We start from the raw sequence: 57,671 nt of genomic DNA, 5'->3' as shown, positions 1-57,671 counted from the left end.
CAATCTATTTGCAGCAGTTTCAAAATCAACTTTTCTAGGAATTACACATATTACAGGCTCATTTGCTGACATGTTTTTCAGTTCATCTAAATATATGGTTTTTCCAACTCCTATTCCCATACCTCCAGGGGTATCCGGATTATGCCCTATCATGGTAGACTCTGTAATGATCGTTTCGGTTATAGTCTCCATAGCTACATCTCCAATAACCGGAGTTGCTTCATTTATACATATGACATCTAAATTTTCTATCTTTATATGTATATTTTGACAAGCATCTTCCAGAGCTCTCATTATTCCCGCCACATTATCCAGGGTCCCTTTAATTCCTGTAGTCCTGCCTATACTACTTGTTTTAAACTCTAATTTGTCTTCCACATCCGCGATTGCAACTTCAGTAGTGGAATTTCCTATATCAACTCCTGCTACAAATTTCATCATATCACCCGCCTAAGCTCTCAACATATTTCTCTTTTCATAAACTTCAGCTGCTTCTCTCACAAGTGAAGCATTTATCTTGGCACCGTAGTCATTTTCAAGTTCCTTAGCTATATCCAAAAGTTCCTGTTTTGTCGATCTATGAGGTCTCATTGCTCCATATATTTCAAGAACCCTGGCATCTGGAACTTTTGTGAGTTCAGCTGCTCTTTTAAGATTTTGTGCGAACTGTTTTCTTCCAACTGATTCCGCTATCTGAGCTTGATACAGAAGCACTTCTGGAGTTATCTTTATATCATCTGGAGTTATCTTTCCATTTAAAACATTCTCTATATTTATATCATTTATGTTTTTACCTGTTTTGGTCTTTACAAGATCAGGTCTTTTCTTGCTCAACGGATAATCATTTTCTGCATTTAAAGTATTCCCGGTAGAACAAGAAGATGAATTGTTTTGAGCCGTTTTGTTTCCAGCTCCATCAGAACCTATATTTTTTAAAACTTCATTAACTATCTGTTCTATCAAATCATTATTAGCCATAATTTTCACCCCTATTCAAAACTTACTTTTAGTTCGACAGGTTTAGCACTTCTATTCACATGCTCAGTTTCCTTTATGTGAAGTATTGCAGCTTTTGCCTGATATTTCGGTCGTGCCATCTGATCATTTACAACTGGTACTGGATCTGGAGACTCACCTTTAGCATATCTGGCTGCATTTTTGCCTATTGCCCTAAAAGTCTTCTTGTCAATCAACGGTGCCTGTGAAAACAACTCCAGGTTATTTAATGGATCCAAATCTTTTTGATGAATAACCGTGGTGCCCTTTGACTGTATTCCTATGCCAACACCTGAGCCACTTAACTTAGCTGCAGCATGAGCTATAAAAGCCACATCAGAGGTATTTAAAACCCTTATAAGCCTGTAGGAAATCCCCTCTTCTTCTATGCCTGCAAGAATTTCTCTCAGGACTTCATTGTGAGGTATTCCTATTATAGTTTCAGTTTGGTATAATCCAAAAGCCGGCGCCAATCCCACTACTACTTCATCACTCTTCTTACCCCGTTGTGCAGGACCTATTTCCTCTATTTTCATGTTTCCCACTTTGGAGGCTGGAGCATCGCCGCCTGCAGAAGTACTGTTATGAGATCCACCAGATTGCAATTGCTCTAAAACTTTCTGCACTATAGACTCTATTAATTCCTCGTTAGATACTGAATTTACCATATTCCAATCCCTCTCTTTCTTACATTTTTTCAGGATCTAGAGCAAATGTTATGTCTTTCAATTTATTCCATCTTTCTCCCTCTACTCTATAACCGGTTCCAGGTCCCATATAGTCATTTTTATCATTGACAGCACTTATAACATTGAATTTATTATCAAATATTGAAGATGCATGCAGATAATCTCCCGCTATCCTCTGTCTCAATATATTGAGGACATTTTCAGCTACATCTTTAAAACCGCCCTTATAAAGTCCCTTTACTATATCCAATCCAGTTACTCCTCGGGACAATAATTCCTGAGCTGCTTTTAAATCCTCTACTACATTTCTAGCTGGCATATCCTTGCTTCCATGGGCATAGGTTGCAGCTTCAACTTCCTCATCGGTTATAGCAGGGAGCCCAAGCTCTTTAAACAGTGCCTGCATTGCTCTAGCTGCCTTATTCCTAGCTGCCACTACATCTTCTTCTTTTACCGGCTGAAGTCCTCCATCAACTTTAAGGTCTCTCTGAAGCACTATCCAATCATCATAATCCTCCGCATCCCAGTTGGAACCTGCAAACATGTTGTCGTAGTTTGGAGTTGAACTATAACCGGAACATATAAAGTCAGTTCCTGGTAAGAACTGCATCATTGTCCTTGCAGTTTTTCTAATATCTGAATGTGTGAAAGTCTGGTCATTACTTGAAGCAACTTCAAGATCCAGCATTTCAGTTATAAGATTTTCACCCAATACTGCCCTTATTCCTCCTGGTACTGCTGCTGGAACACCTATACAGCTGACTGAACCATTCTGAAGGCCTTGAACTCCGGCACCCTTTGTTATCATTATGCATCTTGCTTCCAGATAGAGCATGGATTTTCCTTCTGCATAACCCATCTGAACTTCAGAACCGGTTCCAGAAGTAAACCTCATTTTAAGTCCCCTTGAAGCATAAGCCGATGCAAGAAAAGCTTTTGAATATGGAGTATCATCACCATCTACAAATACATTTTCCGTACCGTATACGGATATTGTTTCTGCATAAGCCGTATATCCAAGCATACCCAATCTAAGCTCTGTAGCTTCCTCCAACGAGCACTGTGTCAACACTCCAGGTCTTCCTGTCTGTGCTCCCACCAGAATTCCAATTGCATTGAATGGTGCATATCTCACTATACCTACGGTAGTTTCCATTTCCGCAAAGCCCCTGATACCTGATTCAGCAGCATCTGCTGCAATCTGTACCGGATTATCCCGCACATTGGTAACATGTGCCTGGTTGGCAGGTGTTTTCCTTGCCCTCATCTTCTGAAGAGCCATCATCATTTCAACTACATTTAATTTATCAACTACTTCCACCAATTTTGCCGCAGTAAGTGAAGTTGTTATCTTTATTATTTCATCTCTCGAAACATTTATATCAACCAGCATTCTTGCAATATCAGTTGAATCCAGTGCCATGGCTTTTTCGGTATTCTCTAGATTTATTGAATGATCTGCTAAAAAAGTGTCTATAAAATCAAACTCTTCCCTCTTTTTTCCATCCATTTCGACTACTTTTCCATTCTCCAATTTAATACTTGGAGCTGGATCACTTGGACTTCCTATTGCTATAAGCCCAACTTCCGGCCATTCTTTAACATACCCATCTTGATGAATCGGTCTTTTCTCTAATACTTCAAATCTCTTGGATCTTTTCATTAACTAGAACCCTCCTTAAAACATATTAAACCCTTTAAATTTTTAAATATAAGGTTTACCAGTAGTAGACACAGGATTCTGTCCCATTGATCTTGCTATAGATAACCCCACTTCTCTAGCGGCAACTACCGATTGTCTTACAGCACCTGAATCTCCAGTTATAGTTATGATAACCTCATTTGTATAGGAAGTCCCTCCATTTCCAGGACTTGCATAACTTACCAGGTCAACGTTTGCAGTTTTGAGCGCTTTATCTGCCATTACCACTCCCAATCCTGCCGGAGCCCCTACTATTATGCCAAAAGATTTTCCTATTGGAGCACCAAAGGCCTTGTTCAATGCATAGCTTGCCCTGGCAGTGTAGTGAAGTTCCACATGGCCTGCATCAAATCCATAAACATCTCCAAAGGTTCTGTTCGTATCCCTAAGTGCAACTTCCACTGCCCTTCTCGAATCCGATACATCCTCTGAAGCCAATATGATCAAGGCACCATGTCCTGCACCGCCTTTAGTATCCCTTGGAAGTTCGATACTTACAACTTCCGTATTAGTAGCTTTTACAGCCTCATCTGCAGCCATTATCTGTGGGCCTGCCCCTGTTCTGTCACTTATGATTCCTATAGAACGATATTTCTTGTCAATACCCATTTTTTCATGTAACATACTGTCAACATTTGCAATTACCAGTCCAACTGTATCCCCATAGTTTGATGTTCCAACATACTCAGTTATTGGTGATGGTGCACTCATTGAATCTACCTCCCTCTCATTATCTATTTTATTTTCTTTTCGAATATCATTATTTTGCCTTTGCATTAAATTTTCAGATGAGGATTTTATAATTTTATTCAGCTGTTCTTGATCAAAATTTTTCAAATCCACCTTTTTTCTTATTTCATCTAAAACCTTCTCTATTAACTCATTATCCATCATATCTACCCCTAATCAATTATTCTGAAATTTTAGGTAATATTTTTTCCACGTCTGTATGAGGTCTTGGAATAACATGTATTGATACAACCTCTCCTACTCTCTTAGCTGAAGCTGCACCGGCATCTGTAGCTGCTTTCACTGCGCCTACATCACCTCTTACCATAACAGTTACAAGCCCTGAACCAATTTTTTCATAGCCTATAAGAACTACGTTTGCTGCTTTTACCATTGAATCGGCAGCTTCTATTGCTCCTACCAATCCTCTTGTTTCTATCATTCCCAATGCTTCCTGTCCCATAGGAACACCTCCATATAAATAATATTAATTCTTAAAATTAATTTTACATTACTTTCGCATACTTATTTTGCAAATTATTGATTAATTTAATACATATATTAACTAATTTAATTTGCACTTTTTATATCTATTTATGTACTTTTTTTACATTTGGATTTGATAAATTTATATTTCAGGTTATAATTATATATAAATACAGCTTCTGTATGATTTGAATATTTTCAATTGTCTAAAGATATGATAATATGAATTTATATATTGAATTTATTTATAAAAAATCTGTTTTACATTATGAGGTGTTTATATGGATGATTTAGAGCACTATACATTGGATAAACTTATAGATGTAGGTTCTCTGCAGGACATACAAGACAAGTATTCTAAATTGACAAATCTATCTACCATAACTGTAAATAGAAATGGCGTTCCCCTTATTAAGCCCAGTAATTTTTCAAAATTTTGCAACCTCATCCGAACCTCAAAGGAAGGCTACAGGAGATGCATAAATTGCGATGCCATGGGAGGAATAAAATCTTCTAAATTAAAAAAGCCCATTATCTATCGCTGCCATACGGGACTTACAGATTTCTCTGCCCCTATAATTGTGAATAATGTTCACATTGGATCAATGCTTTGTGGACAAGTATCCATAAAGGAAAATGATACAAGAAATTCAATTAACTTAAAAAAGATTTCTAAAGAATTGTATCTGCCATTGGATAAGTTAGAAACTGCTCTGAAAGAAATAAATATAGTAGCTTACGAAAAGATAAAAAATTCAGCTGATTTTATGTATATGTTTGCAAATCTCATTGCCAAAATGGGAGTTGCCAACATCACTCATTCTAAGCTGTTACAGGAAACCAAGGAAAAAATGAAGTTTCAGCAATTAGCCAGGGATATTCAAATAAAATCCATTCAATCTCAAATCAACCCTCACTTTCTATTTAACACATTGAATACCATGGCCAGCATGTCACTCTTAGAAAGTTCTAACAACACTGTAGAACTCATATATGCACTGTCTGATATATTGAGATATAGTTTAAGAAATTCTGATAAGATGGTAAATATATCTATTGAAATAGACAATATAAAAAAATATCTGTACATCCAATCTGTAAGATTTAAAGATAAATTAAGTTATAAAATAAATATCTCGGACAATGTGTTGAATTGTAAAATTCCCGCCATGACCCTGCAGCCCATAGTAGAAAATGCCGTCATACACGGTATAGAACCCAAAAAAGAATTTGGAAAAGTTTATATAGATTCAGAAACTGTAGCGGGAAACTATGTAATTTTCAAAATTCAAGATAATGGGGTGGGAATAGAAGCTGCAAAATTAAGATCTCTGAAAGATAAAATGAATTCTTCAAGTAGAGATGATTCAAATATCAGTATAGGGATCCAAATAGTTCAGGATAGAATAAAATACTATTTTGGAGCACAATACGGAATTGACATTAAAAGCTCACCTAATGTGGGAACAACAGTTTATATTAAAATTCCACTAGTACATTAAAATTTAGCGGAGGTGATTATATCAATGTATAGATTGCTAATTGCGGATGACGAAACATTAGAGCGTCAAGCTATGAGACTTGTATTAAGAAAATCCTTCAAAAATCTAGATATTGTTGAAGATGCTAAGACTGGAAGTGAAGCTATACTATTTGCCAAAAAATATAACCCTCACATAATTATAATGGACATAAAAATGCCTGAAAAAAATGGACTTGAAGCCCAAGAGGAAATATCTAAGTTTCTTCCAAACGTAAAAACTATTATACTGACTGCTTATGATGACTTCAACTTTGCCCAAAATGCCATAAAGCTTGGAGTAAAAGATTATATTTTAAAGCCGGCAAAACCTTCAGAAGTAAAGGATTCCATAAATAAAATATTATTTTTACTTAAAAAAAGAGATAAGAACTTTACAACTCTAAACAACAATAAAATTGATTCTGATAAAAATATAATTCATACTGCCATAGATTTTATAAATAAGAATTTTAATAAAAATATAAGTTTGGAATCTGCTGCTGAAGAAGTACATCTAAGTCCTCAGTATTTTAGCAGATATTTTAAATACAATACAGGTATAAATTTTATAGATTATCTATCCAAAATCCGTCTGAAAGAATCAAAACGCCTTTTAACTACTACAGACAAGAGTATAAGAAATATAGCTCTTAGTGTAGGATATATAGATCCGGCATACTTTAGCAAAGTTTTTACCAAATATGAAGGACTGTCTCCCAATAAATATAGAACCTTCAAAAAAAGCATACACGTCAATTCAACTTATATGAATTTAGATGATGTAGAGGAAAAAGCATCACATGTATACAAAATTGAGAATATGGTAAAACAGATAAATGAATTCACTTTAACTTCACCCTATAACAGAATTTCAGAATTAAATAATATAAGAATTTTTGATGCGCCATTAATAGGAGTCGCTCAAGCCCGGGATCCATTATTTTTAAAATTAAAGGACAGTACAGTGGTAGATCCCAGACACTTAACCCCTAAAGAGTGGATGCCTGAAGCAAAATCAGTTATATCCTATTTTCTGCCTTTTTCATCTGCTATTAGAAACTTATTTAAAAACAAAAACTCTGTTTCTTCACTAAAGTGGACTTATGAAAAAATCGAAAATATGTCCTTTGTCAATACGCTCTGTAAATTTATATCCAAAAACATAGGAGAAATGGGAGGAATTTCGGTCATTCCCTCAATAAGTCCAAGATTTACAGTGAAAAACTATAAAAGCAATTGGTCAGAAAAACATATAGCATTTATATCCGGACTGGGAACTCTCAGTTTGAATAAAACTCTCATAACTAAACGCGGTTGTGCAGGAAGGCTTGGAAGTATAATTGTAAGCATACCTTATAAAGCCACCAAAAGGGCTTATAGTGGAGTTTACGATTACTGCAATTCCTGCGGAAGCTGCATCCAAATCTGCCCGCATCACGTTATTGGCAGATACAATAAGGGAAATATATCCTGTACCAATTTTTTATGTCAGAAATGCCAGCTGTCAATGCCCTGCGAATACAAAATTCCCTTAGAAGCCAGGAAAAAAATAGCAAGATAATTATCCAGTGATTCCTGAATTCAGGTGGAGTTTACCCTAAAGAATGTTTTCTTCACCTGAACTCCAGGAAAATTTATTTTGTAAGATCATTTTTTATTGTATGAATTCAAATCTATACCGTACTTATTTATCTTTCTATATATAGTAGCTTTACCTATCTTCAATAATTCAGATGCCTTCATGGCATTACCGCTGCAATACTTAAGGGCATTTCTAATGCACTTCTCCTCTACAATTTCCAGAGGTAAAACTTTATTTGATGGATCATCAACTGCTTTCATGTCACTTTTTGTGCTTTTTTCCATAAAATATCTTGAAGTTATCATATTGCCTTCACAAAGATAATAGGATCTCTCTACTATATTCCTGAGTTCCCTTATATTCCCTTCAAAACCATGCTGATTTAATTTTTCCACATAGGAAGAATCTATATACTTGGGCTCAGAGGGGTTTTTGATATTCAATCTATTTACAAAGTGCTGTGCTAAAAGTTCTATATCTTCTTTTCTGTCCTTTAGAGGTAAGAGGTGAATGCTCATCACATTAAGCCTGTAATACAGATCGCCTCTAAAATTTTTATTTGCTATTTCGTCCTTAAGTACTCTGTTTGTAGCTGCAATTACTCTTACATCTATAGGCTTTTCATAATTTCCCCCCACTCTCACTATTTTGAGATTGTCCAAAACCCTCAAGAGTTTGGATTGAATATCCAGGGGAAGTTCACCCACTTCATCCAAAAATATAGTTCCTCCATCTGCCAGTTCAAATTTACCAGGATTTCCTCCTCTTGATGCTCCAGTAAAGGCTCCTTTTTCATATCCAAATAATTCACTTTCCACCAGTTCTCTGGGTATGGCTGCACAATTTACAGCCACAAAGGGTCCCCCATTTCTACTGCTGTAGTTATGAATGGATTGTGCAAATACCTCTTTTCCCGTACCGCTTTTGCCTTCTATAAGTATATTGCAGTTCGTTTTGGCTGCTCTTTTAGCCAGCTTTATAATGGCTTTGACATTCTCACTTCTTGTAATTACATCATCAAAGGTAAAAGATGCCTTATATCCCACTACATTGTTTACCATTCTATGGAGCTTCCTGGTGTCCCTAATGGCAAGCACCAATCCTATTATTCTCCCCCGTAATTTCACAGGAACCAAATTTACAACACACCTTATTCTACTCCCATTTATATAAAAATTACAATCCTGTGAAAATTTGCTTTCTCCCGTAAGCACCACAGATTTTAACACATCATCCCTCAGTATTTCATTCAGGTAAGTTGTATATATAGCTTCTTCTTTTATGCCCAATATTTTAACAGCTGTAACATTAACTTTTTTTATTAAAAGATTCTCATCTGTAATTATGAGTCCATCATAGCAGCAATCAAAAATTGCCTGAAGTATAAAAGAGGATATATCGTATTCTAATATACTGTCCATATCAATTCTGCACATGTTACTTTCCTCTTGAATAAAATCGAAATTCTCCACCGTCTTATTCTCTCCTTTAAATATTTCAAGTGTAGTATTTATTTAAAGTATATCATATTTTAAGATTGAATAAAATAAAAGCAGTATCAATATGATAAATATGTTTTTTATAATATCATATTGATACTGCTTTTTATCATTATGATATTAAACTTAAAACCTACCTCATCTGCAGCCATTTTACAGCTGGCATAAAAATTGCTGTATAATATCAATGAATATACGTTTGAAAAACATTTTAATAGTTCTAGACTTAAAGACCTAAAAACTCAAGATTATTTCTAAGTAAAATGTTAAAGTACAGTTCAAAACTGTACTTTAACATTTTACTTTAAACTTTTAGCCAACCCTGCACTCATTTGCGGATTTCTTTTTTACAATATTTCCACTGTCATCATAAGTTACCAATTGAAGAGCCTGTGTTGGGCAAACTTCTATACAGGCCGGACCATTTTTTCTTCCCCTACACAGATCACATTTATTTGCCACTACCTTATCTTTCTCCTCCTGTACAGCTTTGTCTTCACTTACTACCCTAAATCTGTTTTTTAGTGTTTTTTCTCCCTCTTCATATTCTGTAACCAACTCTATAGTTCCGTAAGGGCAAGCTATAAGACAGCTTTTACATCCTATACACATATTTTTATTCACAAACACAAGTCCCTCTTCATTACTAATTGCATTTACAGGACATACCCTTAAACACGGAGAGTCCTCACACTGTCTGCACTGTACCGGTACACTTACCTTAGCATTTTTTATTACATTCAACCGCGGGTTAAAATTTATCTTTGAAATACTGACATTAAAAAAATCTTCTCCCGAATGTTCAATGGCACAGGCAGCCTCGCAAGTCCTGCATCCTATACATTTATTTGGATCAGCCATTACAAAGCAATTCTTCATTTTTTTAATTCTCCCTTTTTCTAGACTTGTATTCTGTATGCAGCAATTCATGAGATCTATAACCCAGAGGCTCCTCTAAAAAATCTTTATATAATTTCTTTATTGCAGGGTTTTCATGTGATTTTCTAAATTTTAGCTTTGAATCATGCACATACAAACCTTCTTTTCTTTTATTATAAGCATTTTCCCTGTCGGATTCAAATATTACCTTAGGCTGGCCGCCTCCACTTATACATCCTTGAGGACATGTCATAACTTCTATAAAATGGATATGACATCTTCCATTTTTTACACTCTCCATCACTTCTTTTACATGTTTTAAGCCGGAAACAACTGCCACTTTCAGCTTAAAATCGCCTAAATCCACCTGGGCTACCCTGAATCCTTCACCGCCTCTGACCATAGTCAGATCTATTTTAGGTATAGGTTTTTTAGTGTAGAGTTCATATCCCGTCCTAAGTGCTGCCTCCATAACTCCACCTGTAGAACCAAATATAGTTCCAGCTCCAGTATACACCCCAAGCGGTGCATCAAACTCTTCCTCCTGCAGCTCATTGAAGTCAATATGGGCATCTTTTATCAAATATGCCAGTTCTCTGGTAGTTACTGCTACATCCACATCTCTATATCCACTATCCTGCATCTCATCTCTTTCACACTCAAATTCCTTACAGGTGCACGGCATTACAGATACCGTATAAATCCTGGCAGGATTAACATCGTCAACTTTTGCTCCATATGTTTTAAAAATAGCTCCTGCCATCTGTTGAGGTGATTTACAACTTGAAAGATGAGGAAGGAGTTCAGGATAAGTCTGCTCCATATACTTCACCCAGGCAGGACAACAGGATGTAAACATAGGAAGTACACCTCTTTCCGTTATCCTCCGCAAAAGTTCACTGCCCTCTTCCATTATAGTAAGATCTGCTCCAAAATTAGTATCATATACCCTATCAAACCCAAGTTTTCTCAGTGCGGCTGCCATCTTTCCAGGAGTCAAAGATCCAAGAGGCAATCCAAAATCCTCTCCCAGAGCAACTCTTACTGAAGGAGCACATTCTACAATTTTGAACACGTCCCTGTTTTTCAATATATCCTTAATTCTTTTTACTTGACTTACATTATATGCCGCAAAAAGCGGTTCATTGACATCTTCCAATAGCCCTCTGTCAAATAACCTTTTACTCATAGGAGTAGGAACTTCATCATATACGGACTCATAACCCTTGCACATCTGAATGCATTGTCCACACATTATGCATTTATCTTTGTTTATGAACTGTGGTTTACCCTCCTCTCCCTCTATGGCATCCACCGGACACACCTCTGCACACCTTCTGCAACCTGTACACAATTCTTTATCTATATTTATAATAGGAATACCTGTGAGCATATAAAACATTCCCTTCTTTCCCTAAATTTTAATAACTACCTATCAAACATCTCCATTTACTTCAAGCAGCTCCAATGCAGCCTTTACACTGCGGTCCTTCTTACTCTCCCTTGGATCCACTACTCTAAGAGCATCTTCAGGACATTCTCTGACACAGGCTGGCTCTCCGCCTTCCTCTTTGCATAAATCACATTTATAGGCTGCAACTTTAATTTTAACTCCAATTCCTCCTGTAACTATTTTGCTTTCAATTCTCGGCAGTAAATTTACCGCCCCCACCGGGCACACCAACGCACAGGTATTACATCCTATACACTTTTTCCCGTTTACAATTATACTCCCATTCTTTTCAACTATAGCCCCTACTGGACAGGAATTTGCACAGGGAGCATCCTCACAATGCCTACACTGTATCGGCATAACCGTTCCCTTATTCTGCACTAGAAATCTTCTCGGAGTTACAACACCATTCATAGTTCCAATAGTACGTCCTTGATTATTTTTCTCTCTATGCTTTGCAGCACAGGCAATTTCACAGGCTCTACATCCTATACATTTATCAGGATCTACTATTACAAAGGAATTAAGATCTGGTTTCATTTGACTTCACCCACCTTTCATTCATTTAAAACTTAACGTGTAAAATACCATTCACAATTAAAATATATTATAAAAGACAAGCTATTAGCAGGACAAATCCACACTTTATACCGTTTCAAATATATCCTTTATATCCTTAGCGGCAATTTTCTTTTTACAGGTGCTGCATAAGAGTTTTTCAGGCGGATCCATATTTAATCTGCTATAAGCATATTTTACATGTTCTTCTGTTGCAAAATATTTTCCACACAGATCACATTTTACCATTTTAAACTTCTTGCCCCATATTTTTCTCTCTCCATCCCAGTCCACCACTTTTATTGCATTTGTAGGACACACATTTGCACAGGAAGCACAACCTATACAATCAGGTGAGGGGTCTCCATAAGGAGTGGATACTTTTTTATATATTCCTCGATTGACTGTGGATATGGCACCGGCTCCAAGTTCTTTGCAGGCTCTAGCACAGAGTCCGCATAAAATACAATTTTCCTCCATGTCCAGTTTAAACCTCTTCACTCTTTTCTGTTCAACTTCAAAAGCCCTGGCAAGTTCTGCCACTTCTTTATTGGCAGGACACCTCGCCTGAAGCAGCATGACTATATTTTTTCTCATCCTTCTTATCTTATACGAATTAGTCACGACCTCTACTTCCTTACTTATAGGAAATATACAGGAAGTTACAACTTTAGAACGCCCTCTATCTATTACCTCTACTATACAAAGTCTACAACTGGCAAGTCCCGGAAGTGCATCACTGTGACATAAGGTAGGTATATATATATTATTTCTTCTGGCCACTTCCAATATAAATTCTCCAGGTTCAGCTTCGCATATTTTACCATCTATCGTAATCTTCATATTTGCCTCCTCCTTATAGAACTTTGACAGCGTCAAATCTGCACATATTAATACAGTTGCCGCATCTCAGACATTTATCAGCATCTATTTTATGAACTTTCTTCACCTCTCCCGTAATACATTCAGCAGGACAATTTTTCCTGCAGACATCGCATCCTACACATTTATCTTCATCTATGCCAAACGTGGTAAGCTTTTTACAAACTCCTGCCCTACATCTCTTATTTCTTATATGTTCCTCAAATTCATCTCTGAAATACCTAATAGAGGCTATTACAGGGTTAGGTGCACTTTTCCCGAGACTGCACAATGATGCCTGACTGGTCATAGAAGATATTTCAAGAAGTTCCTCTATATCTCCTTCCTTGCCCTTGCCATCGCATATATCTGTCAATATCTCCAGCATCCTCTTTACTCCCTCTCTACAGGGTACACATTTCCCGCAGGATTCCTCTGCTAAAAAGCTCAGGTAATACCTGGTTACATCTACCATACAAGTTCTGTCATCCATTACGATCATTCCACCCGAACCCATCATAGAATCTGCCTTCACCAAAGTATCATAGTCAACTTTTAGATCCAGGTATTCTTCCGGCAGACACCCTCCAGAAGGTCCCCCTATTTGGACAGCTTTAAACTTCCTGTCATTTAAAACTCCTCCGCCTATATCAAATATTATCTCTCTCAATGTAGTTCCCATAGGCACTTCCACAAGGCCGGTATTTTTAACTTTTCCAACCAATGAAAACACCTTCGTTCCCTTGCTCTTTTCCATAGTACCTATAGAATGATACCAGTCTCCACCTTTTTCAACTATTATAGGAACATTTGCCCAGGTTTCCACATTATTTAAGACAGTTGGCTGTCCCCAAAGGCCTTTTTCAGTGGTGTGTATATATTTGGCCCTGGGCTCACCCACTTTTCCCTCTATAGACGACATGAGAGCAGTCGACTCACCGCATACAAATGCTCCTCCACCCCTTACTATCTGTATATCAAAGGAAAAATCACTTCCAAGTATACCTTTACCAAGCAAATTTTCTCTTCTCGCCGCATCTATGGCCTTCTGCATATTCTCTACAGCAAGCCCATATTCATCTCTTATATAGGCAAATCCATTGGTTCCCCCTACTGCGTAGGCACAGAGAATCATACCTTCTATTACACTGTTTGGATCTCCTTCCATTATACTTCTGTCCATAAAAGCCCCTGGATCCCCTTCATCGCCGTTACAGACTACATATTTAGGTGCAGTATCAATATCAGCAGCAGTTTTCCATTTACGCCCTGTGGGGAATCCTGCTCCCCCTCTTCCGCGAAGCCCCGATTTTGATACCTCCTCAAGCACCTGTTCAGGCTTCATGGTGTTGATAGCTTTCTTCAGAGCTCTATACCCTCCTCTTTCAACATAATCCTCAATACTAGTAGGATCTATTTCTCCTACATTCCTAAGGGCAATTTTATTCTGCCTTTTGCAAAACTCACTTTCCTTATGATTTCTGAGCCTTTTTTTAGTGGAAGTTTCAAAATAGAGCAGCTTATCTATAATCTCACCATTAACAAGGGTTTTCTCAACAACATTTCCTACATCTCCAACTTTAACTTTAAAATATGCAATATCGTCTGGATATATTTTAAGCACAGGACCTTTCTCACATAATCCATCACATCCCGTAGCCTTAAGCACAACATCTATATTTGAATTTGAATTTAATTTGGCTATCTGTGATTTAAGCTCTTTATACACCTCCATACTTCCCTTAGCTAAACAACCTGTACCACAACACACATTGACAATCTTTTTATCACCCATTATTTCCCACCCCTATACTCACTGAGAATTTCACGGACCGACTTTGGAGTCAGATTTCCATAATACTTTTCATTTATCATCATTACAGGTGCTATAGCACAGCAGCCTATGCAGTTGACTGTATTTATAGAAAATTTTAAATCTTTGGTAGTTTCCCCTGGCTTTATTCCTATTGCTTTTTCAAGTTCGTCCATCACAATCATGGATCCTGCAACATGACAGGCCGTTCCATCACATACTGTTATTATATTTTCTCCCTTTGGAGTGAGACTCAAAGCTTTATAAAAAGTAGCCATACCATATAACCTACTAAGAGGAGTCTCCAGATATACAGCCAGGTTTTCCAGAGCTTCTCTGGGTATATATTTATATTTTTTCTGTATATCCTGAAGTATTGCAAGGGTATACCGCTGCTCCTTAGGATATTTTTCAATTACATCCCATGCAGATAGATCACCACTTTTTAAACCTTGTTTCAATACATTCTCCATTTTAAATTTCACCTTCCTTTAATAATATTTTAATATTCGCTAAATTGTCCCTATGCCAGTTATATTATTCGCTGGGGATTTGTATATACATTCATTCTCCTCTCCCTTACAAACCCTACTAAGGTGACATTTAAGGCCTCAGCAAATTTTATTGAAAGATACGTAGGTGCAGATTTTGATATCACTATTGGAACTCCAAATCTGGCAATTTTAAACACCATCTCAAAGGAAACTCTGCTGCTTAGAAATAGTATCTTATCCTTTAAATTAATACCCTCCATAAAAGCTTTCCCCAATAATTTGTCCACAGCATTGTGCCTTGCTATGTCTTCACAAATGGACACTATATTGTATCCATCACAAAGAGCAGCACAGTGAACTCCACCGGTATTTCTAAAAGCATCAGAATAAGACAGACTTTTTTTCATTAAATCATAGATTATTTCTCCCTTTACATGGACATTTTCGTTTTGAATTCTCCCTATTTTAAGAGAATTCATTATATGTGAAAAAAACTCAGTGCTGTCTTGCTCATTAAAATTATGGGGAAGTACTTGTTTTAAGTAGTTGGAAGTATCTATATCTTCACAATTTAAAAGTACTTCTGCCCTTCCCATTTTCTCATCTATTTTTACAGATTTAACTTCATCATAGGATTTTATAATCCCATGAAAAATCAAAAATCCTACAGTCAATTCCTCAAGTTTTTCCGGTGTACACAAAAGCACAGCTAGATGCCTTCCATTTACAAATATATTTAGGGGATATTCACATATGGCCAATTCATCCACAACTTTGCTGTGTTTCCCATCATACTTGGTCACCTTGATTTGAAATGTCTTGTCCATACTTTACCCCTCCATAAAATTTGTTTCAATAAAATCCGTTATTTCCTCTATGTCATTTAAATCCAGTACAGGTATATCCAGCTCCATATTTTCATCACTGGCAACAGCTGCAAAATTCGTAAAATCACCACTGCAGTTTCCATAGATCAGTGTGGAATTTACAGATTTTCTATAAACCTCTATCTTGGGAAACATATTATTCTTAAACCCTTCAACTATTATAATATCCATATCTTGAAAAAGTTCCAAAAGTTTCTCTATGCTCTCCCTTTTTTCGGTTTTTTTTATCAAAGCCACCTTATTGTCTGAGGCAATTACAACACTGTCCGCCCCAGCCTCAGCAAACCTATAAGTGTCTTTTCCCGGATGATCTATCTGAAACTCATGCACATCATATTTTATAACACCTGCTTTATATCCTCGTTTTTTAAGACTTTTTATTATTCCCTCTATCAACGTAGTTTTTCCCGAATTAGAACCAGCTGAAATTATAGAAACAACGGGCTTCCTATTTAAATATGAATTTGCCATTTAAAATATCTCCAGCTCTTACAGACTTAATTCCCTTTTTAATAATTATCACACCATTTGAACGGGTCAATGTAAAAAGTGCATTTGAGCTCTGCATTCCAGTATTACGTGCATAATACTTTCCGTCTTTTTTTTCTATGTTCACATATATATAATTATCTCTGTCACCTTTTGACTTAAAATCATCCTCTAAAATCACAGGAAACTCATCATTTATTACATCCTTTCTGCCCATCATTTTCTTTACAGCTGGTGCTGCAAAAATTTCAAAAGTATTTATAACAGATAGAGGATTTCCCGGAAGTCCAAAAAACAGTTTATTTTTGAAAGTGGCAAAAGTAACCGGCTTGCCAGGTTTTACTTCCACAGATGTAAACTTTATATCCGCCCCTATTTCATGAAGAACATCTTCTATAAAATCATAATCCCCTACGGATACACCGCCTGAGGTTATGACTATATCCCCTTCTTCAAGTGCATTTTTTACTGCACCTAGAATTTTTTCCTTTTGATCCTCAACTATTCCATAGGATTTTACACTTACATTTAAATTCTTACTTAAAGCCACGAGAGCATATTCATTACAATTTCTAACCTTTCCCTCAGTTATCTTGTCATCTACACCCACAAGTTCATCACCAGTGGTTATAATTATAATTTTAGGTTTTCTATAACATTGAACCCTGCCATATCCTAGAGAAGCCAGCATCCCTATTTCTGAAGGCCTTAAAAATGTTCCCCTTTCAAAAACAGAGTCACCTTTTTTTATTTCTTCCCCTTCCATCAATACATTTTTTCCCTCACAGACTTTTCCACAGACTTCAAGTTCATCTTTACAGGTCTTCACTTTCTCAATCTGAATAACTGCATCTGCACCTTTTGGTACGGCAGCTCCTGTCATTATCTTTATAGCTTCTCCCTTTTTTATCTCAGTTCTAGGAACATCTCCTGCTTTTATGGATCCAACAATTTTAAACTTTGACTGTCCTTCCCCAGTATCAGTGCTCTTTAAAGCATATCCATCCATAGATGACTTATTAAATGGAGGTAAATTATCTTTTGAATTTATATTTTCCGCCAGTACCCTGTTCAAAGCTTCATCCAGTGGAATCGTTTCACTTTCAAGTAATGATGCATTATCTAATACTGCATCTAAAGCTTTACATAATTTTATCAAAATATATTCCCCCTATTGTACTTTTGCTCCCATTTTTCTCTTTATTTTATCATATTCTTCTTTTACATATTTTTCCGCTTCTATTTGATCTTCTATAGCCTCTATTTTAACGGCACAATATTTTAATTCTGGAGTTTTCGACACAGGATCAAGATTATTAGAGGTAAGCTCGTTACACGCACCTATCCACCACTGATACGTCATATAAACTGCACCTCTGTTTACCCTCTCTGTCACCAGCGCCCTGGCTAAAACAGAACCTCTTCTGGAGCTTATTCTCATAATCTGTTCATCTTTTATCTTAAATCTATCTGCATCCTCAGAATTAATCTGCACATATCCAGGTTCATCTGCCAGCTGCTGAAGTGCCCTACAATTACCGGTCATGGTTCTAACAGAATAATGCCCTGCTTCCCTTACAGTGGAGAGAACCAGTGGATATTCTTCATCTACAGATTCTACAGGAGGCCTCCATTCCGCAGCAAAAAGATTTCCCCTGCCTGTTGACGTATTGAATTTATTGCCTTCATATAGATAAGATGTACCTGGATGATCTTCTGAAGGACATGGCCATTGAATTCCTCCCAGTTTATCCAGTCTTTCGTAGGTTACCCCTTTAAAATTAGGACATAGATTCCTGAGTTCATCCCATATTTCCTCCGTATTATCATAGTGCATAGGATACCCCATGGCAGAGGATATTTCGGAAATTATCTGCCAGTCAGGCTTAACATCTCCCTTAGGTTCTACTACTTTTCTAAACCTTTGAAACCCTCTATCCGCACAGGTGAATACACCCTCATGCTCTCCCCAGGAAGTAGCCGGTAAAATCACATCTGCATAAAGACAGGTTTTATTCATAAAAATATCCTGAACTATGACAAATTCCAATTTCTCCAATGTCCTTCTCATCTCTTCGGAATCAGGATCACTTTGAACCGGATCCTCTCCCATTATATAATACGCCTTTAACTTATTTTCTTTAAGAGTCCTGCGGGGAACTTCTGTCAAATGACACCCTATTTTATTTGAAAGCTTGACCTTCCAGGCTTTTTCAAATTTACTCTTGATTTTATCATCAGTTACACTCTGATACCCAGGATATACATTGGGAAGTACTCCCATGTCACAGGCGCCCTGAACATTGTTCTGCCCTCTAACCGGCCCTATTCCCACATTAGCCCTTCCAAAATTTCCAGTCAAAAGTGCCAGTGATGCCAATCCCTTGACCACATCTACAGCTTGTGCAAACTGACAAACTCCCATTCCATAGAGTATCATTGCATTTTTAGCACTAGAATACATTTCCATAGCTTTTACTATATCCCTGGCATTTATATTGGTGATTTTTTCTACATACTCAGGAGTGTACTTTTCCACTATTGCACTGTATTCTTTAAATCCGCTGGTATGATCTTTAACATACTCTTCATCATATAATTTTTCATTTATAAGTGCATTTGCAAAACCATTTACAAGAGCCATATTAGTTCCATTCTTTATAGGCAGCCAAAGATCAGCTATTCTTCCTGATTCAGTTATACGTGGATCCACCACTATAACTTTTGCACCCTTCTGCTTTGCATTAACTATCCTTTTGGCAACTATAGGATGTGAAGACGCCCCATTGTAACCAAAAATAAGCAGTAAATCAGTATCATCTATTTCATGTATTCCATTTGACATAGCACCATTTCCTAAAACACGAGCCAGACCGGCTACAGAAGGAGCATGTCAGACTCTGGCACAGTGATCTACATTATTGGTTCCCACTGCTGCTCTCATAAATTTTTGCATAACATAGTTTGCTTCATTTCCCGAACCTCTGGCACATCCTGTGCCCATTATTGAATCGGGACCATATTTTTCTTTTATATCCAACAATTTTGAAGCCGTAAAATCAATAGCTTCCTTCCAGGACACTTCTTCCAGCTTATTATTTTTTCTTATCATAGGTTTATTTAAACGGGCTGTTAAAATCTTGGGATCATTCAAAAAGTCCCAACCAAAATATCCCTTTAGGCACAGTGAACCATCATTCGTCCTACCATTAGCTGGTTCCGCCTTAATTATTTTATTATCTCTTACATATAAATAAAGGTTACATCCTGCACCACAATAGGGGCATACTGTTAAAATTTTTTTATCCATATCCATTCCCCCAAACTTTATATATTAAAAGTTTATTATATACTTTTATTTCTATATAAACAAATTTTTAATATATTCTTATTTTAAAATATTCAGAATTTGAAGTCAAGCTTACTTTCATTTAAACTCTTAATTTATCCAAAACTCATAAATTTAAATTATAAAAAAGAGAGATTTTAGCATCTCTCTTGAACTTTATAATTTCATAGATTACATCATCCAAAATACCGTTAACTTTATTTTGACACCTATGTCTCCACAGGTGGATGTCCTCACAGATGTCTCCATCCTCCTACAGCCAATTGCTTAGGGTACATGTACTCATCTAAATATTGAACTTCCGTTTCTCTAATGTAGGTTCAAAACTAAAGCCTGCGTATATCTCAGAATCCTTACTATATTCTATTTATTAACATAGATTATACACTAATAAATTTATTATGTCAATTCTTGAGGAAATATCAAAACATCGCATCTTTACTGGGTTTATTTTTTATTATGTTTCCTATTTTCTCTATTATTTCCTGAAAATCATCATTGAAATTGTTTTCTATAATTATGTCAGCTTGATCTATAACTTTACCTGCTGATTTTTTTATTTGACAATCCCGAGTATTTTTTATCATGATAAAAACACCCGGATTAACAGCAGTTCGTAAACTATTTGATTCACATACTATAAGGGCATCTTTAGGTATACGGTCTATAACAGTCTCAAATCCTTCATATATATTACCTTCCAGTGTTTTCAGCCAGTAAACTCTATCCGCTCCTGCAGCTAATAATAAAGATGTATCTTTATTATTGGATGCATTCAATTCCTCCGTTATTTGAAAATTCCCCTTTAAGCTTGAACATGCCCCGCAGCCTTCTCCTCCACGTATACATTTTCTATTTTTATCGTGAATAGTTGTTACTTTTAAACCCACTACCGATCCATTTAATTTATATCTATTTATTATTAAACCGGCAAGAGTAGTTTTCCCGCTATTTCTAGCAGTTGAACCAATCAAAATCATATTGGGTACATTATGCATTCTGGTCACTGCTCAGCTCACCTCACTATCAATTATTGAACTATCATCCTAGAAAGCTATTTGTCACAGAAACATATAAATTCTATCATTACCCCCCTATAGCTGTCATATTTCTCTTTATATACTTTCCATTCTCCAGATCATGCTCTTTAGGTTTGTTCTTAATTAAGTTAACTATTATTTCCCTTAAGTCTTCCCCATTTCTCAATGCTGATCTCAGATCTATCTCATCATTTGAAAGAAGACAACGTTTAACCTTACCATCTGCTGTCAATCTAACTCTGTTGCAATTTTTACAGAACTTATGGGAAACAGGACTTATGAGCCCCACTCTCCCTTCTCCACCGGGTAATTTATAATAATTAGCCGGCGATGAAACATCCTCCTTTGTGACCTCCTTTAATTCTTTAACTTTCTCTAAAACCGTTTTATTGGATATAAATTTATTCAGTGACCAGTCCTTTGTCTGTCCGATGGGCATAAGCTCAATAAATCTTACATCTATTTTCTCATATTTTGTTAGATTGACAAAGCTTTCTATTTCACTGTCATTAAACCCGCCGATCAAAACCGTGTTTAATTTTATCGGTGCAAGTCCCACTTTCCTAGCTTCTTCAATTCCCTCAAGAACATCTTTCAGGCATCCTCCTCTAGTTATATCATGGTATTTTTTTTCATCTAAAGTATCCAGACTCACATTTACCCTGTTGAGACCTGCACTCCTTAAATTCCCGGCATATTTTTTAAGAAGTATTCCATTTGTAGTCATGGCAAAATCTTTAATTCCATTTAGCTTGCCTACGTTTTCAATTAAATTCAGGATGCCCTTTCTAATCAGGGGCTCTCCTCCTGTTATCCTCACTTTATTTACTCCCAATGACACAAAAATTTTCGCCAGCTCATATATTTCCTCCAGCCTCAATATCTGATCACGTTGTATTTTTGTTATACCTTTTTCAGGCATACAGTATCTACATCTGAGATTACATAAATCTGTAATAGATATTCTCAAATAATTTATGTTTCTTCCATACGAATCTATCATATTATTCCTCCATCACATATAGGCTAATGCATTTTTAATCATCTAATGAATTAATATATTTATCTAAATCCTTTTTAGTATTTATGTTTAGAAACATATTCCAGTCTGGGCTGTATCTTCTTGCTTCTTGCTCTTCTATATAGAAAGTATTGACTTTACTAGTTAAACAAGCTACAGCTCTGCAATTTTTTAAAAGGAGATTTTCTATATTTTTAATCACACCTCTAGAATAAAAAGCATTAAAATGTTCCAGCCTATTTCCCACTTTAGTTATACATGCATCTACATCTAAGTTCCTTATTTTTTCCTTCATATGTCTTATATAATCAATGTTTATATTCGGCATATCACAAGCTACGAAATACACATACTTGCTGCTGCTTTTCTTGAGTCCAATATGAATCCCACTCAACGGACCTTTTTGTTTTATTTCATCGCAAACTATCCTACATGAACTGCCTGCATACCGTTCTGGTTTATTCGTAACTATAATAATATCATCAAATTCTTTTTTCAATCTGTCAACCATGATTTCCAGCAATCTTTTTTCATTTATCTTTATAAATTGTTTATCAAATCCCATTCGTGAACTCTTTCCTCCTGCCAGTATCACAGCTGTTTTAAACTTTTCCATAGTTCCTCTCTTCTTTAAGACATTTTAGAAAACAGTTCTGCAACCTGTTTCATTATATTATAATTTGTCAAGTCATAATGCAGTGGAGTCAGAGTCACATAACCATCATTTATATATTTCACATCTGTAGTTTCATTACACTCCTTTGAATCCATACCTTTCCTCTTATATTTAAATCCCATATTACAGACCTTTATACCCTTTATTTTCTCTATTGGCAGGAGGGGAACGTTTAAATTCAAGACCACATCATCTTTTTTATATCTGCCCCTAATTGTAGAAAATACCTCCAAGGCATACTTTGCTGCTATATTATAATCGTAATTGCCGCCTTTGGTATCCAAAGATACCGCCATAGAAGGAACCTTACAGATAGCTGCCTCAATAGCTGCAGAAACTGTCCCGGAATACAGTACATCTATACCCAAATTAAACCCATTGTTTATTCCGGAGATTACCATGTCTATTTTTTTATCCTCTATTTTATTTAATCCCACCCTCACACAATCTGCAGGAGTTCCATTTATACTATATGCTTTTGAGTTAATCCCTGGAATTTTTACTTCCTCTGCAGTTAAAGATCTATCAGTGGTTATCGAATGTCCACTTCCACTCCTCTGCATGTTCGGAGCAGCAACTATAACTTCATTATCCTTTTCAAAACATTTTGCTAGAATATGCAAACCTTCAGCATCTATTCCATCATCGTTAGTGAGTAATAATCTCATATCTTATCCTCCTATTTATGAACTTCATTTTCAATGTCCTTCCATATCTCTTCGTCATTTTTATCCTTTATCACTTTGTACCTATTACCCTCTATAGAAATATCAAATTGACAAATTGCCGAATAAATACAGTAACTACAGGCGCTTCTATTTTTGTTCCTATATGGAGTAATCTCTATATTTCCCTCCAGCATCTTCTCGCATAATTTTTCTATAGTACCCCTCACATATTTTCTAAGAAGCTGAAATTGCTCAGCAGTTGCCAGAGACGAATTTGATTTTGAAAGAGTGCCATCCTTTTTTACAGAAGCAGGTATAATATTTGAAGATCTTTCCATATCCTTATCCATCTTTTTGATAATATCCGGATCACTCAGAAGCAGTCCGTTCATCCTCAAACTCTTAACTATTCTCTTTTCTATCTCACCCTCTGATATATCACTCGATGATCTTATTATAGGATCGTCTAGTTTAAAATACAATATGCCTGCAGGAATGGCATCTACATTAACTCTTTCATCTAATTCTGTAAGTATGGCATCTAAATATATTAAAAGCTGCATTTGAAAGCCATAATATATATCGGAAAGCTTAAACTCTTTAGTACCTGATTTATAATCTATTATTCTAAGATATGTCACGCTGTCCTCTTCCATGGTATCCACTCTGTCAGCTCTTCCCACAAGACTAACTTCTTCACCGGAATGAAGTTTTATTGAAATAGGCGGAAAATCACCTTTATATCCAAAGGATAGTTCATATGCCTTGGGCTGAAATTCCCCCCTCTTCATATGCTGTGTTATAAGCCACAGGGATCTTATAAGAATTCTTTTTATTCTATCCGTAAGATGTCTGTACCTTCTAGAGCTATTTAATACAGAACGGGGTTTATCATTTAAGGCCTTATCTACTATATAATTTACATTTTCTTCGCACCATTCTTCGTCTATATCTTTCCATGTCAGATTTTTCTCCTTTAAATCTACAGAAAATTTTTGGAGTATATCATGCATAAAACTCCCAAGATCCGGTGGACTAAAATTATACATTTTCCTTTCCTTAACTTGGAGTCCATATTGTACAAAATATGCAAATGGACACTGGGCATATTTTTCCAGCCTTGAAACACTCACTGTTAAATGCCCTCCATAAAGTTTTCTCACCTTACCGGTATCTATAATTTCCACTTTATTATTATAGGAAAATCCATTTAAAACGCCTTTTAATTTTTCATTCCACCGATTATCTCTTCTATACCACCTGTACACATCTATCCAAATAGGATTTATAGAATCACTATGGCCTATATTTTTTCTTATATTCAAAATCAACTCATTAAAAGTAGCTTTAGGTGTATTTACAGCTTCTATACTCTCTTCATCTCCTGCAGCATCCATCACATTACTTTCTTCCTGTAATTTTGGGAAAAGCTTTTTTATGATGGATATTACAATAGAAGGTCTTTTGGTCTTCCCCTCTCCGTCGCTCATGGAATAGCTCAATTTTAAATATTTATCCACTGCAGTCAGTGTAGTGTATACTAGAAACTGCTCCTCCAAAGCTCTGCTTCTGGTATTTTCTTTCAATTCCAATCCCCTTTCCCTGAGCAGATCTCTGTCTTCATCTGTAAAAATTCCATCTGAAGGTATAACAGCGGGGAAAATGCCGTCATTCACCCCTACAATATAAAGGGCCCTTATATCATGACTCCTGAGCCTAGTTACACTGCTTACTAAAACCTGATCCAGCGAAGGCGGGATCACTCCTATTCTATACTGTAAAAAGCTATTCATTAACATCTCATTAAAAGCTTCCATTCCAAAAGCTTCATCTCCCCTGGAATCCACTATTTGATCCAGTACATCCACCACTATATCCCATATCTGGCTGTACTCATTGGCTTTATCCAATTTGGAATTATCTTTAAAATCTTCTATAAGTTCCTTTATTTTTTCAGGGATTTTCAATTCACAGAGAAAATCATAAAGACCCTGGCATATCTGTACTCCCTTTTTTTTACCTTTTATAGCAGCTGAAAGTTTGAGTATGGGCTCTCTCACCTTGTCTCTTATGGAGTTTATTCTATTTAAATACTCTGCCTCCTCTTCAGATATCTCCTTTTCAGAAACATCATAATTCATTCTAAAATCCCAGGGTTCAGATTGAGTCCACCTTTTTCCTCTTATTCCATTTGCAAGGACATAGTTTTCCAGCATATCTATTTCATCAAATTCTAAATTCAAAATTCCTGTTTTCAAATATCTAAATACAGATTCATAGGACCAGTTTTTAGACAATATTTCCACAGCAGAAACTATCAAAATTATAATAGGATTATTTACAATTTCTCTCTTCTTATCTATAAAATAAGGTATGTCATATTCATTGAACACTGCTTTTATCAAACTTTCATATCCATCTAAATCTCCAGTTACAACTGCAATATCTCTAAATCTAAGGCCTTTATCTCTACATGCCTTTACAATATCTCTGGCGGTATGTTCTATTTCAGTATATTGGTTCAATGCTTTGTATATACCTATATCTTTAACTGATCTATCGTATATCCTATAGGGATAGGAAAACAAATAATCTTGAAGATGCTGGAGTTCAGGATTTTCTCTAAACCTGTGACAGGGGCTGCAATTTAAAACAATAGGTCTATCATAGGTTATATTGTTATCTTTAGCAATCTGTAAAAGTTTTTTCTCTGTAATCCTGGTGGGCAAAAATAAATCCATGCTTTCGGCAGAAGGATTTTTTTCTCTTCCTTCCATACATAGAGTTATATTGATCCTATATGACTTATGCATGATTTTTTTCAAGATCTCATATTCCTGGGGAGTAAAGCTGAAAAATTCATCCACCCATATTTCCGCATTGTCAAACATTTTGGATTCATCCAGTTTTTCGCTGAGCATGTTTAAGGTATCTTCCAAATCCAGATATTTTTTATGGAGTATATTCTCAAATTCAGAGAAAATTATGGCAATATCATCTAATTTGTTTCCTAAATTCACATTTTCCACTTTATCTACACTTTCTTTTAAAAGCATAGGAGATATTTTGTATCTTTTCAATTCAATTATGGAATCAGATATCAAATTTATGAACCCCTTCTCTTTAGAAGCTTTGCCAAATACTTTTAATCTGTCTCTATTTTCCTCTATTATTTTATATAAAAGTATACTCCTGCCTGCATCATTTATATTTTTTCTAGTCCCTCCTCCTACTTCACTAAGAACCCTTTCCGCCATCCTTCTAAAACTGAGTACCTGGGCTTTCAGCATACCCCTTTCCCCAATTGCCTCTATTAATTTTTTTTCTGCCTGAAAGGAAAACTGCTCGGGGACTATAATTATAAGCTTCCTGTCACTTCCATCGTATATCCTATTCTTTATACTGCTCAAGCAGTAGTGACTTTTTCCACTGCCTGCCCTGCCATATATGAATCTAATGCTCATAAAGCTACACCGCTTTCCAAAAGTTTAAGGCTTGAGTTTAAATGTCATAGAGGATTTCCAGTATATGCCGAAAATCCTCATCAATTGTGAACTGTAGACTGTATATCGTGAATTGTCTAAATTATTTTCTCTGAAGCATATCTGCTATTGCTGCCATATTTCCCAGAGAAGACACCGCTTCGTTGGGAAGGATAAGCTTGTTTGCTGGATTCTTAGCCATTTCCTTTAAGGCCTCTACTTGTTTCAAAGCTATTACCCTCTCATCAGTACCTGAATCTATTATGGCCCTGTTCACAAGATCAATGGCTTTTGAATCTGCTGCTGCTACGGATTCTATGGCCTTTGCCTTACCTTCCGCTTCCAGTATCTGAGATTGTCTAAGTCCCTCTGCCCTTCTTATATTTGCTTCTTTTTCAGCTTCAGCCTGCAGTATCTTAGCCTGTTTTTCTCCTTCTGCCCTGGCTATATCACTTTGCTTTTGCCCTTCTGCCTGAAGTATTACAGCCCTTTTATCTCTTTCAGCCTTCATCTGTTTTTCCATGGCCTGCTGTATTTCAGCAGGAGGCATGATATTTTTAATCTCCACAGACAGTATCTTTATTCCGTAGGCATCCGTAATATCATCCACTACCCTTAAAAGTTCACTGTTTATCTTATCTCTTCCTGAGAGCACCTCATCCAAAGTCATATTGCCTACAATATTTCTCATATTGGTAATAGTTGAAAAAATTATACCTGCCCTGTAATCTTCTATATTGTAGATAGCATCTTTAGGACTCAATACTCTATAGAATATGACATTATCTATGGAAATTTTTACGTTGTCCTGGGTTATGACACTCTGCGGCTCAATATCAAGTATCTGCTGTTTAGTGGAAACCTTCCTTCGTACAAAGTCCGCAAATGGAATTATAAAATGCCAGCCAGGCTGCAGAACTCTATGAAATTGTCCAAACCTTTCTATAATGGTCACATATCCCGTATTTACAATTTTAATAGAAGATATCACAGCAGCTAAAATAGCTATGAGAACAACCAGAATAAGAATTTTACCTATCATAATTACATCTCCAATCCATATAATATTTATTTTTAAACCACAATAAACTTACAATTTTTTTATAATCAACTTATTTCCTTCCATTCCCACTATCTTTATTCTGTCACCTTTTTTAAGTACATATTCCCTGTTTTTTATATTCCAGTAAACTCCATCAACTTTTACTCCATTATTTTTCACCATTTCTTCATCTACCACAATATCTTTGCCAATATAGGTTTTCTCTCTGAGCGGTGTAGGTTTTACAGATTTTTTTATATTTTTTTTCACTATTGGATAGCATATTATCATAAGTACTGTGCTTACGACCACAAAGACTATAAATTGTACTAAAAATGAATAATTCAATATTTGTGCTATAATAGCCCCAATAGCTCCAATCGTAAACCATATAAACAAAAATGCACTGGTCACTATATCTACTGTCAATGCTGCTGCTCCAATTACAATCCATAAAATAAGGTTAAACATACAATCCTCCTTTTATCATTCTATAATACAATGATACACCATTATATGCAATTAACAAAGTATAAAGTTCTCTAGTCCTTAATTATGGAGTCCACCCACAATTTATAGCTTGCATCCGAAGGCATTCTCCAATCTCCTCGTGGAGACAAGCTAACTGTACCCACTTTAGGACCGTCGGGAATTGCAGAACGCTTGAACTGCTGGGTAAAAAACCTCTTTATAAATACATCAAACCATTTTTCAATAACCTGACTGCTGTAATCATTTTTATAAGCCTGTTTAGCTAAAAACAGTATCTTCTGCGGAGAATAATTCAATCTCACAAAATAGTATAAAAAGAAATCGTGAAGTTCGTAAGGCCCTACTATATCTTCTGTCTTCTGGGATATTTGTCCCTCTTTATCCTTGGGCAAAAGTTCAGGGCTTACTGGAGTACTTAGTACATCTATTAAAATATCCGATATGTTTTGAGAAGTTTCCCTGTCTGCCACATATCTTACCAGGTATCTCACTAGTGTTTTAGGTATAGAACAGTTTACTCCATACATGGACATATGATCTCCGTTATATGTACACCATCCAAGAGCCAATTCTGATAGATCCCCCGTGCCAATTACAAGCCCTCCCTCTTTATTGGCTATATCCATTATAATTTGAGTTCTCTCTCGTGCCTGAACATTTTCATAAGTTACATCATGTATACGCCTATCATGGGAAATATCCTTAAAATGCTGGGTGCATGCATCTACTATGTTGATTTCCCTTAATTCCGTACCCAAATTTCTACATAAGCTCACCGCATTATTGTAGGTTCTATCAGTAGTCCCGAATCCCGGCATAGTTACAGTTATTACATTTTTTCTTGGAATTTGAAGGATATCAAAAGTTTTGACTGTCACCAGCAGTGCCAGTGTAGAATCCAGACCTCCAGATATACCTACCACGGTCTTTTTCAAATTAGTATGACTTATTCTCTTTCCAAGAGCTGCAGTCTGTATGTTGAATATTTCTCTGCACCTTATCTCCCTTTCATTCTTATTGTCAGGTACAAAAGGATGTTTTTCAACTCTTCTGTTGAACTCACCATAATCCATATTTTCAAATCTAAACTCTATGTTTACCGGTTTGTGTGAAAATTTTTTTACATTATCTCTAAAACTCACATTTTTCAGGCGCTGACTTTTTAATTTGTCTACATCCAGGATTGCAGTTATAACCTCATTTTCTCTTTTAAATCTATTATTTGAGTTCAGCAGAACGCCATTTTCTGATATGCACAAGTCACCGCTGAAAACCAAATCCGTAGAGGATTCAAATACTCCCGAGGATGAATATACGTAAGAGCACATACCCCTGGCACTTTGGGAACATATGAGATTCCTCCTGTAGGAAGACTTGCTTACAACTTCATTTGAAGCAGATAAATTTCCCAAAATATTTGCCCCCATAAGACAGAGATAACTGCTTGGAGGTATTACTGCCCAGAGATCTTCGCATATTTCAAAACCAAACCTGAAATCTCCACAGGTAAATATTAAATTCACACCAAAGGGTATATTCTTTTGAAAATAAAAATCAATGCTTTCGTCTATGACATCTATTCCCTCTGTAAACCATCTTTTTTCATAAAATTCCTCATAATTGGGGATATAGCTTTTAGGAACAATCCCCAAAATATTTCCCTTAAATACTATACATGCACAGTTATACAGGCAGTTATTGTATACAATAGGTGCTCCTACTGCTATTAGAATATCTTTCCCTTTAGAATAATCACACAGCTCCTTCAAAGCTTCCAGCGTCATTTTCAAAAGGAGCTGCTGCTCAAAGAGATCTGCACAGGTATACGAAGTTATGGAAAGTTCAGGAAATACCACAAGTTTTGATTTTTCCACCGATGCTTTATCTATACAATCCTCTATGTTTTTCAAATTAAACTCTATGTCCCCTATATTCGTCAGCGGGCAGGCCGATGACACCCGTATGAAATTCATTATATTTTACCTCCTATTGGCTTTTTATATCCGAGCTAAAAATTTTTCAATTTAATACTATAATAACATTATAAATAATATAAGCTAAATTATCCATTGATTATAAGCATTATAATGGGAACTATAGTAGACACCAGAGCCAGAAGCCATACTCCAAAGGCCGCCAGTCTATTGTTTTCCCTTACCCATATGTAAATCCCATAACTTAATGTATAGTAGCCAGAACACAATATCAAAAAACACAGTATATATTTCATTTTTCCACCCTTCCTCCAGAATCCCATATATCCGACGTATAAAAGCCCGCTCCCATTCTTCTTACATTTACAGTTAAATTTACATTGATCTTTGCATCCTTATAATGACTTAGCCAGTTATAATCTTCCCATTCCTGAATGGTTTTAAAATTGTCCACTACATGGTACCCAAATCCGAAAATATCAGATTCATATTCTTTTTGGGTTTTTTCAATGGTTTTATTTATACCCTTGCTCAAAAAATCTTTTATCTGAGCATTTAAATCCTGTATCATATATAATTTTTCATAGGGGGTTTTATTGTTAATGGAAACTATATCTGCCTCCACTTTCAAATTCACATCGATTACAGGCTTCCCACCGCTGAAATGTGCTTTTACCTTAGGCTTTCTAGCCAATTTAATATAGGCCACGATAACAGTACTAGGTTTGTACTTGTCATTTATAGTTATGGTGGCACCCCTAAACTTACCTTCTACAAGAAGATAGTACCTGGTTTCATAGCTATCCAGGTAACCTACCATTTTATCCCCATTAAATACAGCTGTACCTGAAAGCTCCCTCTTAGCTGATCCCTTTCTTGGAATTTCTCCGGGTAGATACCCTTTACCTGTAATAGGCGGAATATCTTTTTGATTCTCTCCTTCTCCTATATTGCTATAATCATTTACACCGCCATAGGATGCAACAGGCTGTTTATACGATGAAAGAATACTCTGGTAAAAATCAAAAAATTGTTCCTCAGCGGAATAGGAATTATGCAGAGGCTGGGAAAAAAACAGTTCAACCATCTTGGGAAGGCTCTCTCCTATAATAGATAAATTTTCTCTGACAAAATTTTGGGCTTCACCTTTTACCACAGTAATAGCCACAGTATTTCTCATCTCCCTGTATCTCTGTATTCCTAAAATATATTTTCCTATCCCCTCCACTGCAATTTTTTCTGAAAATACAATGACTTTCAGATGTTTCAATGTGATTCTGCGGGATATTTCCTGTCCAAACATCTCCATGGACTCTATAATACTGGGAGCTTCTATAACAGCTATATTGGACTGCGTACGTTGAGTACCTTCCTGATTTCTGTTTGCTGCACCATATACAGAATACTGTATTGTAATTCTAAATTTGTTGTTGGCTCCCTTATCCACTCCCAGCATCACAGGGTAAACTTCATCATCAATTTCCACTGCATCATAGCAACCTGTAAGTACAGTAAAAAGCATAAGGAAGATCAAAAGCAAACTAATTTTTCTGTACATTTGAATTACCACCCTTTCTCTTTAATAGAATGGCTATGATAAGCACAGCAGTGGGTATAAAATAATTTATAAACATACTGTATTCACGGATTAATGCTAAATTTATGGATATCAGCTCCATTATATTTTTGGGGATAATTGCCACAACAAAAACCAGAAAGGCAAAGGGAAGCAAAAGGGGTTTATGGTCTTTTATATTGTATATTTTACAGTAAATACTTATACATATATAAAATGCTATAGCTGTAGTTATCATGGAAGGTATAACCCAGGTCATGAGAAATATTGTCTCCACTCTTTGAATAAATCTATTGAAATAAATTGTCTTTGAGAGTTCAAAAATACCAGATATATTTTCTTCTCCAAAAGCATAGTTGAAAGAGGCAAGGTAGAACATAAAGCAGAACATGAATACAATTCCAGAAAATATTATGCTTATAATACCTGCTTTTTTTATTTCTTTTAAATCTCTGAGGGAGTCTGTCACAACAAATAAAATTATAAATTCGCTGTAAGAAGAACTTCTCAAAAATTCGGACTTTAAAGTTTTGATAATGCCATATCCAAGGTAGGGCTTTAAATGATTAAAATTGTATATTGGATAGGCCATGGAAAACACCAGGACAAGGCCCAGTATAACGGGCACAAGGCAAATGCCGCACAACTGTCCAAGCCCTTTGAATCCAAAGTAGGTAATTAACATTGACACCAGTAGAATACATCCCATTATAAAGCTGGGAGGAGTCTGTGGCAGGTTGTATATCTTTATCATATCAACAAATTCCCTTAAATTAGATCCTGCATAAAAAACACAGTATGCGCAGAGTATCATTCCCAGTATCTTCCCCAAAAACTTGCCAACAACTTCATCAAATATCTGAATTAAATTCATTCCTGGAAATCTCTTCATAAGCATGTATATAATACAGAAAAACACCAGACTTATGATGCAGGAGCCTAGGGTTGAATACCAGGCTGCAGTTCCAACTCTCTGAACTATTGCAGCAGCACTGGAATAAAATATTTTATTTATAATAGCCAAGACTACAAGGGATACAGCTTGAAACAGCCCTATGTTACCTTCATTCATAAATCTCCACCTACTTCAAATATTTTTATCCTTCTTTTCAACATTGGCATCCTGATTCATCCAGCCTTTAGAATTCTCAGGCTGTCTTTTTGAGTCCATGGTATTTAATTCATCGGGCCTGAATTCCTGCTTCCAGATAGGGTAATTCAAAATAGTATCCTTGCTTTTATTTGTCTTAGGCGGAAAATTGGAGAGGAAAGGAACTCCGAAGGACTTTATATTGCCTAATATGGCTATATAAGCCACTATTCCAAGGCATACACCCAAAAGTCCCAGTATATATCCAAAAAAGATAAAGGACAATCTAATTATCCTGGTAGCATAAGTCAAGCTGAAATCAGGTATGGAATAATTTCCAAGTACTGTAAAGGAAATTACTATGATTAAAATAGGGCTTATTATGCTTGCCTGCACAGCTGCCTGACCTATTATAAGTGCACCTACTATACCTATGGTATTTCCCAAAATTCCCGGTATCCTTATACCGGCTTCTCTTATGAGTTCAAAGGAAATCTCCATAAATATAACTTCTACAATAGTGGGAAAGGGCACTTCTTCTCTCGTTCTGGCAATCGATATGAGAAGAGAAGAGGGGATCATCTCCTGATGATAGTTTATCAGTGCCACATACATCCCTGGAAGCAGCAGTGATACAAGTATTCCAAATATTCTAACAGCTCTCAGCAGAAAGCCATACTGCCATTTTAAAATATAATCTTCCGAAGTATGAAACAATGTGAAAAATGTAATCGGCAGAATGAGAACATAGGGGGTGCCATTTGAAATCAGCGCCACTCTTCCCTCCATAATATAATAGCATGTTCTGTCACTTCTCTCCGTAGACAGTACTGTGGGAACCAGAGACCAGGTGTTGTCTCCAATATATTCTCCGAGCATTCCCGTTCCAGATATAAAATCTGTCTTTATGCTGCTTATTCTTCTCTTTACTTCCTGTACTATTGCAGGGTTTACTATACCCTCTATGTACATAATTGCACATTCATTGTTATTGCTGTCCCCCACCCTGAGCTTTTCTGTAATCAGATCCTTATTTCTTATAAGTTTTCTTACAAGAGCTACATTAGTGGATAGATTTTCTGTAAAAGCTTCATAAGAACCCTTTACAGATCCCTCCGTCTGGGGCGTATTTACCTCTCTTTTTTCAAACCCCTTCGTGCCATAGGAGCCATAATAATCACATCCATCTATATACAGCACTGTATTACCTACAATTATCTGATATATGACATCTTTAAGTTTATTTACAGTTTTCATATAATTGATTTCAATTACATTATTTAAAATGAAATTTACCTCTTTTTGTTTTTTATCTGTATTCGAATCCTTATCTTCCTGATTCCCACTCTCATTTTCAATTCTATAATTTAGAAGAGGCCTCAATATGAAATTATTTACAATATTATTATCCACGGCACCATTCAAGTAAGCTATAAATGCATTATATCTTCCTGCAATCCTAATTCTTCTCACTATAATATCCTTGTTGACTGGATAGTGAAATTCCTGCTGAATAAATTCTACATTGGAATCAATATTCGATGAAATTTTGTCTTCATTATTCTGCTTGAGGCCATTTTTTATATTTAAAGAATTATAATCATAGCCTTTATTTCCTGAGTTTTCATTTATTTCAGGTATATAAAATTCCTGTACTTCCTTTTTATGTTTATATGTAATCAAAGAAGCCATACCTTTAAATATATTACCCATTATCATACCCTCCATTTAATTTACAATTTACAGTTCATAATGTACAATTAATGAAAATTTTCGGATAGAATTGAAAATTATTTTCCCGAAGATTTTAAATTAAACACAGTAAAAGCAACTAGGGGCAGTAGGAACAGTGCAGCTACACACACATATACATACAAATTCAGAAAACTAAAAAGTGTAAGTAAATTTTTTGAAGTCATATAGGATACCACATAAATGACAACAGTAAATACAATCAAAAATATATTGGGATTTACGACTTTATTTATTTTAAATTCTCTAAATATCAATACAAGGGCAAAAAATGTAGTTACATATTTTGAAAACCAGCCTGATATTACCTGAAATATCACATAGAATTCACCGCTGGCTATAAAGCCAAAGTACGATATGAGCTGAGTCTGGACCAATTTAGGATACACAATGGTATTTGCCCTCTCCACATTGAAAGTGGCAAGTACTCCCACTACAGCAACAATTATCATCTGAGCTACAAATAAATTACCCAAAAAAGAATATGTCCTAAGCCCCTTTTTAATATCCAGCTGACTCAAATAGGGCAGTGCTATAACAATGGAAGAATACATACCTATCGATTTCACAATGGATAAAAAAAAGTCAGCATTTATTCCATGTTCAAATATGGGGAACAATCTACCATAATCCTTAAATCTGGATGTCAAAATAGCCAGGTTTATTCCATTGAATACGGAAATAGCTATACACACCATGATAACTGCCATTACGGAATATCTACCCCTTTTTACGGTATAGAACCCCGGTATTACTACAAATAGCAGTATGTACCATACAGGACTTTCTATAAAAAAATTAGTATGTACTACATTTGCCTCTACAGAGGCACTCTCTATAAGAGATAAAAAAACCGCCGATGCAAATACGATTAAAAGCAGGTTTCCAAATAAATTTCCAAAAGAGGTAGTAAATATTTCATGCAAACTATAACAATTGTTTTTCAAACATATATTTATCAGGTAGTCAAAATAAATCAACATTATCATACAAGTTATTATAATAGCCACCCAGCTGTCTCTGCCGGACATGTTCATAAAAATTTGAGGATATGTTTTCAAACTGGATATTGACAGGGCAGGCACTATGAAAAATATATGTTTAAAGCTGAATTTGCCCATAAATAATCTCCATTCACACTAAATTTTACATAAGAATATTATCTGCTAAACCATGAATGTTATTCAAGAAAATACAGATAATATAGCTGGTGATGAAAATATGAATAATTATTTAAATTATATAAACGAAAAATTAAAGAATAACTCTGATTTAAAACACCGTGAAATAAAATGCAGTAGGGGAATCATATATCTGTTATTTATAGACGACATGTGTGATTCAAAATTTATAAGCGAATATATAATAGCCCCTCTGATAAAAAACAGCAAATCCATCACTGACGTGGAAATGATAAAAGATCAGGTTCTCTACAGCAACTCCCTAGGTGATGTAAATTCCAAAGATGATGCACTACTGCACATTTTATCCGGTGACGTTATAATATTATCTGATTTTTATGGCAATGTCATATACTGTGAAGCCAAAGGATTCAACAAGAGAACTATAAACACCCCTTTAACTGAAACAGTGATAAAGGGCCCAAGAGAAGGCTTAACAGAAGCTTTAATGGACAATATATCTCTTATAAGGAGAAGAATAAAAAGCCCACAATTAAAAATAGAATACAAGATTGTAGGTAAAATTTCCAATACAACTGTAGTTTTTTTGTATCTCCAAGATCTGGTTTCACAAAAGGTAATAAAATACATCAATGATAAATTTTCAAAAATGAACATAGATTTTCTTCTCGATACAAATTATATAGAAGAACAGTTAAAAAATTCAGGAACTATTTTTGATACCATAGGTTATACTGAAAAAGCCGATACTGCAGCATCCAAGATACTACAGGGCAGGGTGCTTATTCTTGTAGACGGTACTCCCTTTGCCCTCAGCGCACCTTATTTCTTTATAGAAAATTTTCAGATGGCGGATGATTATTATCTGAATACTTACTACACAAGTATAGTCAGGCTAATTAGAATTGCAGCTTTTGGGATTTCAGTATTTCTGCCAGGACTGTATATAGCACTTACAACCTATCATTTTTCACTTATACCTCTTATATTTGTATTCAGGCTCTCTTCATCCAGAGCAGACGTGCCCATTCCCACTAGTATAGAAGTTTATTTGATGTTGTTTTTCTTCCAGCTTCTAAGGGAAGCTGGAATACGGCTTCCCCAACCCATAGGGCAGTCCATGAGTATAGTAGGAGCACTCATACTTGGCCAGGCAGCAGTAAGCGCCGGCCTTACTTCCCAAAGTACGGTTATAATAGTGGCCATATCTGCCATATCTTCCTTTTTAACACCTAAATTATACGGTCCCATACTTGTATGGAGTTCTATAATACTGCTCCTGTGTTCTCTAATTGGTATGCTTGGATTCTTCATGGGATTGTTCGTAATGATATCGGATGTAGCATCTCTGGACAGCTGCGGCTACCCATACATTACCCCTATACTTACCAGAAAGAATTTAAGGTACAGGGATATTTTCCTCAGAGGAAAATTGACCAATATATCCAATAATAATTTTAACAAGGATGATAAGATATGAAAAAATTTCTCTGCTGCTTTCTAATAATATGTGCATCTTTCCTCACTGGATGCTTTAACTACAACGATATAGATAAGGTCATATTTGCAACAGCCTGTATAATAGATGTAGATAGCCAGGACAATCCCATAATTTATGTAGAAGCCTTCAAGCCTCAAAAAACTGTTACCAGTTCTTCTAACAGCGACCAGAGGATCCTCTTTAAAGGTTCAAGAAAAACTATGTTTGAAACCATAAGAGATATAAATCTATCTTCCAATTACAAATTAAATTACACTCAGAATATGGGAATTATATTTACTCAAAAAGCTGCAGAACGCAGCATGAAAGATTTTATAGATTTTTTTGAAAGGGATCAGGAATTTGTACTAAGGGCAAATATAGCTATTCTAAAGGGGTGTCCGGACAATTTTATCAATATGAAATTAAAGGGTCAGGAATATCTGGGGGTCTTTATTCATGACCTAATAAAGAACATACCCTCATCCTCCAGAGAAGTTATGACCAGCTTAAATGATTTTTTAAATGAAATGCATACTAAATCCAAGACATCTGTTATTCCCATGGTACAGATAAAACAGGATCAACCCGAAAATAGAATAGAAATAGGAGACGGGGCCATAATCACCAATTACAAAATGGTGGACACATTGAGAAGAGAAACTGCATTAGGCTATAATTTTATGTTGAATAATATAAACGGAGGCTCCATGGAAGTCACAAATCCGGATATTTCCTCCAAATATATAGGACTGGAAATACTAAAAAATACCACAAAAACAAAAATGTATTACGATGGTAAAAAATTAGTAGTAAAAAAAATAATAAACACAAAAGCAAGCATATCCGAAGCACAAAATAAACTCAACTTAAATCAAGCCTCCATAAAAGCAATAGAGGCAAATGCGGAAAGGAACATAATTTATGCCTGTGACGATATATTTAAACAATATAAGGATAAAAATTTGGATATATTTCATATAACGGAAGACTTTCAAAGAAGATATCCTAGAGAAAATTCAGATAACATATTTCAAAAAAGCCAGCTCAAAATGGACGTACACGTTTCAATAGAAGGCTCTTCCCTTAAAACAAATTTTGGAGGTTAGTTTTCTGGCATCATTGCGAATAATAGTATATAATGATTTTTGAATACAATAAAAATCATATTCAAATATCAAAGTTCAATATTGTAAATTGCAAACTGTGCATCGTTTAAGTTTGCACTTTGTACTTTGAAAAAGCTAGGAGTGAAATAAAATGGTATCGTTAGGGAAATTCAATCTCTTAAAAATAGCCCGGAAAACCAAGTTCGGATATTATCTGGATGCCAAAACAGGCAGTATCAGGGATGACATACTTCTTCCAAATAAAAATACCCTGGGAAAAGAACTTTCCATAGGGGATGAGCTAAATGCCTTTATATATAAGGATTCAAAAGACAAAATAATTGCTACTCTTAAATCACCACTGGCTCAGGTAGGAGAAATTGCACTGCTAAAAACAGTATCGCAAGTCAGCTTCGGCTATTTCATAGGCATAGGCCTGGAAAGGGATGTGCTGGTTCCAATATCAGAACAAAAGTATAAACTCATTCTGGGAAAATGCTATCCCTTTTACCTCTATCTGGATAAGACAAATAGAATAGCTGCAACTACAGACATAGACAGATATCTTTTAGAAGTGGAGGAGGAAAATGAAAAATACAATATAGGTGCAGAGGTAAAGGGCATTGTCTATGGTTTCCAGACAAACAACAGTGCCATGGTGGTAATTGATAAAAAATATAAGGGTGTTATATTAAGAAATGAATATTTTACAAAGCTAAATATCGGCGATGAACTCAATTTGAGAATAAAAAGGATTTACGAAGATGGTAAACTGGGACTTACGCCCAGGAAAACTCCAAAGTACGAGAGGTTATCCCTGGAGGATACAATACTGGATTACCTAAAATCACACGGCGGGTTTATGCCCTATAATGACAAAAGTTCTCCTGAAGATATAAAAACCACATTTCATGAAAGTAAAAATTATTTTAAAAACGCCCTGGGAGGACTTATGAAGAGAAATTTAATTTTTCAGGATGAAAATGGAACAAAACTCATTAAGTAAAAGCTGTATGCGATTCATTTCAGAATTGCATACAGCTTTTCAAACTAGGAAAGAAAATCAAGAGCTACTTGAGTATAAGCTGCTGTCCCTATGGGAAGGGCATCTTCATCCACATTAAAATAATTGGAATGATGAGAGTAGTTGCATCCCTTCTCCTCGTTTCTTCCACCAAGGAGCATCAATGAACCCGGAATTTCCTCCAGATATTCAGAAAAATCCTCTGAGCCCATTATTCTGTCTATACTTATGACTCCATCTTCACCCATAAACTTTTTTATGGAATTTATGGCCGCTCTAGTGTGTTTGGGTTCATTATCAGTCACAGCACATTTAAAAGTATAATTAAATTCATAATCACATCCATATGCTTCACAGGTGTTTTTAATTATTCTCTCCATCCATTTTGGAAGTTCCTTTCTAACATTAGCATTGAAAGTTCTGTTCATACCTTCCATTTCAGTGGTACCGGGAGTTACATTAAATCTCTCTCCGCCTCTTATAGTTCCTATATTTATTACTATTGGACTTCTTACATCATTCACCCTGCTCACTATAGTCTGTATACCCTGAATTATTGCAGAAGCGCATGTTATGGAATCCACTCCCTGCCATGGAGAAGAACCATGACAAGATTTACCAAGCACTTTTAATTTCCAGATATCTGCACTCGCCATAATTGGCCCTTCCTGTAATGACACTTTATTTATGGATATATCAGACCATACATGCATACCAAAAATATAGTCCACATCTGGATTTTTAAGGGCTCCCCCCTGCACCATCTGCTTTGCTCCTTCCGCAATTTCTTCTGCAGGCTGAAATAAAAATTTAACAGTACCCTTTAATTCATCCTTTTTCTCAGACAATAGTTTTGCTGCTCCTAAAAGCATAGAAGCATGGAAATCATGCCCACAGGCATGCATATAACCTATATTTTCCGATGAAAACGGAAGACCTGTCTTTTCAGTTACAGATAATGCATCTATATCTGCCCTGAGTGCAATAACCTTACCTTTTGAACTTCCTTCTAGAATGCCAACTATTCCTGTTTCTCCAATATGATCCACTTTAATCCCCATGTCAATTAAATTTTTAGTAATTATTTTGGATGTCCTGTACTCTTTAAGCGACTGTTCAGGATGTCTGTGAAAATCTCTTCTTAAATCCACCAACCAATCTTTAATATTTTTTGCCCTCTCCAACACGTCATTCCCCATATAAATAAGCGCCTCCTAATTTTAATAAATAATTTATAATAGCTTAAGGAATATACTAGCTATGACTACAGATGCAATAGATACTGTCATAAAACCACCTACCAGCATTCTAGGAAGCAATATGTCTATCAGATAATTTTTTTCTTCCTCTGTACTGCCCACAGATTTACAGACTTCCGTAGTTATAACATAATCCGCCGGAAAGCCGAAAAGTGCTGTAAGTGCACAGGCAAAAGCCATTTCTTTTGAAAATCCAAGAGGTCTACCCACGAGCATTGACATTATAAACATACCCAGAATTCCCAAAATTATAAGTACAATTATCGGTCCTATTATTCCTAAAAGCTGTGCTGGTGTAACACTGGACAGCTGCGAAAATACATAGGCCAGAAGTCCCAATATAAGCCAGTTAAAAACCCCTGCTTTGACAAGAGACTGTTCTTCCAGAAAACCCAGTTCACAAAAAACAACTCCAAGTATGAGACATATCACATACTGATTCACTGCCCCGCCAGTTAAATTAGACAGCCATCCCGCAAGCATGGATACCAGTATTACTTTAAAAAGTATCATTGGAGAGCTCTGATAAGCTTTCGGAAGTGCAGGTATAAGCTTTTTCCTCTCACTTTCTTCCTGAAACATACTTCCTTCTTTTAGAACTTTTGGATCAGGACCATTTTCTCTAAAGTCCTTTATAACTCTCTTTCCCTCTTTTTTTAAACACCAGGAGGTAATAGGATATCCAAAAAAACTGTGGGTTATAAACATAGCTATTGGAAGTACTGCAAGAGCAGTAATACCTTGAGCCTTCAATCCCTCAGACATAAGTAATGCTGCCACTATTCCCCCAGTAAGAGGTGGTGTTGCAGCCACAACTGTGTGCCAATCGAACAGCAATAGTCCTACAGTCATAGTCAAAGCCATAATTCCACACACTCCACAGACTGCAACCACTACCGCCTTCCACTGACTTATCAGTTTTCTCAAACTCATAAGAGTACCTAGATGTACAAGAAGAAGTCCCATAGCAATCTGTATAAACTCTTTACCAAAAGATGCCCGTACAACTACATCCTTTGGTGCAAATGTCCAAAATGCTATTAAAAATAAAACAGCCGAGATAAATACTGAAGGAACATAGGCCTTCGTTTTTTCTGATACAACTTCCCCTATTAGTAAAAATGCCATTACTACGAGGAAACATTCAACAGATGTAAATTGCATTAACTTCACCCCTTTTTAAATTACAGAAAATTATTTCAGTATTTTTATTAGTAGCATTTACCATGCCAATAAAAACCTTATTGGCAATCATGAAATTTATCATTCATATAAATAGTATATTAAACTATAGTATTCATATATACATTCCATTAAATATTTTCATTTAGTAAAATACTATATAAACTCCTGCTTGTAAACATATAACCTCGATAAAATCATCACATAAAATTTTAATTTTCTGATTCATAATTTATTTTACTTTACATTTTAAAAATATAGATATTAAATATTCATTTAAAGTCGACATTATATTTGTATAAGAGATCTTTTTCACGGTGTTATGATCTTTCGTATTGAAATCATGTGCATCAATATGTTACAATTTTAGGGTAACATATTGATACATTTTGTAATTGCAACAGCAAAATTTATTGTACACTCAAAAAAGGTAAGGTGATGACATTTTAAATTATGAACGATAAAATTTCCAGAATAGAATTAAAACAGTATATAAGTAACATAAATCACATGATATTTTACAATATTTCACTTCCAGTTATATTTGTAGATGCCAAATGCAATATATTAGATGTAAATCCTGCTTTTACAAAATTTTTTCAAATTACACTTAAAGATTTGGAGGATTCCCAAGTAGAAAATATCATTCCCAATTCCAAACTTCCAGATGTAATTAAGACAGGAATCCCTGAAAATGAGAAGATATATAAATTTAATGATAAAACGAAAGTTATCATTCACAGTATTCCTCTTTTATACGGAAATCAATTAATAGGAGGAATGAGCTTATTTACATCTGAGTCCTTTGATAATACAGATATGGCCAATAAATTCAATAGTATAAATGCATCATTTCATGCAAAATATAATTTCAATGATATTTTAGTAAACTCCACTAGCGGAAAAAAGTGTAAAAAAATGGCAGAAAAGTTTGCTCTTTCTAATTTTACTGTACTTATAACCGGTGAAAGCGGTGTTGGTAAAGAAATGTTTGCCCATGCTATTCATAATAAAAGCAAAAGACGACTTAATCCATTCGTAAAAGTAAATTGTGCCGCAATACCAGAAAATCTTGCAGAATCAGAATTGTTTGGATATGACAGCGGCTCTTTTACCGGAGCTTCAAAAGAGGGTAAATGCGGAAAATTTGAACTGGCAAATGGCGGAACTATATTTCTGGATGAAATAGGGGATATACCATTAGTTCTTCAAGCAAAACTACTTAGAGTTTTACAGGAAAACGAAGTAGAACGTATAGGCAGTAATAAAATAATAAATATAGATGTAAGGGTAATAGCTGCCACCAACTGCGATTTGAAGAAAAAAGTACTTCAGGGTACTTTCAGAAAGGATTTGTTTTACAGGCTTAATTTTTTAAATCTTGAAATTCCTCCTCTCAGGGAGCGTAAGGGGGATATAGACATTTTGGTAGAATCTATACAAAATAGATTCTACCAAAAATACAACATAAAAAAATATTTTCCCGACAATATATTAAAAGTTCTATCCTCCTATGACTGGCCCGGTAATATAAGAGAATTGACAAATATATTGGGAAGGATAATGGTAACTTCCAAAAATAAAGTTATAACCATGGATGATTTACCTGAATTTTTATTAGAAGACAACCATCAAAATGATCTCAACGAAAATAATAAAGATAAGCTTCTAAAAAATTCCATCCATGAAACTGAAAGTAAATTGATAATGAATACATTGATAAAAAATAATTTTAACAAATCGAAAACAGCGGAAACTTTAGGAATTCCAAGAATGACACTTTATAGGAAACTAAAAAAATTATTTCCCAGTGAAAATAGCTCACATTTTATCTGATGGTTACCATTGCTTATTCAATTTAAATGGAGATTTTCGTTTTTGTCCGAAAATCTCCATTTAACATTCATTTCCCACTATTAACTTTTAACTATCCTGTTCCAGAGTATTTTTACAGTTTCATTCACAATAAGAGGTATTATGGATAACAAAAGTACAAACAGCCAGTCATTCAAGGTGAGCCTAAACACTTTGAATACAGATGCCAAAAATGGCACTGTGATCACTATATTCTGAAGTATTATTCCAAGTACTATCGCACCAATCAAATACTTATTGGTAAAAATTCCAACCTGGAACATGGATTTTTCACTATGTCTTATACTCAAGGTATAAAAAAGCTGAGACACACTCAATACCACAAAAGACATAGTCTGGGCATGCATAAGAGAATTTGGATATATTCTGGTACCTACATAAAAAGCACTCAGCGTGATTATACCTATCAAAATACCGTTGCCTATTAAAAGTGCCCCATTTTTTCCTGAAAATAGTCCCTCTTTCGCATTACGAGGTTTTTCTTTCATTATATCCGGATCATCAGGATCCACTCCCAGGGCCAGTGCTGGAAGGCTGTCTGTTATAAGATTCACCCATAAAAGGTGAATGGGTCTTAATATCGAAGGCCACCCCAGAACTATGCCAATAAACAGAGCTATTATCTCTCCTATATTGCAGGAAAGAAGAAATACTATGGATTTCCTTATATTATTGTATATATTTCTTCCCTCTTTTACCGCTTCCACAATAGTTGAAAAATTGTCATCAGTCAATATCATATCCGAGGCATCTTTAGCCACATCAGTTCCCGTAATTCCCATAGCTACACCTATATCTGCAGTTTTTAACGAAGGTGCATCATTCACACCATCTCCAGTCATGGAAACTATATTTCCCTTTTTCTTCAATGTCTTTACAATTTTCACTTTGTGTTCAGGTGATACTCTGGCAAAAACTCTCAAATGGTCAATTTTGTCTTCGGCATCCTCTTCAGATAATTTATCAAATTCATATCCCAGTATGACCTGAGAGGAATCCTTTGCTATTCCAAGCTCTTTTGCTATGGCAAAGGCTGTATTCTTATGATCTCCAGTAATCATAACCGTCCTTATACCTGATTTTCTACATTCTTCTATGGAATTTTCAACATTTTCTCTTGGAGGATCTATCATTCCAACCAGACCGACAAAAGTCAAACCTCTTTCCATAGAATCAATTTCAATTTCAGTTGAATCCACCCTTTTAAAAGCTGCCGCAAGTACCCTAAGGGCATCTTTCGACATGCTGTCAGAAGCATCCATTATTTTTGATTTCAGCTCTTCAGTAAGTGGAACTATATTATCATTTACATATATGCTGTTACACAGCTTAATTAAATTATCCACAGCCCCTTTTGTAATTATATCGTACTTATCACCGAATTTATTCAAAGTAGTCATAAGCTTTCTGTCCGAATCAAAGGGTATCTCATTTGCCCTGGGATGTAACTTATTTTCATCTTCCTTGTATAAATCAAATTTAGCTCCTAATTCAAGTAGTGCAATTTCAGTTGGATCTCCGGTTTTGGAATCTGCAGAATAAGTAGCATCATTACAGAGCATCATATCTTTTACAAGAGCGGAATGAACTTTGTTTTTCACATCCAGACCTGAAATATCATTCAAAATGCCATCAGCATAAAATTTCGTTACAGTCATTTTATTCTGTGTTAAAGTCCCAGTTTTATCGGAACATATTATATTTACGGAGCCTAAGGTTTCTATGGCAGGTAATTTCCTGACTATGGCATTCTTCTTTATCATTCTCTGGACTCCCACTGCAAGAACTATGGTAACCATGGCAGGTAATCCCTCCGGAACAGCAGCCACTGCCAGACTTATGGCTGTCAGAAACATTTCAAATAAATCCCTTTTTTGAATCACTGCCACACCAAACATGAGAACACATATTATAAGTACTGCGAAACCAAGTGCCTTACCAAGCTGTGCAAGTTTCACCTGAAGAGGAGTCAGATTTTTTTCATCCTCATCAAGCATTTTTGCTATCTTCCCTATCTCAGTATTCATGCCTGTGGCTACAGCAACACCTACACCTCTTCCATAAGTTACCATAGTTGACATAAAAGCCATATTCTGCTGATCTCCAAGAGATATATTCTCACCTTCTAAGACATTCTCTGCATATTTTTCAGAAGGTACTGATTCACCGGTTAGAGCTGATTCCTCTATCTTAAGGTTGGCAGTTTCAATTAACCTTAAATCGCAGGGGACGTACTTGCCAGCCTCCAAAATCACTATATCTCCTATTACTACCTCTTCGGAAGCTATTTCCTGAATACTCCCATCTCTTTTCACAAGTGCTTTGGGAAAAGAAAGCTTTTTTAAGGATTCAAGTGCTCTTTCAGCTCTTGATTCCTGAATCAATCCTATTACGGCATTTAATATAACTACAATTACTATAATAACTGCATCACTTACTTCTCCAAGTAAAGCGGAAATTACGGCCGCTGCCAGCAATATATATATCAACACGTCATTTATCTGTTCAAACAAAAGTCTTAAAACAGATTTTTTTTTCTTCCCTGCCAATTTATTGGGACCATATTTATCTTTTCTAATTAAAGCTTCCCTTGAACTCAGTCCATTTATCCTATCCGTATTGAATTCTTTTATTATTTCATTTGAACTTTTCTCAAACCACATAAAATCACCTACCCAAGTTTTATTTTTTGAAAACACTGTAATCTTATACATATTAAATAGCCATTATCACTGTTATATAAAAATTCTATAGTCAATTATATATTTAGCTGTGAGTTATGATAAAATTATACTATATTTTTGCCAAGATATTATATATAATAAAGTTGAGAGACAATATTCAGTTTTAAATTTTTAAATAAAAAATATGGAGGTGCTTTATGGAAATTTCTAGAATTGGAAGAGCTTCTTCTCCTTCCTCAAACAACAAAAATATAAAAGTAAAAAAAGATTTTTCCCAAAGCTTCAACTCTCAGATGGAAAAAAAATCAGAAGAGCAGCTTAAAAATATGTTTGATGAAATCAAAAAAAGAGGAAACAGATTATCTATAACAAAATGCTATTCAGATGTTAAAATTTATAAAAAGATAATAAAAGAATATTTGGAATCCGTTTTAAAATATATGTACAATGTAAAAAAAGATATAAGTTTTTGGCAGACACAGTACTTTATAACAGTGGATACTATAGATAAGAAATTAGAAGAGCTCACTGAGGCTCTTATAAACGATCAAAAATCAAATCTGGATGTGGCCGCTACTATAGATGACATAAGCGGCCTTCTGGTAGACATATATAAATAGAGTCACTAGTCCAGAGTTCAGAGCTTCAGATAATCTTTTTATATTAATACCAGAAGATCTAAAACCATCCACTGCCCTTAACTCTTTACTATTTAATAAAATTCCTATATAACTGAAGCTAGAAGAAGAAGTTCTTCATTTTCATTGTATATTTGATCAAACTGATTTATAGGGAGAGGATTAATCCCTCTACCCACTTCTATAGTAAAGCCAGGCTTTCCGTGATCCTGTATAAACCAATCCTTGTATCCCGAATAGGATGCTATACCAGTAGTTTCTTCCAGCCTGTATCCGCTCACTTCAGAGAACAACTCTGCTATTCTCCTCGACTCTGGAGGAGTCAAAGCATTATATTGCCAGTAAATAACCTGTCCCTGACTGTGATACGCCAGTACCAACCTAAAATCATGATTATTTGTGAAATTGACCATTGTCCTGGTTTCTGGCTCTGATTCAGCATAAGGCCCTGAATATCTGGTAGGTCCTGGACCGTACACACCGTAGGAAGGCTCGGATTCCTTTGAGAGCTGCCAGTTTGCATTATAATTATGATTGAGATCAACTCCCCTGTTATTTGCTTCCCAATCTCTAGAAAAATCAGCACTACCTCTATTCCACCTTATAAGCTCATAATAATAGGGGTTATCTCTAGCTAATCCATTCAAAACAAGATCTACTCCATCAGGGTTAACCATAGGAACTATATATATACTGCTCCTGCTCCATATATCTCCTATATTATATCCTCTTATATTTTCCCCTTCCGAATAGGCTCTGGCAAAATTTTCTATAAACTTCATTAAAAGAGGTGTTGTTATCCACTCCAAAGCATGGTGGGAACCATTATAAGATACTTGATTACCCCCTACCCCAAGTCTCACATAATGCAGCTGCCTTCCAAGAACACTTTCACCAGCACTACCTACAGTTATAAAGGGATATCTACCTTTAAGCCCCATAAGATCTGTCTCCAGTACATCATAAGTATAATATATGTTTGTATCCACCACATCTGTGCTGTAGGGCACTTTAATTGTATTCCCCGGAATTAGGCCCAAGGGCTCTATGAGTGGATTGGCCGTTATTATTTTATAAACCTGAGTTCCATATTTTCTACTTATGCCGTATAACGTATCCCCTGGCTTAATAATATAATTGTCATATCCCAATATAAAGCTATGCAGTACCCTATAAGTGTCCGGCCCTATTATTCCGTCCTGTATCAGTCCATTATTTCTCTGAAAATTTCTGACAGCCTGTTCAGTTTGTATACCATATATTCCATCTATAGGTCCAGGATCGTAGCCTATCTTTTTCAAAGTTGCCTGTATCTGCATTACCTGGCTTCCTCTAGAACCCAATTTGAAGTTCGGCATTATACACTCTCCAAATATTATTGACACTATATTCTATACTTTATTTATAAAATAAGTGATATATATTTTACGCAATTTACTCCCTAATAACATATTGCTTATAGTTTTCGGCCTCTATGATATAGCCTTTTGCAGAATTTCTAAGGAATTCTTTCTCCTCCTCTGTAAGCTCTCTCACAACTTTTGCGGGAGAACCCATGCACATCACTCCAGAAGGTATTTTTTTATTCTTAGTTACAAGGCTTCCTGCTCCTATAATAGTATATTCACCTATCTCTGCATTATCTAATATTATGGAACCCATACCAATTAAAGAGTATTTTCCAACTTTGCCTCCGTGTATTATCGCATTATGCCCTACAGTAACATATTCTCCTATTTCTATAGGATTCATCCCCTCACTAGTATGAAAAGTGCAATTATCCTGTACATTGCTTCCCTTTCCCACATATATATAATTTACATCACCTCTTAGCACAGCTCCAAACCATATATTTGCATCTTCATAAATTTTAACTTTTCCTATAATCTCTGCATTGTCTGCTATAAAGCAGTTTTTTCCTATTTCCGGCATGTAATTTTTAAATTTTCTTATCATATGACTTAATCTCCTTCGCCTTGTATAAACTATATTCTGATATTAATTATAAACTATTTTTAGTTAAACGTTAAAATGATCCATAAGTTTATTTATAATAATAAAACTAAAATAACCTCATAAAATACAATCTATTTAAAAATCACAGTGGAAAATGACATATAATATAAATTGAACTTTTATGAAATATATAATATAATAAATAAGCACTATATATAGTACTTATTTATCTTAATTAATACTATATATAGTAGTTATTTTTTTAATACACACACAAGATATATAATTTTAACACAATGAGCTCATATATTAAATTGGAGGTAGGTTGTAATTGGATAGTATAAAGGACTTGTTTAAAAGATATTATACAAAATCTCTTGAAAATGACAGTAATAAAACCGTATATGATCTATTCAAATGGAAAAAAACAGACGTATTTTTAAAAGATCATAAGACCCACAAAGTTTTGGTAGACATGAAAAATCTAGAATTTCCAGAACAGTATTCTCAAAATGCCTGTGACATAATAGCTTCTAAATATTTTAGAAAAGCTGGCGTTCCAGGAAAACTAGGTTATGAGAACAGTATGAAATCCGTCGCCCATAGAATGGTAAGTTTCTGGTGTGAATCTTTAAAAGACGAGGGTCTTATAAAGACAGAAAAAGAAGGTTCTATTTTTTATGATGAATGTGTATATGCACTTTTAAATCAAATGTACGCCCCTAACTCCCCTCAATGGTTTAATACGGGGCTTAAACTGTCCTATGGTATAAGCGGTGTAAAACAGGGAAGTTACTATTTCGATGACACGCTGGGCAAAGTAATGGAATGTGAAGACAGCTATACTAGAACCCAGGCTTCTGCATGTTTTATACTATCTATCGAAGATAAACTTTTAGGTCCGCATTCCATATCAGATCAATTCGTAACAGAGACAAAACTATTTAAGGGCGGTTCAGGAACTGGTACCAATTTTTCTACTATAAGGGCAAAGGGTGAAAAATTATCCGGAGGCGGTTCTTCCTCAGGGCTCATGAGTTTCTTAAAGGCATTGGACAGAAATGCAGGAGCTATCAAATCAGGAGGTACTACAAGAAGAGCTGCCAAAATGGTATGTTTGGATGTAAATCATCCTGAGATCATGGATTTTATAACCTGGAAATCAAAGGAAGAAGATAAAGTGAGAGCCCTCGGCAAAATGGGATATGATACAGATTTAGACGGTGAGGCTTATGAAACTGTCTCAGGACAAAACAGCAATAATTCTGTAAGATTTTCAAACAGCTTTATGTCCAAAGTCGATAGATTAAAGGTAAATCCTGATGAAATAATCAATCTCACTGGTAGAATTGATCCCAAAATTACAAAAACAGTAAAAGTAAAAGAAATCTGGGACACCTTTAATACCTGTGCCTGGAAATGTGCAGATCCAGCTCCCCAATTCAGTGACACTTTCAACGCCTGGCACACATGTCCTGCAGGAGAAGACGGAAAGGTAAATGCAGCCTATAATATGATTAATTCCACGAATCCCTGTGGTGAGTATGCCTTTTTGGATGATACTTCCTGCAATTTGGCATCCATAAATATATACAGATTTTACAATGCAAACAAAAATACCTTTGACCTGAAAGGATATTTACATATAATTGGTTTAGTCCAGCTGATTCTCGAATCCTCCATACATTGGGGACAGTTTCCCACCGCAGATATAGCTAGGAAAACCCACCTCTTCAGAACTACAGGCCTCGGTATATCAAATATAGCATCATTATTCATGGTCATGGGTTATCCTTATGATTCAAATGAGGCCAGAACATTGGCAGCCTCGCTGGTAGGAATACTTACAGGTCAATCCTATTATGTATCCTCTCTAATAGCAAAAGAGATAGGCCCTTTTGAAAAGTTTCAAATAAATAAACCGTATATGATGAGAGTAATGAGGAATCATGCCCGGGCAGCTTCCATAAACATGGAGTCACTTTCAAAAAGCATGGGATACAACTTTTCGAATGAATTTGAAGGATTAAATTATACTCCCTTGAAAGTAGAGCATGAACTCTTAAAGAAAGAAAATTTATCATATATAGGGGATACATTAAAAAACTGCTGGATAAATGCTCTTAAAAGCGGAGACAAATTTGGCTACAGAAATGCCCAGGTTACAGTCATAGCTCCTACAGGTACTATATCCTTTGCCATGGACTGCGGTGCTACTTCAATAGAGCCATTTTTCAGCCATATTGTCTACAAGAAATTATCCGGCGGCGGATTTATGACAATTATAAACCCGGTAATAACTCTAGCATTAAAAAAACTGGGTTATGCCAAAGAACAGATAGAGGATATATTGTCCTATGTACTTGAAAAGGAAACTATAACCAAAGACGATTTCACTTATGAAAAGATACTAGATGGAAAAATAGAAGGAGCTCCACACTTAAAAGATGAACACCTTGCTATATTCGACACGTCAAATAAATGCGGCAGCGGCGAAAGATATATCGATCCCATGGGACACGTAAAGATGGTGGCTTCTATAACCCCACTTATATCCGGTTCAGTGTCGAAAACTGTGAACTTACCTAAAAGCGCCTCCATACAGGATTTTAAGGATGTAATTTTATCCTCCTGGAAACTGGGCATCAAGGGCATTACCCTATATAGGGATTCTTCTAAAGCAGCCCAGCCTCTGAATACAAATTTATCTGCTTCAGACAATATAAAACTTGAAGATTTAACTTATAAGCAGCTTTTAATCAGAGCCAAAAGTCTACAAAAAGGAATAAAATATTCAAAGCGTGATAAACTCATAGGAATCCGCAGGGGAACCACCCATCCTGCACAAATAGATGACGTAAAAATATACACTACCGTAAACAGATCCTCAAATGGAGATATATCTGAAATATATATAACTACAGACAGAGAGGGTACTATAATAATGGGGCTTTTAAATTCCCTATCCAAGGCAATATCAGTGATGCTCCAATACCATGTTCCACCCCAGGATATATCCAGAATGCTGCGCGGTCAAAAATATGAGCCCTATGGATTTGTCCAAAAGCATCCTTATATAAAATACGTATCCTCTATATCAGATCTCATAAGTAAAATAATAGATATAGAACTTGGAGATTTTTCCCGATGCCAGGTTAAACCTGAAAATTATGATAAGGACAGCTTGATTTTAGGCAGCTCCTCCACTGAATTAAATTCCGGTAAAATCAGTACCACTGAAATCAAGACAAAAAAAATAGACGGTGAAAGAATATATGGTTCAACCTGTCCTAATTGTTCCAGCACCAGAATGGTTAGAAACGGAACCTGCATGGTTTGTCTGGACTGTGGTTCCACTACTGGCTGCAGTTAAGCAGCCAGTATTTCTACTATCAGCTGCTTATAGTTTACTGTCAATTGTACACTGAGCATTCTTTGAAAGCTGCCCATCCACATCATAAATATATTCCATTGTAACAGTTTCACCTGGATTTATAGTTATGAACTCCCTGGGATCCCATGGTCCCGTCAGAAGCTTCTTGATGTATTCAATTGTTCCCGGTAAAACTTCGTATTGTAATTTCAATTCACTCGCTATCTTTTTCGTTTTTTCCAGGTAGTTTTCAAGTTCATAGGCTCCGGTTTTTATAACCCCTAATTTCTGGTAATGCTTGAAAACTATACTGTAAATTTTTTCTGACTTTTCCCTTCCATAGCGCTTCACCGCTTCTTGATACTCAATCCATATATTCCTCTCAGATTCCAGCCAGCCTTTAGTCAAAAAATAGGTTCCGCCATCACCAGACAGCTCATTACGTCTTTTGCAGGATCCCAGAAGCAGTGTAATGCAATCGTCCACCCGTGGAAAAATCATGCGGTATGTTGGAGGTTTAAGCCCAATTATGGCATTTCCACAGTATCCAAAGGCCAAAATAACCTGCTCCACATTGGATATATGATCCAGTTCACACTGAAGACACTCTTTTAGAGAATCAGGTTGTAGATGAAGACCAGATTTTATCCATAATACCGGATAATTACACCCAATCTCACCTATTGCTTTATTCAATTCATCTTCAATAGTTTGACAAGCTACGATCAAGGTATTCATTTTAAATATCCCCCTTTTCCAACTATTTACTTACTCCATGCAATTTGATATAATCCCCACGAAAATAAGTTATTCCAAGTCCAATGGGTTTATCTTCAATATCGTATAATTTTTGCTCTACTACAAGCAAGGCAATTTTATTCTGTATGTGAAGCAATTTTTTCATCTTTTCTTCCGGAATTTTGGCATATATGATAAGTTCCTTGTTCAAATCATAGAGAGAAGTCCTATCGGATATCATTTCCGGGAAAGTTGCATTTTTGATTTCATTCTCCACAATTGGAACTCCTCTTTTATACAAAAGATATTTTATATCATAGGCCATAGGTTCTCCTTCAGTATAAAATAGTCTCCGGATCATGACAACCTTCTTACTCTCGCTGATCTGGAGACTGCCGGCTAATTTTTCATCAGGAAGTATGATGTCCACAGACAAAAGTTTTGTTCTATCCACATTGTTAATTAAATTGCTCATTTCGTCATAGGCAAAAATATATTTATTGTAATCCGGCTTTTCTACAAAATAGCCCTTCCCTGGAACGGAATATATATAGCCCTCATTCGATAAAATAGAAAGTCCCTTCCTCACTGTCATTCTGCTGGTGTCATATTCACTGCACAAAGACGTTTCAGAAGGCAGCACATCACCTGGTTTCAACTTGCCACTGCTAATTTCACTTCGTATATCCTCGACAATCTTAATATATATTGGATTCTTCATTACTTGTTACTCCTCATCTGTTTTTCCTTCATCCATTTCAAACATATTTTAGTCCCAGTAGAAGCCTCATTGGAAAAACCATCCGCTCCAATATACTTACTTATATCCGCATTCATATGATTGGCACCTGCAATAACCTTAACTTTATCCCTTATCCCAGCTTTTAAAAAAGCCTTTACCACATCCCGCATTGTTTCTATTGTATTTGTAAGTGCCGCACTCATAGATACAATATCCGGTTTGTTTTCCTTAACTGCTTTCACAAATTCTTCTTTTGGAACATCTACACCTAAATCGATTACCTCAAATCCATTAGCTTCCAGCATACCTTTAAAAATATCCTTTCCAATATCATGAATGTCACCTTTTACCGTCCCTAAAACTACTTTTCCCAATCCCTTATCCTTATTTTGAAGAAAATACTTCTTCATCTTATCCAGTTCTAAGATCTTTCTGAAAATAAGTCCTGAAAGTATTAAATCCGCTATATAGTAATCTTTATTTTCGTATAATTTCCCAACTCTCTCCATGCCCATATTTACAGTTTCCACCAAGGTTATAGGATCCATTCCCTTATTCAAGGCTTTATTGGTCAAATTTACTGCTTTTTCCTCATCCAGCTGCTCTATATATTTTACAATCAGTTTTTTTAATTCCCCGAGATTATCCATTTTACCCTCCATCAACACTTAATATCTCGTCTATATTCAATGATTCTCTTGTTAAAATACTAATGCATCCGTCTATTTCATTTATAATACTATCTATTACCCATAAGAGATCTCCCTTTAGTATATTTTTTTACTCAATTAATATATTACCAAAAGGAAATCTCTTTTTCTATTTTTTGTTCTAAATTATACTACAGTAATTTTACACTAAGAAAAGTATCTAAAAATTGATACATTTCTTATACCAACAAATAAACGAGATACTGAAATATTGCCTCTTCAAATTTCTGAAGTTTGGCTTTCCCAAATTCAGAAACCTCCGGATAGTTTTCCTTATACTGCTCCCAGGTACTGTAATATTTGCTTTCAATCTTTCTTGAAGGCAGTGCACTGTAATCATTCTTGTTAAATTGCATTCCAGCCGTTTCCCCTGCATTCTGATAATTTGCATTATCACGAATATATTCCGTCACTGCACAAAAGTTCTCCATATTTATGTCACTTAGCGATAACGGTTGTTTATCCATTCCAAACATGTATTTTCCTCCTGGAGCAAGCACATCTATTATCTCCTTAGCCTTATCTATACATTTCTGTTTAGTATGAGTCAATAGCATAGTCATCGGATATAGCCCTGTTATTATATGCTTTTTGCCCAATTTATCCTTGATTTTTCTAATGTCACCGTATTCAAACATCATCACTGTATCTGTAGGCAATTCATAGAGATAATCAAGGTATCTAGTCCAATCATCTTCACAGAATATAGAACAATGAATTCCCATGGACGCATATTCATCAAGAAGTTTCTTGAAACTCGGCCACCACAACTTTGCAAAGTCTTTTTCTCGCATAAATGTAGGCATATGAAGAGGCATCCCAATTGATTTATAATTCGATGCTTTTGAAGGCATGCCCTTTTTCAGTACTATTGGATAAAGCGCTTCACAAGCTTCTGCTACTTTTTCCGGCCTTCTTCGTATATCCACGCTTATGCCTTTAAAACTTCTCAACTGATCCGCCAGAAAATCAAAGGGGGCTTCAGTAAAACCTCCTTCTCCAAAAGGCATACCTGGATAATACCCATATTTTTCAATCATCTTATTGAGAATTGCTCCTAATTCACCAAAATCATTATTATACAATACAAAGCTCTTGGCAAAATTTATTGCTGTACTCATGGGATTCCCGCCAAGCGCTTTATATTGCCTTGGTATAACCCTTTCAATTATACAATCATAGGGTTTTTCTATGAGATAATCATAATCATCAGGTAGCATGCCTACAACTTCAGGATGCTGTATAAATCCATTGGAACCCATCACAAAAGACTGTGATTCAAGTACTTGATAAAAAGACGGATACCTCATACTTCCACCGCAGGGACATACATCGGAATACAGTGTCTGACAGAGCTTATCTATTGCCCCCTCGGTTACAGGTGAGTTCCACTGTGCCTCCATCAAACCTATTCCTCCAAATTGCGCCGTCGGCTCAAATGGAATGGAAATATTCAAGGGCACTCTCTCAGGTATCTTATTGTCATATACATCGTGAAACAACTTAATTCTCTCTTCTTGCAATCTTTTAACATCTGTCATATATTACTCACCCATCCTTTACAATTTTATTCCTACTTTATATTTTTTTATACACTAACATACTTTTTTTTCTTAGACTGGCTTATAACAAAAATTCCATATATCACTGCAAAGGCTATAAAGCATACTGCTCCAAAAGCAAAAGGAAAGTTGTCGGCTGTTATATGAAACAAAGACTCCACAAATGAAAAGAAAAATGCCGATAAAAAACCACCTAAATTCATAAACGCCATTACTAATCCCATAACCATTGCTCTCCCAGCAGGCCGAACTGCAAGACCTGCATAATACATAACCCCAGGAGCTATCAATCCAGCACCAACTCCAAATACAGTTGTACCTATATTAAAAAACATTAAGCCTCCGCCTATTCCTATTATTATAAATACGTATCCTATTGCACAAAAAACTAATGACAAAGTAATTACATACCTGCTGATGGTCTGAACTACTTTTCCAAAAATTGCACCTCCAATCATGCTTCCAACCGTCCACATTGTAAGCGTAACCCCAGCAGTTGCTGCAGTTCCATAGTTATTTTCAAGTATCAGCCCAGATATTCCCGTTAACATTGGATAGGTTAGAAGTATGAATATAAGATAAAATACAGCCCACATATAAACTACGATATTCATTTTTACTTTTTCTGGAGCATTACCCGATTCTTTTCCCTGTGATATTGAAGGTTCTGGTAACATCAATACAACTATAATTAAAACCGCAACTCCTATGAGATAAATGAGAAATGTATCTCTCCAATTAATGGCACAAAGCAGCCCACCTACTATTTGAAATACTATTCCACCTACACTAGCAATAAGATTTGAAATTCCCATCAGATTTTCTCTCTCATGACCACTAAAAAGATTCATAACAAGAGCTCCGCTCAAAGGTGTAATAAATCCCAGTCCAACTCCCAATAAAGCTCTCATAAACAGAATAACTGTAAAATCACTTAGAAAATATGGCACTGTACCACCTATTACAAAAAAAATTACACCTATAACCGCAAGTGTCCTATATTTTACTTTATCTCCAGCTAATTTGCCAGTCAAAATTGAAAATGGAACTAAAACTAATGGCGGAAGTGTAGCAATTAACATAATCAATGTAGAAGTTATATCAGGAAAAGCACGTCCAATACTTGCAAGTGCTGGAGAAGTTGCCCCAACACCCATCATCAAGAATGCTACAGCCATTATGGAAATTATAGCCTTTGTCTTGTTAATACTAGCGCTCATTTATATTCACTACCTTTCATATGTGTTATATCATTCCACCCATTCTTGACAAATTTTTACACCTTCTGCAGCATTTGTGGTGAAGGCATCAGCTCTAACATGTTCGCAAGCTTCTTTTCAAAAACTTTGTCTTCATCCAAATCCCCTACTGCTTGTGTTAACAATTTATAATCCATAATCTAATCCCCCTATATTTTAAAGTTCAAAGTACAAAGA

The 57,671-nt window shown here is 35.6% G+C and carries 48 protein-coding genes and 1 pseudogene (1 of these 49 running past the window's edge); 8 read left to right on the top strand and 41 right to left on the bottom strand.

The features are described from left to right. The 6 genes in view from LN736_RS04450 to eutM are tightly spaced (at most 42 nt apart) and all read right to left on the bottom strand, a layout consistent with a single transcriptional unit that may run on beyond the window. Positions 1–438: the 5' end (the start) of a diol dehydratase reactivase subunit alpha gene (locus tag LN736_RS04450; RefSeq protein ID WP_150355954.1), read on the bottom strand. Its footprint begins 1,401 nt before the window's first position; only the first 438 of its 1,839 coding nucleotides appear in the window; it begins with the start codon at positions 436–438; its stop codon lies off the left edge, out of view. A gap of 12 nt (positions 439–450) precedes the next feature. Further along, positions 451–978 carry a diol dehydratase small subunit gene (locus LN736_RS04445; protein ID WP_150355913.1) on the bottom strand — a complete coding sequence of 176 codons (528 nt, stop codon included), beginning with the start codon at positions 976–978 and terminating at the stop codon, positions 451–453. A gap of 11 nt (positions 979–989) precedes the next feature. Then, on the bottom strand, positions 990–1,664 hold the full coding sequence (locus tag LN736_RS04440) for a propanediol/glycerol family dehydratase medium subunit (RefSeq protein WP_150355914.1): 675 nt from the start codon (positions 1,662–1,664) through the stop codon (positions 990–992). A gap of 19 nt (positions 1,665–1,683) precedes the next feature. Then, complete coding sequence (locus tag LN736_RS04435; RefSeq protein WP_150355915.1) at positions 1,684–3,348, bottom strand: propanediol/glycerol family dehydratase large subunit; 1,665 nt, start codon at positions 3,346–3,348, stop codon at positions 1,684–1,686. A 42-nt stretch (positions 3,349–3,390) separates the two neighbouring features. After that, positions 3,391–4,278, bottom strand: a complete 888-nt coding sequence (gene pduB, locus LN736_RS04430) for a propanediol utilization microcompartment protein PduB (RefSeq protein ID WP_150355916.1) — start codon at positions 4,276–4,278, stop codon at positions 3,391–3,393. Positions 4,279–4,297: 19 nt separating this feature from the next. Then, positions 4,298–4,579, bottom strand: coding sequence for an ethanolamine utilization microcompartment protein EutM (gene eutM, locus LN736_RS04425; protein ID WP_150355917.1), 282 nt, complete (start codon positions 4,577–4,579; stop codon positions 4,298–4,300). Positions 4,580–4,883: 304 nt separating this feature from the next. On the opposite strand from eutM, the gene LN736_RS04420 reads away from it, so the two are divergent. Continuing rightward, complete coding sequence (locus LN736_RS04420; RefSeq protein WP_150355918.1) at positions 4,884–6,104, top strand: sensor histidine kinase; 1,221 nt, start codon at positions 4,884–4,886, stop codon at positions 6,102–6,104. A 24-nt stretch (positions 6,105–6,128) separates the two neighbouring features. Continuing rightward, entirely contained in the window at positions 6,129–7,685 is a 1,557-nt protein-coding gene (locus tag LN736_RS04415) for a response regulator (RefSeq protein ID WP_150355919.1), read from the top strand. Between the two features lie 86 nt (positions 7,686–7,771). Here LN736_RS04415 and LN736_RS04410 read toward each other — a convergent pair whose 3' ends face one another. From LN736_RS04410 to LN736_RS04290, 24 genes are all read right to left on the bottom strand, one after another. Then, positions 7,772–9,178: a sigma-54 interaction domain-containing protein gene (locus LN736_RS04410; protein ID WP_150355920.1), complete on the bottom strand. Its 1,407-nt coding sequence runs from the start codon at positions 9,176–9,178 to the stop codon at positions 7,772–7,774. A 339-nt stretch (positions 9,179–9,517) separates the two neighbouring features. Beyond that, on the bottom strand, positions 9,518–10,084 hold the full coding sequence (locus LN736_RS04405) for a 4Fe-4S dicluster domain-containing protein (RefSeq protein ID WP_229980989.1): 567 nt from the start codon (positions 10,082–10,084) through the stop codon (positions 9,518–9,520). A 4-nt stretch (positions 10,085–10,088) separates the two neighbouring features. Next, positions 10,089–11,477 carry a [FeFe] hydrogenase, group A gene (locus tag LN736_RS04400; RefSeq protein WP_229980985.1) on the bottom strand — a complete coding sequence of 463 codons (1,389 nt, stop codon included), beginning with the start codon at positions 11,475–11,477 and terminating at the stop codon, positions 10,089–10,091. 42 nt (positions 11,478–11,519) lie between these two features. Beyond that, the gene (locus LN736_RS04395; RefSeq protein WP_150355922.1) at positions 11,520–12,077 is read right to left on the bottom strand and encodes a 4Fe-4S dicluster domain-containing protein; all 558 of its coding nucleotides are present in this window, start codon (positions 12,075–12,077) and stop codon (positions 11,520–11,522) included. A gap of 105 nt (positions 12,078–12,182) precedes the next feature. Beyond that, positions 12,183–12,938, bottom strand: a complete 756-nt coding sequence (locus LN736_RS04390; protein ID WP_150355923.1) for a 2Fe-2S iron-sulfur cluster-binding protein — start codon at positions 12,936–12,938, stop codon at positions 12,183–12,185. 13 nt (positions 12,939–12,951) lie between these two features. Beyond that, positions 12,952–14,751 carry an NADH-quinone oxidoreductase subunit NuoF gene (locus LN736_RS04385; protein WP_229980981.1) on the bottom strand — a complete coding sequence of 600 codons (1,800 nt, stop codon included), beginning with the start codon at positions 14,749–14,751 and terminating at the stop codon, positions 12,952–12,954. Continuing rightward, entirely contained in the window at positions 14,751–15,242 is a 492-nt protein-coding gene (gene nuoE / locus LN736_RS04380) for an NADH-quinone oxidoreductase subunit NuoE (protein ID WP_229980977.1), read from the bottom strand. The genes LN736_RS04385 and nuoE overlap by 1 nt, the downstream gene beginning before the upstream one ends. 59 nt (positions 15,243–15,301) lie before the next feature. Next, the gene (fdhD, locus tag LN736_RS04375) at positions 15,302–16,090 is read right to left on the bottom strand and encodes a formate dehydrogenase accessory sulfurtransferase FdhD (protein WP_229980973.1); all 789 of its coding nucleotides are present in this window, start codon (positions 16,088–16,090) and stop codon (positions 15,302–15,304) included. Between the two features lie 3 nt (positions 16,091–16,093). Beyond that, positions 16,094–16,621 carry a molybdopterin-guanine dinucleotide biosynthesis protein B gene (mobB, locus tag LN736_RS04370; protein WP_229980971.1) on the bottom strand — a complete coding sequence of 176 codons (528 nt, stop codon included), beginning with the start codon at positions 16,619–16,621 and terminating at the stop codon, positions 16,094–16,096. Beyond that, positions 16,599–17,798, bottom strand: a complete 1,200-nt coding sequence (locus tag LN736_RS04365) for a molybdopterin molybdotransferase MoeA (protein ID WP_229980969.1) — start codon at positions 17,796–17,798, stop codon at positions 16,599–16,601. The genes mobB and LN736_RS04365 overlap by 23 nt, the downstream gene beginning before the upstream one ends. 12 nt (positions 17,799–17,810) lie before the next feature. Then, the gene (gene fdhF, locus LN736_RS04360) at positions 17,811–19,949 is read right to left on the bottom strand and encodes a formate dehydrogenase subunit alpha (protein WP_150355929.1); all 2,139 of its coding nucleotides are present in this window, start codon (positions 19,947–19,949) and stop codon (positions 17,811–17,813) included. A gap of 461 nt (positions 19,950–20,410) precedes the next feature. Next, positions 20,411–20,986: a hypothetical protein gene (locus tag LN736_RS04350; RefSeq protein ID WP_229981102.1), complete on the bottom strand. Its 576-nt coding sequence runs from the start codon at positions 20,984–20,986 to the stop codon at positions 20,411–20,413. An 88-nt stretch (positions 20,987–21,074) separates the two neighbouring features. Further along, positions 21,075–22,031 (bottom strand): GTP 3',8-cyclase MoaA, encoded by a 957-nt coding sequence (gene moaA / locus LN736_RS04345; RefSeq protein ID WP_229980967.1) that lies wholly within the window; start codon positions 22,029–22,031, stop codon positions 21,075–21,077. Between the two features lie 34 nt (positions 22,032–22,065). Continuing rightward, positions 22,066–22,665 (bottom strand): molybdenum cofactor guanylyltransferase, encoded by a 600-nt coding sequence (gene mobA / locus LN736_RS04340; RefSeq protein WP_150355931.1) that lies wholly within the window; start codon positions 22,663–22,665, stop codon positions 22,066–22,068. Positions 22,666–22,679: 14 nt separating this feature from the next. Then, positions 22,680–23,393: a 5'/3'-nucleotidase SurE gene (gene surE / locus LN736_RS04335; protein WP_150355932.1), complete on the bottom strand. Its 714-nt coding sequence runs from the start codon at positions 23,391–23,393 to the stop codon at positions 22,680–22,682. Between the two features lie 11 nt (positions 23,394–23,404). Next, positions 23,405–26,857 carry a helicase-exonuclease AddAB subunit AddB gene (gene addB / locus LN736_RS04330; RefSeq protein WP_229980965.1) on the bottom strand — a complete coding sequence of 1,151 codons (3,453 nt, stop codon included), beginning with the start codon at positions 26,855–26,857 and terminating at the stop codon, positions 23,405–23,407. Positions 26,858–26,978: 121 nt separating this feature from the next. Further along, complete coding sequence (locus tag LN736_RS04325; RefSeq protein WP_150355934.1) at positions 26,979–27,917, bottom strand: SPFH domain-containing protein; 939 nt, start codon at positions 27,915–27,917, stop codon at positions 26,979–26,981. Positions 27,918–27,965: 48 nt separating this feature from the next. Beyond that, on the bottom strand, positions 27,966–28,388 hold the full coding sequence (locus tag LN736_RS04320; RefSeq protein ID WP_150355935.1) for an NfeD family protein: 423 nt from the start codon (positions 28,386–28,388) through the stop codon (positions 27,966–27,968). 71 nt (positions 28,389–28,459) lie between these two features. Further along, positions 28,460–30,382, bottom strand: coding sequence for an NAD(+) synthase (locus LN736_RS04315; RefSeq protein WP_229980963.1), 1,923 nt, complete (start codon positions 30,380–30,382; stop codon positions 28,460–28,462). A gap of 89 nt (positions 30,383–30,471) precedes the next feature. Then, complete coding sequence (locus tag LN736_RS04310) at positions 30,472–30,639, bottom strand: hypothetical protein (RefSeq protein WP_229980961.1); 168 nt, start codon at positions 30,637–30,639, stop codon at positions 30,472–30,474. Next, positions 30,636–31,901: a Ger(x)C family spore germination protein gene (locus LN736_RS04305; RefSeq protein ID WP_229980959.1), complete on the bottom strand. Its 1,266-nt coding sequence runs from the start codon at positions 31,899–31,901 to the stop codon at positions 30,636–30,638. The genes LN736_RS04310 and LN736_RS04305 overlap by 4 nt, the downstream gene beginning before the upstream one ends. Then, the gene (locus LN736_RS04300) at positions 31,885–32,991 is read right to left on the bottom strand and encodes a GerAB/ArcD/ProY family transporter (protein ID WP_229980957.1); all 1,107 of its coding nucleotides are present in this window, start codon (positions 32,989–32,991) and stop codon (positions 31,885–31,887) included. Before LN736_RS04300 ends, LN736_RS04305 begins: the two co-directional genes overlap by 17 nt. Positions 32,992–33,006: 15 nt before the next feature. After that, a complete protein-coding gene (locus LN736_RS04295; RefSeq protein ID WP_229980955.1) occupies positions 33,007–34,722 on the bottom strand; it encodes a spore germination protein in 1,716 nt (571 codons plus the stop codon). 77 nt (positions 34,723–34,799) lie between these two features. Next, positions 34,800–35,882: an endospore germination permease gene (locus LN736_RS04290; protein WP_229980953.1), complete on the bottom strand. Its 1,083-nt coding sequence runs from the start codon at positions 35,880–35,882 to the stop codon at positions 34,800–34,802. A gap of 100 nt (positions 35,883–35,982) precedes the next feature. On the opposite strand from LN736_RS04290, the gene LN736_RS04285 reads away from it, so the two are divergent. The 3 genes from LN736_RS04285 to LN736_RS04275 all read left to right on the top strand — a co-directional run bounded on the left by LN736_RS04285 (position 35,983) and on the right by LN736_RS04275 (position 39,498). Beyond that, positions 35,983–37,383, top strand: a complete 1,401-nt coding sequence (locus tag LN736_RS04285; RefSeq protein WP_229980950.1) for a spore germination protein — start codon at positions 35,983–35,985, stop codon at positions 37,381–37,383. Continuing rightward, the gene (locus LN736_RS04280) at positions 37,380–38,492 is read left to right on the top strand and encodes a Ger(x)C family spore germination protein (protein WP_150355942.1); all 1,113 of its coding nucleotides are present in this window, start codon (positions 37,380–37,382) and stop codon (positions 38,490–38,492) included. Before LN736_RS04285 ends, LN736_RS04280 begins: the two co-directional genes overlap by 4 nt. 151 nt (positions 38,493–38,643) lie before the next feature. Further along, on the top strand, positions 38,644–39,498 hold the full coding sequence (locus LN736_RS04275) for a CvfB family protein (RefSeq protein ID WP_150355943.1): 855 nt from the start codon (positions 38,644–38,646) through the stop codon (positions 39,496–39,498). Positions 39,499–39,542: 44 nt separating this feature from the next. Here LN736_RS04275 and LN736_RS04270 read toward each other — a convergent pair whose 3' ends face one another. Then, positions 39,543–40,715 carry a M20 metallopeptidase family protein gene (locus tag LN736_RS04270; RefSeq protein ID WP_179976931.1) on the bottom strand — a complete coding sequence of 391 codons (1,173 nt, stop codon included), beginning with the start codon at positions 40,713–40,715 and terminating at the stop codon, positions 39,543–39,545. Positions 40,716–40,748: 33 nt separating this feature from the next. After that, the gene (locus LN736_RS04265; RefSeq protein WP_150355945.1) at positions 40,749–41,939 is read right to left on the bottom strand and encodes a hypothetical protein; all 1,191 of its coding nucleotides are present in this window, start codon (positions 41,937–41,939) and stop codon (positions 40,749–40,751) included. Between the two features lie 471 nt (positions 41,940–42,410). Here LN736_RS04265 and LN736_RS04260 point away from each other — a divergent pair, with 471 nt between their 5' ends. After that, positions 42,411–43,793, top strand: coding sequence for a sigma-54 interaction domain-containing protein (locus LN736_RS04260; RefSeq protein ID WP_150355946.1), 1,383 nt, complete (start codon positions 42,411–42,413; stop codon positions 43,791–43,793). An 80-nt stretch (positions 43,794–43,873) separates the two neighbouring features. Here the strand turns inward: LN736_RS04260 and LN736_RS04255 are convergent, their stop codons facing one another. Beyond that, on the bottom strand, positions 43,874–46,495 hold the full coding sequence (locus LN736_RS04255; protein WP_229980948.1) for a calcium-translocating P-type ATPase, PMCA-type: 2,622 nt from the start codon (positions 46,493–46,495) through the stop codon (positions 43,874–43,876). A gap of 218 nt (positions 46,496–46,713) precedes the next feature. Between LN736_RS04255 and LN736_RS04250 the strand changes: the two genes are divergently transcribed. After that, positions 46,714–47,136, top strand: coding sequence for a YaaR family protein (locus LN736_RS04250; protein ID WP_150355948.1), 423 nt, complete (start codon positions 46,714–46,716; stop codon positions 47,134–47,136). Positions 47,137–47,240: 104 nt separating this feature from the next. Here LN736_RS04250 and LN736_RS04245 read toward each other — a convergent pair whose 3' ends face one another. Continuing rightward, positions 47,241–48,512, bottom strand: coding sequence for a M14 family metallopeptidase (locus LN736_RS04245; RefSeq protein WP_150355949.1), 1,272 nt, complete (start codon positions 48,510–48,512; stop codon positions 47,241–47,243). A 76-nt stretch (positions 48,513–48,588) separates the two neighbouring features. Then, positions 48,589–49,110 carry a gamma carbonic anhydrase family protein gene (locus LN736_RS04240; protein WP_150355950.1) on the bottom strand — a complete coding sequence of 174 codons (522 nt, stop codon included), beginning with the start codon at positions 49,108–49,110 and terminating at the stop codon, positions 48,589–48,591. 331 nt (positions 49,111–49,441) lie between these two features. On the opposite strand from LN736_RS04240, the gene LN736_RS04235 reads away from it, so the two are divergent. After that, on the top strand, positions 49,442–52,483 hold the full coding sequence (locus LN736_RS04235) for a vitamin B12-dependent ribonucleotide reductase (RefSeq protein WP_229980946.1): 3,042 nt from the start codon (positions 49,442–49,444) through the stop codon (positions 52,481–52,483). A 27-nt stretch (positions 52,484–52,510) separates the two neighbouring features. Here the strand turns inward: LN736_RS04235 and LN736_RS04230 are convergent, their stop codons facing one another. The 6 genes and pseudogenes from LN736_RS04230 to LN736_RS04205 form a co-directional block, all read right to left on the bottom strand. Further along, the gene (locus tag LN736_RS04230; RefSeq protein ID WP_229980944.1) at positions 52,511–53,221 is read right to left on the bottom strand and encodes a DUF1638 domain-containing protein; all 711 of its coding nucleotides are present in this window, start codon (positions 53,219–53,221) and stop codon (positions 52,511–52,513) included. A 22-nt stretch (positions 53,222–53,243) separates the two neighbouring features. Further along, positions 53,244–53,942 (bottom strand): GntR family transcriptional regulator, encoded by a 699-nt coding sequence (locus LN736_RS04225; protein WP_229980942.1) that lies wholly within the window; start codon positions 53,940–53,942, stop codon positions 53,244–53,246. Further along, positions 53,942–54,613, bottom strand: a complete 672-nt coding sequence (locus LN736_RS04220) for a cobalamin B12-binding domain-containing protein (RefSeq protein ID WP_229980940.1) — start codon at positions 54,611–54,613, stop codon at positions 53,942–53,944. Before LN736_RS04220 ends, LN736_RS04225 begins: the two co-directional genes overlap by 1 nt. A 239-nt stretch (positions 54,614–54,852) precedes the next feature. Further along, positions 54,853–56,214 (bottom strand): uroporphyrinogen decarboxylase family protein, encoded by a 1,362-nt coding sequence (locus tag LN736_RS04215; protein WP_229980938.1) that lies wholly within the window; start codon positions 56,212–56,214, stop codon positions 54,853–54,855. Between the two features lie 47 nt (positions 56,215–56,261). Beyond that, entirely contained in the window at positions 56,262–57,455 is a 1,194-nt protein-coding gene (locus LN736_RS04210) for an MFS transporter (protein WP_179977754.1), read from the bottom strand. A 30-nt stretch (positions 57,456–57,485) separates the two neighbouring features. After that, positions 57,486–57,572, bottom strand: a pseudogene (locus LN736_RS04205) (cobalamin B12-binding domain-containing protein); the annotation flags it as partial. Between the last annotated feature and the right edge of the window lie 99 nt (positions 57,573–57,671).

This window comes from Clostridium aromativorans (assembly GCF_020908015.1).
Taxonomy (GTDB): domain Bacteria; phylum Bacillota; class Clostridia; order Clostridiales; family Clostridiaceae; genus Clostridium_B; species Clostridium_B aromativorans.
This window is presented reverse-complemented; position numbering and strand designations above follow the sequence as displayed.

Excerpts from the sequence above, each read along its gene's own strand:
- LN736_RS04385 (WP_229980981.1), bottom strand. The coding sequence starts at position 14,751 with ATGGGTGATAAAAAGATTGTCAATGTGTGTTGTGGTACAGGTTGTTTA.
- LN736_RS04325 (WP_150355934.1), bottom strand. The coding sequence starts at position 27,917 with ATGATAGGTAAAATTCTTATTCTGGTTGTTCTCATAGCTATTTTAGCT.
- LN736_RS04405 (WP_229980989.1), bottom strand. The coding sequence starts at position 10,084 with ATGAAGAATTGCTTTGTAATGGCTGATCCAAATAAATGTATAGGATGC.
- LN736_RS04280 (WP_150355942.1), top strand. The coding sequence starts at position 37,380 with ATGAAAAAATTTCTCTGCTGCTTTCTAATAATATGTGCATCTTTCCTC.
- LN736_RS04390 (WP_150355923.1), bottom strand. The coding sequence starts at position 12,938 with ATGAAGATTACGATAGATGGTAAAATATGCGAAGCTGAACCTGGAGAA.
- LN736_RS04240 (WP_150355950.1), bottom strand. The coding sequence starts at position 49,110 with ATGATAAGAAAATTTAAAAATTACATGCCGGAAATAGGAAAAAACTGC.
- LN736_RS04225 (WP_229980942.1), bottom strand. The coding sequence starts at position 53,942 with ATGAAGAATCCAATATATATTAAGATTGTCGAGGATATACGAAGTGAA.
- LN736_RS04395 (WP_150355922.1), bottom strand. The coding sequence starts at position 12,077 with ATGAAACCAGATCTTAATTCCTTTGTAATAGTAGATCCTGATAAATGT.
- mobA (WP_150355931.1), bottom strand. The coding sequence starts at position 22,665 with ATGGAAAAGTTTAAAACAGCTGTGATACTGGCAGGAGGAAAGAGTTCA.
- LN736_RS04310 (WP_229980961.1), bottom strand. The coding sequence starts at position 30,639 with ATGAAATATATACTGTGTTTTTTGATATTGTGTTCTGGCTACTATACA.
- LN736_RS04435 (WP_150355915.1), bottom strand. The coding sequence starts at position 3,348 with ATGAAAAGATCCAAGAGATTTGAAGTATTAGAGAAAAGACCGATTCAT.
- LN736_RS04400 (WP_229980985.1), bottom strand. The coding sequence starts at position 11,477 with ATGCTCACAGGTATTCCTATTATAAATATAGATAAAGAATTGTGTACA.
- LN736_RS04275 (WP_150355943.1), top strand. The coding sequence starts at position 38,644 with ATGGTATCGTTAGGGAAATTCAATCTCTTAAAAATAGCCCGGAAAACC.
- LN736_RS04305 (WP_229980959.1), bottom strand. The coding sequence starts at position 31,901 with ATGTACAGAAAAATTAGTTTGCTTTTGATCTTCCTTATGCTTTTTACT.
- eutM (WP_150355917.1), bottom strand. The coding sequence starts at position 4,579 with ATGGGACAGGAAGCATTGGGAATGATAGAAACAAGAGGATTGGTAGGA.
- LN736_RS04245 (WP_150355949.1), bottom strand. The coding sequence starts at position 48,512 with ATGCCGAACTTCAAATTGGGTTCTAGAGGAAGCCAGGTAATGCAGATA.
- LN736_RS04285 (WP_229980950.1), top strand. The coding sequence starts at position 35,983 with ATGAATAATTATTTAAATTATATAAACGAAAAATTAAAGAATAACTCT.
- LN736_RS04255 (WP_229980948.1), bottom strand. The coding sequence starts at position 46,495 with ATGTGGTTTGAGAAAAGTTCAAATGAAATAATAAAAGAATTCAATACG.
- LN736_RS04300 (WP_229980957.1), bottom strand. The coding sequence starts at position 32,991 with ATGAATGAAGGTAACATAGGGCTGTTTCAAGCTGTATCCCTTGTAGTC.
- LN736_RS04260 (WP_150355946.1), top strand. The coding sequence starts at position 42,411 with ATGAACGATAAAATTTCCAGAATAGAATTAAAACAGTATATAAGTAAC.
- moaA (WP_229980967.1), bottom strand. The coding sequence starts at position 22,031 with ATGATAGATTCGTATGGAAGAAACATAAATTATTTGAGAATATCTATT.
- LN736_RS04290 (WP_229980953.1), bottom strand. The coding sequence starts at position 35,882 with ATGGGCAAATTCAGCTTTAAACATATATTTTTCATAGTGCCTGCCCTG.
- surE (WP_150355932.1), bottom strand. The coding sequence starts at position 23,393 with ATGAGATTATTACTCACTAACGATGATGGAATAGATGCTGAAGGTTTG.
- LN736_RS04220 (WP_229980940.1), bottom strand. The coding sequence starts at position 54,613 with ATGGATAATCTCGGGGAATTAAAAAAACTGATTGTAAAATATATAGAG.
- LN736_RS04210 (WP_179977754.1), bottom strand. The coding sequence starts at position 57,455 with ATGAGCGCTAGTATTAACAAGACAAAGGCTATAATTTCCATAATGGCT.
- LN736_RS04265 (WP_150355945.1), bottom strand. The coding sequence starts at position 41,939 with ATGCAATTTACATCTGTTGAATGTTTCCTCGTAGTAATGGCATTTTTA.
- LN736_RS04250 (WP_150355948.1), top strand. The coding sequence starts at position 46,714 with ATGGAAATTTCTAGAATTGGAAGAGCTTCTTCTCCTTCCTCAAACAAC.
- mobB (WP_229980971.1), bottom strand. The coding sequence starts at position 16,621 with ATGGCAAATTCATATTTAAATAGGAAGCCCGTTGTTTCTATAATTTCA.
- LN736_RS04440 (WP_150355914.1), bottom strand. The coding sequence starts at position 1,664 with ATGGTAAATTCAGTATCTAACGAGGAATTAATAGAGTCTATAGTGCAG.
- LN736_RS04415 (WP_150355919.1), top strand. The coding sequence starts at position 6,129 with ATGTATAGATTGCTAATTGCGGATGACGAAACATTAGAGCGTCAAGCT.
- LN736_RS04270 (WP_179976931.1), bottom strand. The coding sequence starts at position 40,715 with ATGGGGAATGACGTGTTGGAGAGGGCAAAAAATATTAAAGATTGGTTG.
- LN736_RS04315 (WP_229980963.1), bottom strand. The coding sequence starts at position 30,382 with ATGAATTTCATACGGGTGTCATCGGCCTGCCCGCTGACGAATATAGGG.
- pduB (WP_150355916.1), bottom strand. The coding sequence starts at position 4,278 with ATGGATAATGAGTTAATAGAGAAGGTTTTAGATGAAATAAGAAAAAAG.
- LN736_RS04420 (WP_150355918.1), top strand. The coding sequence starts at position 4,884 with ATGGATGATTTAGAGCACTATACATTGGATAAACTTATAGATGTAGGT.
- LN736_RS04445 (WP_150355913.1), bottom strand. The coding sequence starts at position 978 with ATGGCTAATAATGATTTGATAGAACAGATAGTTAATGAAGTTTTAAAA.
- nuoE (WP_229980977.1), bottom strand. The coding sequence starts at position 15,242 with ATGGAGAATGTATTGAAACAAGGTTTAAAAAGTGGTGATCTATCTGCA.
- addB (WP_229980965.1), bottom strand. The coding sequence starts at position 26,857 with ATGAGCATTAGATTCATATATGGCAGGGCAGGCAGTGGAAAAAGTCAC.
- LN736_RS04215 (WP_229980938.1), bottom strand. The coding sequence starts at position 56,214 with ATGACAGATGTTAAAAGATTGCAAGAAGAGAGAATTAAGTTGTTTCAC.
- fdhD (WP_229980973.1), bottom strand. The coding sequence starts at position 16,090 with ATGGACAAGACATTTCAAATCAAGGTGACCAAGTATGATGGGAAACAC.
- LN736_RS04230 (WP_229980944.1), bottom strand. The coding sequence starts at position 53,221 with ATGAATACCTTGATCGTAGCTTGTCAAACTATTGAAGATGAATTGAAT.
- LN736_RS04320 (WP_150355935.1), bottom strand. The coding sequence starts at position 28,388 with ATGTTTAACCTTATTTTATGGATTGTAATTGGAGCAGCAGCATTGACA.
- LN736_RS04350 (WP_229981102.1), bottom strand. The coding sequence starts at position 20,986 with ATGCATAATGTACCCAATATGATTTTGATTGGTTCAACTGCTAGAAAT.
- LN736_RS04295 (WP_229980955.1), bottom strand. The coding sequence starts at position 34,722 with ATGGGTAATATATTTAAAGGTATGGCTTCTTTGATTACATATAAACAT.